Source organism: Nocardioides oceani (genome assembly GCF_030412965.1).
Lineage (GTDB): Bacteria > Actinomycetota > Actinomycetes > Propionibacteriales > Nocardioidaceae > Nocardioides > Nocardioides oceani.
The window spans coordinates 1-54,135 of the sequence record NZ_JAUHJQ010000005.1; the positions used below are offsets into that span (position 1 = coordinate 1).

Genomic DNA, 54,135 nt, shown 5'->3' on the forward strand with positions numbered 1-54,135 from the left:
TACGGCGGCCATAGCGAAAGGGAAACACCCGGTCCCATCCCGAACCCGGAAGTTAAGCCTTTCAGCGCCGATGGTACTGCAACCGCGAGGTTGTGGGAGAGTAGGACGCCGCCGGACATACACTCCGTAGAGGCCACCGCAAGGTGGCCTCTACGTGTTTTTCCGGGAAAGTACGTCGGTACCGGCCCCGTCGCGGGCCAGGAAGTGCAGAGGTGAGTCGTGGCCGAGGAGCGTCGCAACCAGCGGTCGTCCCAGGGAACGGGCGGCGGGAGCCGGTCCGGAGGCCCGCGAGGCGGCAAGCCGGTCTCCGGCGGTCGTGGCCGGCCCGACGGGGCGGGCAGCGGCCGGCCGCAGAAGAGCGGGAGCTCCGGCTCGGGCCGCTCGAGCGAGCGGGCCGAGCGGTTCGAGCCCCGCGGCGATGAACGCCGGGACCGGCGCAGCGGCGGCCGCCCCGAGCGTGGGGGTCGCGCCGAGCGCGGGGACCGCTCCGAGCGTCCTGGTCGCAAGCAGGACTGGAAGCGGCCCGCCGACAAGCAGGCGGACCGCACCGAGGAGCAGGCCCGCTACGACGGACCCGACCTCCCGGCCGACATCACCGGCAAGGAGCTCGACCGGTCGATCACCGCGCAGCTCAAGGGGCTGCCGGAGAAGCTCGCCTCCCGGGTCGCGCGCCACCTCGCGGCCGCGGGGTCGCTCATCGACGACGACCCCGAGACCGCCTACCAGCACACGCTGGCCGCCCGGGCGCGCGCACCGCGACTGGCCGTCGTCCGCGAGGCGACGGGCGAGGCGGCGTACGCGGCGGGTCACTACGCCGAGGCGCTCGCCGAGCTGCGGGCCGCCAAGCGGATGAACGGCGCGACGGCCTACCTGCCGATCATGGCCGACTGCCACCGCGCGCTGGGCCACCCCGACCAGGCGCTCAAGCTCGCCAAGAGCCCGTCGGTGGCCAACTTCGTGCCCGAGGCGAAGGCCGAGATGACCATCGTGGAGGCCGGCGCCCGCCGGGACATGGGTCAGCTCGACGCCGCGCTGCGGACGCTGGAGCTCGCGCCGCTGACCTCGAAGAACCGCGCGTCGTGGGTGGTGCGTCTGCGCTACGCGTACGCCGACACCCTCGAGGCGGCCGGTCGCCTCAACGACGCGCTCACGTGGTTCCACCGCACGCACGCGATCGACAGCGACGAGATCACCGACGCGGCGGCGCGGGCCGACGCACTGGAGAAGCGCATCCCGCAGGACTGACCGTAGGCGCCGTGCTCGGCCGGGGTCAGCGCCCGAGCACGGTGACCACGGCGTGGTCCACCCCGGCCGGCTGGGTCGCGGCGCGGATGCCGTCCTGGTAGCCGATGCGGATCCGGTCCAGCACGACGATCGCCGGCTCGGCGGCGACGACCTCGACGACCAGGGAGTCGCCCGGCTCGAGGCGCTCGCCCTCCGGCGGCACCAGCTCGCGGCAGAAGGCGCCCGGGTCGGAGGTCACGACCAGCGAGCCGCCCTTGCAGAGCAGGGGGGCCAGCTCGACGTCGGTGTTGGCGGTCGCGTGCACCTTGACCCCGTCGAGGGCGAGCGAGCGGTCGCCGGGAGCGGCGAACATCCCGACGTACACGGGGGTGTCCACCGGCGTCGTGGCGCGTCGCGCGTCGGTCGAGGTGGCCAGCGCCGGCGGGTGGGTGCAGTACCAGGCGAGCACCGCGAGCAGCGCCGCCGCGAGGAGCGCCCAGACCGCCCAGCGGGTGCGCCGGCGCCGGGTGCTCACCTCGAGGGTCACGGCGTTGGTCATGGTCGAGAGGGTAGGGCACGTCACACGCCGCTTACGGACGCTCGGCGTCGGGTACCCACTCCCTGGTTCTTGACCCCCGCACCGCGCGGCGGTTCACTGCGGGAAGTCGTGGAGGAGGGGCGATGGTGCGGTTCTCGGGAGCCGGCGTGAGCGACGTCGGCCACGTGCGCGAGCACAACGAGGACTCCGGGTTCGTCGCGTCGCGGGTGGGCCTGGTCGCCGACGGCGTGGGCGGGGCCGCAGCGGGCGAGATCGCGTCCGCCACGGTCGCGGCGGCCGTGGTCGACGCCGTGCTGGCGCACGCCGGCGCCACCCTCGAGCAGACCCTCCAGGCCGGTGCCGACCGGGCCCGGTCGGGGATCCGCCGCGCCATCCAGCACGACCTCACCCGGCTCGGCATGGCGACGACCCTGACGGTGCTGCTCTGCGACGGCGAGCGGGTCGTGCTCGGCCACGTCGGCGACTCGCGCGCCTACCGGCTCCGGGGCGGCACGCTGACGCAGCTCTCGACCGACCACACCTACGTCGCGCACCTCGTCGCCTCGGGGCAGCTCGGCGCCGACGCGGTCGCCCGGCACCCGTGGCGCAACGTCGTCCTGCGGTCGGTCGACGGCGACCCGGCGGACCAAGGGGTCGACCTGGCACCGGTCGACGCCGCCCCGGGGGACCGCTTCCTGGTGTGCAGCGACGGATTGACCGACATGGTCCCCGACCCGGAGGTGGCGCGGCTGCTCGCGGAGGGGTCGCCCGGCGAGGCAGCGGCCGGGCTGACCGAGGCGGCGCTCGCGGCGGGCGGCCGGGACAACATCACCTGCGTCGTCCTCGACCTGGTCGACGACGCGGGCGTGGTCCGCGACGAGGACGGGACGCGGCTCGGTGCGCTCGCGGATCCGGTCAACGTGGTCGACCCCGGCCCGGTCCGGATCGTGCGGGGGCCCGCCACGGCGCTGTGAGCCGTGGCACACTGCCCGCCGTGACGAACGTCGAGCGCCCGGCCCTCGAGGGCACCGTCGCCGTGCGCGCGGGCCGGCGCCTCAGCTTCGCGGAGTACGGCGCGGCGCGCGGACCCGCGGTCGTCTGGATGCACGGCACGCCCGGCGGTCGCCGGCAGATCCCCCTGGAGGCCCGCGCGTTCGCGGAGGCCCGCGGGGTGCGGATCATCGGCATCGACCGGCCGGGGATCGGGACGTCGACGCCGTACCTCTACCGCGACGTGCGCGACTGGACCGACGACCTGGCCGTCCTGCTCGACACCCTCGCCGTGGACACGCTCCGGCTGGTCGGGCTCTCCGGCGGCGCGCCGTACGTCCTGGCGGCCGGAGCGGCGATGCCCGACCGGGTGCACGGGATCGCCGTGCTCGGCGGCGTGGCGCCCACGGTGGGCCCGGACGCGGCTCCCGGCGGCCCCATCCAGCTGGCCGTGCGCCTCGCGCCGGTGATCGAGGCGACGCGAGTCCCGCTCGGGGTGGGCCTGACGCAGGTCATCCGCCTGGTGCGGCCGATCGCCGGCACCTTCCTCGACCTGTACGCCGCGGTGCAGCCGGAGGGGGACCGGCGGCTGCTGGCGCGACCGGAGTTCAAGGCGATGTTCGTCGACGACCTGCTCAACGGCAGCCGCTTCCAGACCTCCGCCCCGCTCGCCGACCTGGTGCTCTTCACCCGGGACTGGGGCTTCCGGCTCGCGGAGGTGACCGTGCCGGTGCGCTGGTGGCACGGCGACGCCGACCACATCGTGCCGTTCCGGCACGGGCAGCACGTCGTCGACCGGCTCCCGGACGCCACGATCACCGCCATCGACGGCGAGAGCCACCTCGGCGGGCTCGGCATCGCCGAGGAGGTGCTCGGCACCGTCCTGGACCTCGGTCCGCGCCGGGCGGGGGCCGCCGCGGGCGGTTCCTGACCCCCGACGGTCCATACCGCTGGTGCTCAGCGGCAACATAGGTCACAATGGGAGCACAACTACATCGTTGTCACTCGACTGACTTCAACCGACACGAGACCGCTGGGGAAGGCGTAGCTCGCGCCGGAGGAAGAAGGAGGTCACGGTGACCGCACGCACTGCTACCCGCACCGCGACGAGGGGCGTCCTGTACGTCCACTCAGCGCCGTCCGCGCTGTGCCCGCACATCGAGTGGGCCGTCGGTGGTGTGCTGGGTGCTGCCGTCAACGCCGACTGGACCCCCCAGCCGGCGCAGGCAGGCACCTACCGCGCCGAGCTGTCCTGGACCGGCGCGCCGGGTTCCGCTGCCGCCATCGCCTCGGCGCTGCGCGGCTGGAACCACCTGCGCTTCGAGGTGACCGAGGAGCCCACGTCGGGCACCGAGGGCGCCCGCTACTCCTACACGCCCGAGCTCGGCGTCTTCCACGCCGTCACCGGCCTCCACGGCGACATCATGATCCCCGAGGACCGGCTCAAGGCCGCGGTGGTCAAGGCCGCCCTCGGCGACACCACCCTGCTGGTCGAGATCGACAAGCTCCTCGGCAAGCCTTGGGACGACGAGCTGGAGACCTTCCGGCACGCCGGCGACGGCGCCCCCGTGCGTTGGCTCCACCAGGTCGTCTGACCGGACGCACGACGCCGCCGGTGCCCGGAGGCACCGGCGGCGACAGGTGTCGGCTGGCGTTCGACAGGTGGGCGACAGGTGGACGGTGGTCCGCCGTCGTCAGAGCGGGATGTTGCCGTGCGCCCCGTGCCGGACGCCCTCGGCCTGGACGGCCTCGTCGATGGCGCGGGCGAGCGCGGACCGGGTGAGCGCCGGGTCGACGACCTCGTCGACGACACCGATCTCGACCGCCTTGTCGACGCCTCCCGCGAGCCGCTCGTGCTCGGCGGCGAGCTCAGCCTCGACCTGCGGGCGGATCTCGGGGGCGACCTCGGCCAGCCGGCGCCGGTGGAGGACGCGGATCGCGGCGACCGCCCCCATGACGGCGACCTCCGCGCCGGGCCAGGCGAAGACCCGCGTGGCGCCGAGCGAGCGGGAGTTCATCGCGATGTACGCGCCGCCGTACGTCTTCCGGGTCACCAGCGTCACCCGCGGGACCACGCACTCCCCGAACGCGTGCAGCAGCTTGGCGCCGCGGCGTACGACGCCGTCCCACTCCTGGCCCACGCCGGGCAGGTAGCCCGGTACGTCGACGAGCACGACCAGCGGCACGCCCAGCGCGTCGCACATCCGCACGAACCGGCTGGCCTTCTCGGCCGAGAGCGAGTCGAGGCAGCCGCCGAGGCGGAGCGGGTTGTTGGCGACGACACCGACGGTGCGCCCGCCGAGCCGGCCCAGGGCGGTGACGATGTTCGGCGCCCAGCGGGCGTGCAGCTCGAGCATGGTGCCGTCGTCGAGGACGGCCTCCACGAGGGGGTGCACGTCGTAGGCGCGCTTCCGGGACTCCGGCAGGACCGCGGCCAGGTCGCGGTCCTCCACGTCGGCGACCCGCAGGCTGCCCTGGGCGCCCAGGAGGTGTGCGACGCGGCGCGCCTGGTCGAGCGCGTCACGCTCGGACTCGGCCAGCACGTGGACGACGCCGGAGCGGCGGCCGTGCGGCTCGGGACCGCCGAGGCGCAGCATGTCGACGTCCTCGCCGGTGACCGAGCGGACGACGTCCGGCCCGGTCACGAAGATGCGGCCCTCGGGACCGAGGACGACCACGTCGGTGAGGGCGGGGCCGTACGCCGCGCCGCCGGCCGCCGGGCCGAGCACGACCGAGACCTGGGGCACCCGGCCGGAGGCCTGCGTCATCACCTTGAAGATCCGGCCGACCGCGTGGAGCGACAGCACGCCCTCGGCGAGCCGGGCGCCGCCGGAGTGCCACAGGCCGATGATCGGCACGCCGTCGGTCATCGCCCGGTGGTAGGCGTCCACCACGACCTGGCAGCCGCGGTCGCCCATCGCGCCACCCATGACGGTGGCGTCGGAGCAGAACGCGACGACGCGGGAGCCGTCGACGGTGCCGACGGCGGCGACCATGCCGGAGTCGTCGTCGGGGGTGATCAGCTCGAGGCTGTCGTCGTCGAGCAGGGACCGCAGCCGGGTGACCGGGTGTCGGGGGTCCTGCTCGCGAGGCAGCTTGACCGGCGTGCGGGGCGCGGCGGGCGCCGTGGCCTGGGTCACGAGACGCTCCGGAAGGCGATGGCCACGTTGTGGCCGCCGAACCCGAAGGAGTTGTTGAGCGCAGCGACGTCGCCGGCAGGGAGGTCGCGCACCTTGTCGGCCAGGTCGAGGCCGACGTCCTCGGGGTCCTCGAGGTTGATCGTCGGCGGCACCGTCCGGTGGTGGATCGCGAGCACCGTGGCGACCGACTCCAGCGCTCCGGCGGCACCGAGCAGGTGGCCGGTCATCGACTTGGTCGAGGTCAGCACCGCGCCGGACGCGGCGTCGCCGAGCGCGTTGCGGATCGCCAGCGCCTCGGCCACGTCGCCCTGGGGGGTCGAGGTGGCGTGGGCGTTGATGTGCACGACGTCAGAGGGGGAGAGCTCGGCGTCGCGGAGGGCGAAGCGCATCGCGCGGGTCGCGCCCGCACCGACCGGGTCGGGCTGAGCGATGTCGTGGGAGTCGGCGGTGATGCCGGCGCCCCCGGCCTCGGCGTACACCCGGGCGCCGCGTGCGGCGGCGTGCTCGGCGGACTCCAGCACGAGGACGGCGGCGCCCTCGCCGAGGACGAAGCCGTCGCGTCCCTTGTCCCACGGACGCGAGGCGGCGCCGGGGTCGTCGTTGCGCTTGGAGAGCGCCATCATCTGCCCGAACGCGGCCATCGGCAGCGCGTGCACGGCGGCCTCCGTCCCGCCGCAGACCACGATGTCGGCGCGGCCGAGGCGGATGAGGTCGATGCCGAGGGCGATCGCCTCGTTGCCCGACGCGCAGGCCGAGACGGGCGTGTGGACACCCGACTTGGCGCCGAGCGCCAGGCCGATGCCGGCAGCCGGACCGTTGGGCATGAGCATCGGGATCGCCAGCGGCGAGACCCGGCGCGGGCCCTTCTCGAGCAGGGCGTCGTAGTTCGACAGCAACGTCGTGACGCCGCCGATGCCGGACGCCATCGCGACCGAGAGACGCTCGGGGTCGATGCCGGCCTCCGACGCGGAGCCGGAGAGGCCGGCGTCGGCCCAGGCCTCGAGGGCAGCCACCATGGCCAGCTGGCCGGACCGGTCCATCCGGCGCGCCTTGACCCGGTCGAGGACCTCACCGGGCTCGACCGCGACCCGGGCGGCGATGCGCGCGCCCAGGGGCTCGGCCCACTCCTCGGTGAGCGGCGTGACGCCGGAACGGCCCTCGAGCAGGGCGGACCAGGTGGTGGGGACGTCACCCCCGACCGGGGAGGTGGCTCCCAGGCCGGTGACGACGACGCGCGTGGCGGACATGATGGCTGCTCCTCGGGGAGGGGACGTGCGGGGCGGGACGGTGGCGCGCGGCCGTCAGGCCGAGGCGCGCTCGATGAAGGCCACGGCGTCGCCGACGGTGCGGAGGTTCTTGACCTCGTCGTCGGGGATGGAGACGCCGAACTTCTCCTCGGCGGCCACGACGACCTCGACCATCGACAGGGAGTCGACGTCGAGGTCCTCGACGAAGGCCTTGTCGAGCTGGACGTCGGCGGCGTCGACGCCGGCGACCTCGTTGACGATCTCGGCGAGGTCGGAGCGGATCTCCTCGGTGGTTGCCATGCGTGCTTCCTCTCGGGTTGGGGTGGTGCGGGAACTCGGGGGTCCTGCCGGCGCAGCGCCGGTCAGGGGACGGTGACGACCTGGGCGGCGTACGCCAGGCCGGCGCCGAAGGCGACCAGCAGGGCGGTGTCGCCGGAGCGGGCGTCGCCCTCGGCGAGCATCCGGTCCAGCGCCAGCGGGATGGACGCCGCCGAGGTGTTGCCCTGCTCGGCGATGTCGCGGGCGATCCGGACCGTCTCGGGCAGCTTCATCGCCCGCGCCATCGCGTCGGTGATGCGCATGTTGGCCTGGTGCGGGACGAAGCAGTCGAGCTGGTCGACGGTGATGCCGGCGCGGTCGAGCGCCTGCTGGCCGACCTTCGCCATCGCGAAGGAGGCCCACCGGAAGACCGAGCTGCCCTGCATGACCAGGTGCGGCATCGCTGGCGCCTCGGCGGCGAGGACGTCGCGCCAGTCGTGGCGGGAGCGGATGAGGTCGGCCTGCTCCCCGTCGGAGCCCCACACGACCGGGCCGATGCCGGGCTCGTCGCTCGGTCCGACCACCGCCGCGCCGGCGCCGTCGGCGAAGATGAAGGCCGTGCCGCGGTCGGTCATGTCGGTGATGTCGGAGAGCCGCTCGACGCCGACGACCAGCACGTGCCGGGCGCTGCCGGCCCGGACGAAGTCCGCCGCCATGGCGATGCCGTGGCAGAAGCCGGCGCACGCGGCGGAGATGTCGAACGCTGCGGCCTGGTCGGTGCCGAGCTCGTGGGCGACCGCGGTCGCGACGGCGGGGGTCTGCACGAGGTGGCTCACGGTGGCCACGACGACGCAGTCGATCTGCTTGCTCTCCACGCCGGCGCGCTCGAGCGCCTGGCGTGCGGCGGCGACCGACATCACCTGGATCGTCTCGTCGGGCTCGGCGAAGCGGCGCTGCCGAATCCCCGAACGCTGCTGGATCCACTCGTCGCTGGAGTCGATCGCCTCGACGACCTCCGCGTTGGGGACGACGCGCCGGGGGCGGTAGGCGCCGATGCCCAGGATCCGCGCGTGCGGGGCGCCGGTGGCCGCCCGGATGGCCGCCGGCATCAGGCGGCGCCCTCGGGGTGCAGGCGCAGCAGCGGCTGGCCGGGGGAGACGAGGTCGCCGTCCTCGACGAGCCACTCCACGACCTGGCCGCCGTGGGCGGCGGTGACCGGGATCCGGTCGCGCAGGCTGGCGACGTCGCCGATCGGGGCGCCCGCGGGCAGCACGTCGGTCGCCGCGGCGTCGCCGGCGATGTGGAAGGTGCCCTTGACCGGGGAGACGACCATCCGCCACGTCGGCGAGGTCTCCATCTCCGAGGACTCGCCGTGCTCGTCGCAGAACGCGCGGGCGGCGTCGAGCTGGTCGGGGGTCTTCAGCGCGAAGGTCGCCACGCCCTTGAGCGCGCGCTTGGCGATGCCGGTCAGTGTGCCGGCCGGCGGCATCTCCAGGATGCCCGTGACGCCGAGGTCGGCCATCGTCTCCAGGCACAGGTCCCACCGCACGGGGCTGGCGACCTGGCCGACGATCCGGCGCAGGACCTCGCGACCGTCGTGGACCACCTGGCCGTCGCGGTTGGAGATCACCCGCGTGCGCGGGTCGTGGGTGGAGACCGAGCGGGCGAGTCGCTCGACGTGGTCGACGGCCGGGCGCATGTGCTCGGTGTGGAAGGCGCCGGCGACGCTCAGGGGCATGAGCCGCGCCTTCGCGGGCGCGTCGTCGGCGAGGGCAGCGAGCTGCTCGAGGGTGCCGGCTGCGACGACCTGGCCGGGGCCGTTGTCGTTGGCGGCGGTGAGGCCGTGGCGGGCCAGCGTCGCCAGCACCTCGTCCCGGTCGCCGCCGAGGATCGCGGTCATCCCGGTCGGGGTCGCGGCGGAGGCGTCGGCCATGGCGTTGCCGCGCTCGCGGACCAGCACCATCGCCTGCTCGGCCGTGATCGCCCGGGCGCCGGCCGCGGCGGTCAGCTCGCCGACGCTGTGGCCGGCCACGGCACCGATCCGCGCGAACGCGTCGGCGGGGTGGGGGAACAGCTCGAGCGCGGCCACGAGGCCGGTCGCCACCAGCAGCGGCTGGGCGACGCGGGTGTCGCGGATGGTCTCCGCGTCGGACTCGGTGCCGTGGGTGACGAGGTCCGCGCCGGCGACGGTCGCGAGCCACTCGAACCGGGAGGCGAAGGTCGGGTCCTCCAGCCAGGGCCGGAGGAAGCCGGGGGTCTGGGCCCCCTGGCCCGGGGCGACGATGACGAGCACGAGGTCCACCCTGCCGTTCCCCCCCGTCCCGCCTCGCCTCGGACGCGGACGAAATCGACCCGGGTCGCGTTGTGGGAACCCCACAACTTCCGACGCCGCGTCGCGGCTACCGGCGACGCGCTCAGGAGACCCGTCCGGACTGCCGGCCGAGGACGAGCGCGATGCGCAGCACGAAGGCGTCGCGCGGGCGGGTGGGGGAGAAGCCGGTCAGCTCGGTGACCTGCCGCAGGCGGTAGCGGACGGTGTTCGGGTGGACGAAGAGCGTCCGGGCGGTGGCCTCGATCGAGGAGCCCTCGTCGAGGTACGTCGCCAGCGTCTCGATCATCGTGCCGCGGGCCTGCAGCAGGGGCAGGTAGAGCTGCTCGACCAGGTGCCGGCGGGCGTGCCCGTCGCCGGCCAGCGCGCGCTCGGGCAGCAGCTCGATGCTCTGCACCGGCCGCGGCGCGCCGGGCCAGCCGGCGGCGGCGCGGTGGGCCGAGACCGCGGCGCGGGCCGACACGTGCGCACCGGCCAGGTCGTCGGCGGCCGGGCCCACGACGACCGGGCCGGCGCCGAAGCTGCCGACCACCGACTCGGCGGCCACCCGGGGGTCCTCGACCCCGCCGAGGAGCACCACGAGCCGGTCGCCCTGCACCGCGCACAGCGCCTCGAGGCCCGCAGACCGCGCCGCGCGGCGTACCTCCTCGGGCAGGTCGGCGGCCGCGCGGCCACCCGGCACCGCGCCGAGGACGACCGCGACGTCGCCGACGGCGCCCCAGCCCAGCGCACTGGCCCGGCTGAGCACCGCCTCGTCGGCCTCCGAGCGGAGCACCGCGTCGACGACGAGCGCCTCGAGCCGGGCGTCCCAGGCGCCGCGGACCTCGGCGGCGCGGGCGTAGACCTCGGCGGTGGCGAACGCGACCTCCCGGGCGTAGCGCAGGACCGCGGCGCGGACCAGCGGGACGTCCTCGGCGTCGAGCAGACGGTCCACGTCGCTCTCGACGACCGCGATCGAGAGCCGGACGAGGTCGACGGTCTGCTGCAGGTTGATCACGCCCGCCAGCGCCCGCGGGGCGGCCCCGAAGACCGACGCGGCCAGCTCGTTGGCACCGGGCGCGGGGGAGCCGTCGTCGGCGCGGAACCAGTCCACGAACGCCTTGATGCCGGCCTGGACGATCAGCCCCACCCAGGACCGGTCCTGGGCGGACAGCTCGCGGAACCACGGCAGCTCGGCGTCCATCCGTGCGGTCGCCGCGGTGCTGAGCGCCCCGGTGGCCCGCTGGAGTGCATCGGCCGTGGTCGAGCGGGGTACTGCGGGGCGTCGGCTCGGCACGCCACGAGGCTAGTCCGCGGACTGCTGCAGGGGCGGGCCGGTCCGACCGATCGGAGGACGCGCACGACGCTCGACGCGCGGAATCCTGTTGCAGGCAAGGGAAATCCGAGCGATCACGACCCGCCGGCCCGGGTTCGCCCCCTAGGGTCGGGTCCAGGTCGAGATCCAGCTCCGACGGAGGAGGACCACGTGTCCACCAAGCCCCACGAGGTCCAGCACGTCACCATCCACGGGCACCGCCGCGCGTACGTGAAGGTGGGGCAGGGGCCCGCGCTCCTCCTCCTGCACGGTCTCGGCTGCAGCCACTCCACCTGGGCGCCGGTCATCGACCTGCTCGCCCGGCGCTACACGGTGATCGCCCCCGACCTGCTCGGCCACGGGCAGTCGGACAAGCCGCGGGCCGACTACAGCCTCGGCGGCTTCGCCAACGGGATGCGCGACCTGCTCACCGTCCTCGGGATCGAGCAGGTGACCGTCGTGGGCCACAGCTTCGGCGGCGGGGTCGCGATGCAGTTCGCCTACCAGTACCCCGAGCGGACCGAGCGGCTCGTCCTGGTCGCCTCCGGCGGCCTGGGACCCGAGGTGACCGCCGCGATCCGCGCCGTCACCACCCCCGGCTTCCACCAGGCGATGGGCGTGCTGACGCTGCCGGGCATCCGGCACGTCGGCAAGAAGGGCATGCAGCTGCTCGGCGCGCTGCCCTCGCGCCACGCCCGCGACCTCGGCGAGATGGCCGAGATCTACGACTCCTTCAAGGACCCGGCCGCCCGCCACGCCATCCGCCACGTCGTGCGCGGCGTCGTGGACTGGAAGGGCCAGGTCGTCACGATGGCCGACCGCGCCTACCTCACCGAGGAGATGCCGATGCTCGTCGTCTGGGGACGCGACGACACCGTCATCCCCGTGCGGCACGCCGGGATCGCCGGCGAGCTCGCCCCGCGGTCACGCGTGGAGGTGATGCCGAACGCCGGGCACTTCCCGCACAAGGACCACCCCGAGCGGTTCGCCAAGTTGCTGCACGACTTCATCCGGAGCGCCCAGCCGGCGACGTACGACCGGGAGCGCGTGCGGACGCTGCTGGTCAACGGCCGCAGCGAGCCGGCGCCGGTCGCCACGGTCACCGACATCACCAGCGCCTGAGACGCGAGCAGGGCGGTGACCGAGTGGTCACCGCCCTGCCTCGTCTCACCGGGTCTCGACACGCGGGTCGCGACGTCGCAGGCTCCGTCGCGCCGCTCGCTCGACCACCGTCAAGGGATTGACGCCTTCGTGCCTCAGGCGTCTCCCCCTTCCTGCTTCACGCCGGCGACGGCCGTCGGGTCGTCGATGCGGTACGTCGCGAACGCCTTCTCGACCTGCGAGCGGTCGATCTGGCCGGCGTCGGCGAGGGCCTGGAGGGCCTGCACCACGACGGACTGGGCGTCGATGTGGAAGTAGCGACGGGCGGCCGGGCGGGTGTCGGCGAAGCCGAAGCCGTCGGCGCCCAGCACCCGGTAGTCACCCGGCACCCAGCGCGCGATCTGCAGCGGCACGGCCCGCATGAAGTCCGAGACCGCGACGACGGGACCCTCGACGTCGACCAGCCGCTCCTCGACGTACGACGAGCGGGCCTCCTCGCCCGGGTGCAGGAGGTTCCACTCCTCGGCGGCGATGGCGTCGCGGGCCAGCTCGTTCCACGAGGTGACCGACCAGGTGTCGGCCTGGACGCCCCACTCCTCGGCGAGCATCCGCTTCGCGTCCTGGATCCAGGGCATGCCGACGCCCGAGCCCAGGAGCGTGACCCGCGGGCCCTCGCCCTCGGCGCGGGAGACCTGGTGCATGCCGCGCAGGATGCCCTCGACGTCGACGTCGTCGGGCTCCTTGGGCTGCGGCACCGGCTCGTTGTAGACCGTCAGGTAGAAGATGACGTTCTCGCCGTTGCCCTCGGGCCCGCCGGTGCCGTACATCCGCTCGAGGCCCGAGCGCATGATGTGGGCGACCTCGTAGGCGTAGGCCGGGTCGTAGTGCACGACCGCCGGGTTCGTCACCGCGATGAGCGGGGAGTGGCCGTCGGCGTGCTGCAGGCCCTCGCCGGTCAGCGTCGTGCGACCGGCGGTGGCGCCGATCAGGAAGCCGCGGGCGAGCTGGTCGGCCATGGCCCAGATCGAGTCACCCGTCCGCTGGAACCCGAACATCGAGTAGAAGATGTAGAAGGGGATCATCGGCTCGCCGTGCGTGGAGTACGCCGAACCTGCGGCGGTCGCCGACGCCATCGCGCCGGCCTCGGAGATGCCCTCGTGGAGCATCTGGCCCTGTTGCGACTCCTTGTAGGAGAGCAACATGTTCCGGTCGACCGACTCGTACTTCTGGCCGGCCGGGTTGTAGACCTTGGCGCTCGGGAACATCGCGTCCATGCCGAACGTGCGGTACTCGTCCGGCGCGATCGGCACGATGCGCTTGCCGATCTCGGTGTCCTTCATCCAGTCCTTGAGCAGGCGGACGACGGCCATCGTGGTGGCGACGGAGTTCTTGCCCGAGCCCTGCTTCAGCTCGGCGTAGGCCTTGTCGCCGGGCAGGGTGAGCGGCGCCGAGCGCACCACGCGTCGGGGCAGCGAGCCGCCGAGCTGGCGGCGACGCTCGAGCATGTACTCGATCTCGGGGGAGTCGACGCCGGGGTGGAAGAACGGCGCGGTGCCGGTCTCCTCGTAGGCGCGCTCGAGGTCGCGGTCGGAGATGGGGAGGTAGAGCCGGTCCCGGAACCGCTTCAGGTCGGCCGGGGTCAGCTTCTTCATCTGGTGGGTGGCGTTCTTGCCCTCCAGCGCGTCGATGGTCCAGCCCTTGATCGTCTTGGCGAGGATCACGGTCGGCTGGCCGACGTGCTTGGTGGCGGAGTCGAACGCGGCGTACACCTTGCGGTAGTCGTGACCGCCGCGCGGCAGCTTCTGGATCTGCTGGTCGCTCATGTGCTCGACCATCGCGCGCAGGCGCGGGTCGCCGCCGAAGAAGCTCTCGCGGACGTAGGCGCCGTCCTCGACCGAGTAGGTCTGGAACGCACCGTCCGGCGTGGTGTTCATCTTGTTGACCAGCACGCCGTCGACGTCACGGGCGAGCAGCGGGTCCCACTCGCGGCCCCAGACGACCTTGATGACGTTCCAGCCGGCGCCGCGGAAGTTGGCCTCGAGCTCCTGGATGATCTTGCCGTTGCCCGTCACCGGGCCGTCGAGCTGCTGCAGGTTGCAGTTGATCACCCAGGTGAGGTTGTCGAGCTCCTCGCGGGCGGCGATCCGGATCGCGCCGAGCGACTCGGGCTCGGCCATCTCGCCGTCGCCGAGGAACGCCCACACGCGCTGGTCGCTGGTGTCCTTGACGCCGCGGTTCTGCAGGTAGCGGTTGAACCGCGCCTGGTAGATCGAGTTGATGCCGGTCAGGCCCATGGAGACCGTCGGGAACTCCCAGAACTCCGGCATCAGCCGGGGGTGGGGGTACGACGGCAGGCCGGCGCCCGGCCCGTGCTGGACCTCCTGGCGGAACCGGTAGAGCTGCTCCTCCTGCAGCCGCCCCTCGAGGAACGCGCGGGAGTAGACGCCCGGGGACGCGTGGCCCTGGATGTAGACCTGGTCGCCGCCGCCGGGGTGGTCCTTGCCGCGGAAGAAGTGGTTGAAGCCGACCTCGTAGAGGCTCGCCGACGACTGGTACGTCGCGATGTGGCCGCCGACCTCGAGGCCCTTGCGGTTCGCGCTGGAGACCATGACGGCGGCGTTCCAGCGGATGAACGCGCGGATCCGCCGCTCGGCCTCCTCGTCACCGGGGAACCACGGCTCCCGCTCGGGCGGGATGGTGTTGATGTAGTCGGTGCTGCGCAGGGCGGGCACCCCGACCTGCATCTCGCGCGCCCGCTCGAGCAGGCGCAGCATGACGTAGCGCGCACGCTCGCGGCCGCGCTCGTCGACGAGGGAGTCGAAGGAGTCGAGCCAGTCGTGGGTCTCGTCCGGGTCGATGTCGGGCAGCTGGGTCGGCAGGCCCTCGTGGATCACCGAGGGGGTCGAGCCGGTGCGCGTGCCTGAGCTGATGGGTGGTTCTCCGGTCACCCGTTCATCGTTGCACGCAGGGTCGCACGAGGGAATTTACCCGTCGGTAGCCGCGACGCCCCGCACGAGGCGGCCGCTCCGTCCCTCGCCCCGATGGCCGCTCCGCGCCCGTCCCGTGCCCGTCCCGTGCCCCTCCCGCGCCCCTCCCGCGCCGTTCCCGCAGGTCGGGACGGGTTGCATCGGGGGCCCGACTCCGCTGGACTACTCCCCGAGGCCGCGGAGCGCGGCCGAACCGATCGCGTCTGGAGGACCACGTTGAGCTCGACCGAGGGTGGGGGGACCACCCGGACCGGCGCCCCAGGCGCCGACCTTCCCGGCACCGGACCGGCCGAACGGCTCGGGTTCACCAAGGGCATGGTCGTGCAGGAGCTCGGGTGGGACAACGACACCGACGACGACCTCCGCGTCTCCATCGAGGACGCCATCGACGCCGACATGGTCGACGGTGACCACGGCAACGTCGTGGACGCGGTCCTGCTCTGGTGGCGCCGCGAGGACGGCGACCTCGTCGACGGGCTCGTGGACGCGCTGACCGACCTCGTCGGTGGCGGTGCTATCTGGCTGCTGACCCCCAAGGTGGGTCGCCCGAACGCCGTCGACGCCGCGGACATCGCCGAGGCCGCGCCCATCGCCGGCCTGTCGCAGACGACGACCGCTGCGGTGAGCAAGGACTGGGCCGCCACCCGCCTGGTGGCACCCAAGACGCCCGCGTAGGTTCGGTCCCGTGCTCCAGAACATCCTCGGCCGCGCGGCGGCTGCGGGCACCGGCGCCAAGGTGCTCGCGTCGTCCGGGATCATCCGTCCCTACCCGCCCGCGGTGCTGGTCCGCCTGGCGCGCACGGTCAAGAACTGGGGCACCGGCCCCGCCGGGGGCTTCGCGAGCCTCGCGGTGCGCTTCCCGGACCGGGTCGGCCTGGTCGACGAGGCCGGCGAGCTGACCTTCGGGGAGATGCAGCGCCGGTCGAACGCGCTGGCCCGGGCGCTCCGCGAGCGCGGGGTCGGCGAGGGTGACGGCGTGGCGCTCATGTGCCGCAACCACCGCGGCTTCGTCGACACCACCATCGCCGCGGCGAAGCTGGGTGCCGACGTGCTCTACCTCAACACCGCCTTCGCCGGGCCGCAGCTCGTCGAGGTGCTCGAGCGCGAGGCGCCCACCGTCGTCGTCCACGACGAGGAGTTCACCGAGTTGCTCGCCGAGGCCGACGTCGAGCAGCGGGTGCTGGCCTGGGTCGACTCCGACGGCGCCCCCGAGGGTGTCGCGACGCTCGAGGAGCTGGTCGCCTCGGCTGACGACGCCGACCTCGACCCGCCGGACCGGCACGGCCGGATCATCATCCTGACCTCCGGCACGACCGGCACCCCGAAGGGCGCCCCGCGCAACGAGGCCGGCATCGACGCCGCCATCTCGCTGCTCTCGCGGATGCCGCTGCGCCACGGCTGGCGCACGCACATCGCCGCCCCGCTGTTCCACACCTGGGGCTTCGCCCACCTCGCGCTCGCGATGCTCCTCGGTTCGACGGTCGTGCTCAAGCGGCGCTTCGACCCCGAGGACTGCCTGCGGACCGTCGAGGAGGAGAGTTGCGACTCGCTGGCGGTGATCCCGGTCTTCCTCCAGCGCATCCTCGGCCTGGAGGAGGGCGTGCTGCAGCGCTACTCCCTCGACACGGTCAAGGTCGTCGCCTCGTCCGGCTCGGCCCTGCCCGGTGACCTCGCGGTCACCTGGATGGACCACTTCGGCGACCACCTCTACAACATCTACGGCTCCACCGAGGTCGCCTACGCCTCGATCGCCACGCCGCTGGACCTCCGCGAGGCGCCGAGCTCCGCGGGGATGCCGCCGTGGGGCACCACGGTCAAGGTGTACGACGAGCAGGGCGCCGAGGTGCCGCAGGGCGGCTCCGGCCGCATCTTCGTGGGCAACAGCCTGCTCTTCGAGGGCTACACCGGGGGCGGCGGCAAGGACATGATCGACGGGCTGATGGCGACCGGCGACGTCGGCCGCATCGGCGACGACGGCCGGCTCTACGTCGAGGGCCGAGACGACGAGATGATCGTCTCCGGCGGCGAGAACGTCTTCCCCAAGGAGGTCGAGGACTGCCTCGCCCGCCACGAGGCCGTCGTGGACGTCGCGGCCATCGGCATCGACGACGAGGACTACGGCAAGCGGCTGCGCGCCTTCGTGGTGCTCCGCGACGGTGCCTCGGCCGACGAGGAGGAGCTCAAGGGCTGGGTCAAGCAGAACCTCGCCCGCTACAAGGTGCCCAAGGAGATCGTGTTCCTCGACGAGCTGCCCCGCAACGCCACCGGCAAGGTCCTCAAGCGCGAGCTGAAGGACCGCCCGGAGGACGTCGAGTGAGCGGACTCGCGCTCGGGTGCGAGGCACCCGACTTCACGCTGCGCGACCAGTTCGGCCAGGACGTCACCCTGTCGTCGTACCGTGGGACGAAGGCGGTCGCGATCCTGTTCTTCCCCTACGCGTTCTCCGGCGTCTGCACCGGCGAGCTGACCGGCGTGCGCGACCGGCTCGCGGAGTTCCTCACCTTCGACACCGAGGTGCTCGCGATCTCCTGCGACCCGATCCACTCGCTGCGCGCCTTCGCCGACACCGACGGGCTCAACTTCCCGCTCCTCTCGGACTTCTGGCCCCACGGCCACGTCGCCAGCACCTACGACGTCTTCAACGACCGGACCGGCGCGCCGCGCCGCTCGTCGTACGTCGTGGACCGGCAGGGCGTGCTGCGCTGGGCCGTGCACAACCCCACCTCCGAGGGGCGCGACCTCGACGAGCACCTGCGGCAGCTCGCCGCGCACGCCGACGCCGTCTAGACCGCGGCCGTCCGATCGCCGGGTTCTGCGGACGGTGTCGGGGGATCGGGCTACTGTTCTTCTCGTTGAACCGCTGGTGACCCGAGACGCCAGCGGTTCAACTTCCATTTACGGCCCTTTTCGTGAGGCCGAGCGCCACCGTCTAGTCTGTGGCCGCCCGAGCGGGCACGGGCGTATAGCTCAGCGGTAGAGCACCTCGCTTACAACGAGGTGGTCGGGGGTTCGATCCCCTCTGCGCCCACCACCGCCGCTTGACCTGCGGGAATGTCGGTGGCTTCGAACATAGTGACGAACGCACAGCGTTCGGACACCACCTATCGGAGCCACCGCCATGACCAGCACCGCCGCGCTCGACGCCCTCGTCACCTCCTGGACGCTCGCGCTCGAAGCCGAGAACAAGTCACCCCGCACCATCGGGAACTACCGCGAGTCCATGACCCTGTTCGGACGCTGGCTCGTCGACACCAACCGGCCCACCGCACCCGACGCGATCGACACCGCGACCTGCCGGACCTGGCTCGCCGAGCTCATCGAGACCCGCTCCGCGTCCACCGCGCGGACCCGGTGGAACGGGCTGCGGCACTTCTTCGCCTGGTGCCTTGAGGAAGGTGAGACCGCGGTCAACCCCATGGCGCTCGTGAAGGCCCCCGCCCTGCCCGAGAAGCTCGTCGAGTTCCTCACCCCCGACCAGCTCAAGGACGTCATCGCCGCGTGCGAAGGGCCGCTGCTCGTCGACCGGCGCGACCAGACGCTGATCCTCATGTACGCCGACACCGGCGCCCGGCTCTCCGAGCTGGCCACCGCGCACCTCGAGCACCTCGACCTCCGCGACCGCACCCTGCTGGTCACCGGCAAGGGACGTCGAGAGCGCATCGTGTCGTTCGGCGCCCGCACCGCCCGGTCAGTCGACCGGTACCTCCGGATCCGCGGCCGCCAGCCGTACGCTGACGGTCCGTGGCTGTGGCTGTCGGGGAAGGACGGCCGCGCGCTGACCGCCAACGGCATCCAGCAGATGCTGCGCCGCCGGGGGAAGCAGGCCGGGATTCCCGGGCTGCACGCCCACATGTTCCGCCACGGGTTCGCCGACGCCTGGCTCCGCGCCGGGGGCTCCGAGGGCGACTTGATGGAGCTGGCGGGGTGGCGGTCGCGGCAGATGTTGACGCGGTACGCCGCGAAGACCCGGGCGGAGCGGGCGCGGGAGGCCTACAAGGGCCGGTCGCCGATGGACAACCTCTAGCGCTCGCCGACGAACCCCAGGCGCCGCGCCGAACGCTGCTCATGGCGGGCGGTGCGAAGGCGGCGGAGCCGGCGAACGAGGAGCGCGTCGTGCTCGAGGGCCTCGGGCTGGTCGATGATCCAGTTCAGGCGGCGGTAGTACGTCGTGGAGGTGAGCGCGAACTGCTCGCGGATGGCGGTCTCCTTGGCGCCGGCGTACTTCCACCAGGAGTGCTCGAAGTCGAGCATCATGCGGTCCTCGTGGGTGAGGCCGGTCGTCGCTGCCGGCTCGGTGGTGTCGTCCATGGAGTGCACGGTGCCAGCGGCCACCGACAGTTAACGGCGGCGTACGTCGGAGGCCTGGACCCAGACCGCGCCGATCTTGATGCGAGCGTCGGAGACGGCGACGAAGACGTGGGTGCGGGTCCACCGCTGCGCGCGCCCGTCGAGGTAGCTCTCGCCGTCGTGCTCGAAGACCAGGCGGACCCGGACCGGGATGGGATCCCGGTCCGGGATGCCCTCGGCGTGGGGGGTGCCGTCCTTGCGGCGCAGCGGCCAAGCCTCGTTGAGCACCCGCTGCAGCGGGATCGGCGACCCGCCGGGGCCGCGGGACTCGTACACCTGCCCGAGGCTAGACCGCGAGCCGCGCGGCGACCTGGTGCACCGGGTGGCGGTAGGTGTTGGTGTGGCCGAGGTCGTAGTGCCGGCTGGTGGTGCGGGGGTCGGCGTGGCGGGCGAACTCCTGGACGTCGCGGACAGGCATGTTCATGTTGAACGCCTCGGTGATCGCCATCTTGCGGAGCAGGTGCGGGTTGATGTGCCGCGTCAGCCCCGCCTTCGCCGCCCGGCGGTTGACGGTCTCGACCAAGCCGGTCGCACCGTGGCGGGTGAGCGGCGAGACCCCGTCGCGCTGAGTGATGACCGGGCCGAAGTCGCGGCCGCCGCGGACGCGCTCGATGATCGGGACCAGCGGCATCGGGACCGGGGTGGTGCGGATGTTGCCGCCCTTCTCCTTGAACGTCAGCGACGGGGCGCCGGTCTCGATGCCCTTGTAGTTCTCCAGGCGCAAGGACGCGGCCTCGCTGATCCGCAGCGCCATCGAGGAGAGAAGCGCGACGAGACACCAGTGCCGGGGGCTGGTGTCCTTGGCGGTCTCGAGGAACAGGTCGAGCTGTCGCTGGGGGACGAGCTCGCTCTTCTTGTGGTGGATCTTCGGGAGCGCGATCTTGCGGGCCGGGTCGAAGGTGATGCGGCGGTCCCAGACCGCGAAGTCGTAGAAGCCCTTGACCGGCGTCATGGCGGTGTGGACCGACGACGGCTGGAGGCCGCGGTCCTCGATGAGGTGGCGGACGTAGAACTCGACGTGTGGTCGGTCGACGTCGTTGAGGGGGTGTAGGCCGTTGGTCTCGCACCAGGCGATGAAGAGGCCGAGGTGGTAGCGGTAGAGCTTGAAGGTGTTCCCGTGGTAGCGGCCGAGGTAGCTCACGATCGCGAGCGTCAGGTCGTCTGTGCCCGCGGCGGGCAGCGGGAGGGTAGCGTGCGTCATCGGTCGTTCTCCTGAGGTGATGTCTCGGGTGACGGCAAGGCCCTCGCCGGTGTTCCAGCACCTGCGGGGGCCGCTTCTTTACTTGGGGGCGCCGACGGTACGTCTACCGGCGCGGCGGTTCAAGGGCCGGGACGACGAGAAGCGCCCCGCCACCGCCTGCGTGAGGCGGTGACGGGGCGCGTCTGGGTGAAGGCTGTGGCCTTCTACTGATGGGGCATCAGGTTCGAGCCGAAGCGAGGCTTTTCCGCCAGAGTGCTTCGCGAATGGCCAGCCGCCTCGGTGACTGGCGGGTAAAGTTCCGGAGCGTGGAGCGCTATTGGCCGAAGGTTGCTGCTGTCATCGCGCTCGCAGTGGCGGTCATTGCCGCCACTTTGATCGGGCTCATGCGGTTCAACAACGAGGCCCCGACAGAGTCGGGGGGCCCTGTCCGCAACACACCGGGCGATGTGACCCCCGCAGCCAAGGCGCCCCTAGCCGTCTTTATCGGAGACTCATATACGGCAGGCACCGGCAGCACGGGCGGTGCGAGCTTCGTCCGAGTCGTAGCCGACACTCAGGGTTGGAATTTTGAGAACCTGGGGGAAGGCGGCACGGGCTACCTGCTCAACACCGACCAGGACCCCAAGCTGGCACGGCTTGGGTGCGGGAAGGACTACTGCCCGAACTACCCAGAGGTCATCGCCGCGGCGGTCGAAGCCGAACCCGACATTGTCGTCGTCTCCGGCGGACGGAACAACGTCACTGCATCCACGGACGACCTCGACGCGGGCATCCCCGCCTTCTTCGAGCAACTCCGGGACGCCCTGCCGGAAGCAACCATCTACGCCACGTCCCCGCTGTGGGATGTCACGGAGCCGCCCGAAGAGCTGGGACGCCTTGCTGACATCGTGCGCGCGTCCGTCCAATCGGTCGGCGGGACGTACCTAGACCTCGGCCAGCCACTCGATGACCCTGGGCTGCTCGCGAGAGACAAGATCCACCCGGACAACGAGGGGCACCTGGCAATAGCCGACGCGATCAACAAGAAGCTCCGGTAGTTCAGACGGCGAATACGTACTCGTCCGCGTCGCGCATCGCGATGTGACCGGTCGCGGCCGGATGGATGCCGTCGGTGGTGTACGTGCCGATGCCGACGACTCCGCCCGATGCAACGGCGGTCCCGAAGCCCGCGCCGCCGACCACGGCGTCCGTGGGTGACGTGATCGACGTGATGGTGGCCTGGTACAGCGCATCAGCCGGGCCTCCCCCGATCGCGGTGATGGACTTCCCGATGTCGGCCGAGGTGAACGCCCCGCTCGGTGACAGGAGGTGCGCCGATCCTGACGCCCAAGAGGCGTCGGTGAGGCGGCGCTCCGGCGGCTTCCAGAGTCCGGAGGTGGGCGAGGTCTCCACCGCGGCGGCGGCGTCCCATACAGCGTCGAGCGGGTGCTCGTCATCCCCGGCGCGGAGGACGTTCGTGGCGTCTCCGACGGAGGTAACTGCCTTGGTGGTGGCGTCAATAGGGGCGCCGTCGCGGAGCCAGGCGTTGAAATCGCGGCGCACCACGTCCTGGCCGCTGGTGGCGATGACGGCCTGCCCGGCCGTGGTCGTCCACCCGTCCGTGCTGGTGGTGCGCGGCGTGATGGTGCGACCGATGACCTTGATGCCGCGCCGGTGCAGGTCGGTCCAGATTCGGAGGCGGTCGGCCTGGATCTGAGCGGTGGTGCGCCCGGCGTTGGAGTCGTTGACGCCGAAGCCTTCGAGAACATGGGTGCAGCCCGCGAGGAGGGCATAGCGCCCGCGGGTGGTGACTGGGCTGGTGAGGAAAGTGTTGGCTCGGTCACCGGGAACGGCGGCCTGGACGTAGCCGAGACCCTCGGCAACGCAGAGCCGGACAGCCCAGCCGAGGTCGTTGGGTCCGTCACCGGAGCCGTAGTCGATGGAGTCGCCAAGGATGCCGACGGTGGGCAGGAACGCGGTGGCCCCGGTGGGGACGCCGACGATGGCGACGGGGCTGTAACCCGCACCTCCGCCGCTGTGCACGTTCGAGACGACGGCCCCCCGGCTGTCCTGCCCGACCGCGTTGCCCTCATTGGAGGGGACGGCCTGGGAGGCGGTCAGTCCGATGGGCCACTTCTGCCCGGCGGAGGCGGAGACGTTGGTGCGGGTGTAGATCCACTGGCCGGCCGTGGCGGCGAGCGGGATCGGGTCACTGAGCGCGAACCCGCCAGGCTTGATGACCACCTTGTCCGCGCCGTTGAACGAGACGGGGTAGATGTTGGCGGCCGGGACGGCTGCGTCCGAGACGTTCGCGGACGTGGGGGCTTCGACGCTCGCGCCGACCGTGATGGAGTCGGTGCCGTCGAGGGCAAGGCGGGTGTTGGCGAACACGAGCCGGATGTCGGTGGCGTCCGCAACGAAGACGTGGGCGCGGCGGTAGGTGTTGTTCGTGTCGGTGCCGTTGGACAGCGCCTGGTTGCCGAAGCCGTTGCCTCGGGTGGTGACAACGGGGAGCCCGCCGAGTACGCCGATGGGGAGGCGGGTCTGGATCGGGGGAGCGTCGAGGATTCCCATTCAGGACACCACCATCGCCGGGACGTTCGTCGCAGCGCCGGACGAGTCCCGGGTGATCGTCGGCTGCGTGAAGGTTTTGACGGCAGGACTGCCGTAGGTGACGTGGTAGCCGTCGATGGTGTTGCGCGCGCCGATGGCGTCGGTGGTGAACGTTCCCGGGGTCCCGTCGGGCCAGAGCACCCCAGCACCAGTGACGACACCCGAAGCGTTCCGGGTGATGGATCCAGTGATGAGGGTGTCGGGGTTCTTTGCCCACGCCGCGACCTGGGCGATCGAGGCGGCAAGCTTCGATTTCGTCGGGCCGTCGAGCTCGATGAACGAGGCGACCTGGGCGTTGGCCGGCGCGGTCAGCGGCTCGACGTGCGCGAGCGCCTCGTCGCGGGCCTGCTCGGTCGCTGCGCGGGCCGTCTCGACCTGCGCGGCGGCCTCGTCGACGAGCTCGGCCGTGGTGGCCGCCTCGCCGGCGGCGAGCACCGCGGTGGCCGCGGCCTGCGCCGCCGAGGAGACGACGCCGTCAGCCCAGTCGGCGGACTCCTCGTCGCCGGCGTCGTTGACGACCCGGAACCGGATGGGGTCGAGGGAGAGGAACTCCCCGGCGCCGTCGGCGTACCGCAGCGTGTCAGCGGCGCCGACCCGGCTGATGAGGATCGAGGCCTGCGTCTTGCCCCAGGCGCCGGAGGGCGCGTTGAGCGAGTAGCCGCGGGTCGGGTGCACCAGGTCGGCGAGCCCGTCGATGATGACCTCGTCCTCGGGGATCGTGGTGGCGACCGGGTCGTCAGCGGCGCCGGTGGTCCGCTTGAGCCAGCCGCGGAACCGGACCTCGTTGCCGGTGCGGCGGACCTGCACGGGCACGAGGACCGGGTCCTGGTGGTGCCAGTTGTTCCGGAAGACCGGGACGGGCCGGACGGTGCCGTCGGGTCCGGTCCAGGTCTCGGTGGTCCCGGGGTAGCCGATGGTGATCCAGCCGGAGTCGTAGGGCGCGCGCTCGTCGAACTCGGCGGCGATCGCCAGCCCGGTCTGGCTCGAGGGGACGCGCACGAGGGCGGCCATCTGCCCGTCGCTGGTGGCGAGGTCCTCGATGACGACGGCCTGCACCTCGTCGCGCATCGCCTCGACGTCCGTCCGGGCGGTCTCGACCTGCGCGAGCGCGGTCGACGCCGCCTGGGCGGCGTCGCCGCTGTCGGCCGGCAGGCGGTAGAAGTCGCCCTCGGGGTCGCGCAGCCAGACCTCGAAGACACCGTCGGGGCCGTAGAACGAGGGGATCTGGCCGTGCGCTCCCGCTGGCACCACCACGGCGGTGACGGCCGTGGTGCCGTCGGCTGCTCGGAGGTCGGTGAGCTGGACGCCTCCGTCGGCCTCGGGGCGGTCCCAGACCTCGAGGGTGACGGTCTGGCGCGGCGGCGCGAAGACGGCTGCGTTGCCGATGGGGTAGAGGGTGGCGAGCGAGTCGGATGCTCGGCCGCCGAAGAGGTGTCGGGCCACGGTGGTCTCCTCGCGGGTCAGTGGTTGAAGGGGTTGCCGTGGTGGACGGCGAAGTCGAGTGCGACGAGGGCGAGCGAGCTGAGCCCGAGGAGCAGCACGCGCCGGGCGGGGCGCGACACCGGCTTGCTACCTGACCGGTCCGAGCGCGCCGAGGAGCGCCAGGAGGATGAGGAGCAGGAGGACGACGGCGACGATGCCGAGGAGGCCGCTGTCGATCGCGCCGCGCTCGTCGGGGTCGCCGGGCTGGGCGGCCAGGAAGGGCATGAAGCGGCGGAGGAAGGTCTCGACCTGGGGGAGCGCCATGATCCGCGCGAAGGCGGCGGCGACCGCGAGCGGCACAGCGAGCCAGGGGAACGCGGCCGGGTCGAGGCCGGCGGTCTGAACGAGGATCGGGAAGAGCACGGCGAGGGCGACGAGGGCCTGGAACGCGGTGCGGAGGGTGGACCGCCAGGGTCGGCGGACCTGGGTGGGCTGCGGGGTCGGCAGGGTCATCGGGTGCTCCTAGCTGGTGGTGAAGGTGAGGACGTGGTGGTCGGTGCCGGCGAGGCGGTCGGCGGAGACGCGGGCGCGTCCCCAGCCGGCTGACCAGACGCGGGTCATGACGTCGGCGCCGTGGGAGTGGGGGGCGCCGAGCTCGGCGCGGACGGCGTGGTGGGGCCGGTTGGGGTCGCCGACGTACATCCACCGCAGCGGGAGCCGGCGGCCGGCGGCCGCGGCGCGGCGGCTCATGGCCTGGCGGGCGCGGCGGACCCAGGTGAGGGCGGACCGGCGGGCGTCGTCCTGGCGGCCGGTGGAGCGGAGCGGGTCGTGCTGCACGCCGAGTCGGAATGGGCCGCGGCGGTCGACCAGCACGCTGGCCCGGCGGTACCGGTCCTGCACCCCGGCGCCGGCGCGGGACGCGCGGGAGGCGAGCTGCAGTCGCGACCAGACGATGCGGACCCCGGAGCGGCGGCGTACTGCGACGACCGAGCCGGCCCGGTCGGCGGAGCGGAGGTCCTGGTGGACGTCCCAGTCGGGGCCGAGGATCGCGGCGACGTCGAGGGGCTGGTTGTCGCGGGTGCGGCACTCGACGAGCTCGAGGACGTCGGCGGCCGGGTGGCGGGTGCCGTCGTTGTCGGTCCAGCCGTCGGCGAGCCTGCGGAGCAGCTGGGCGTCGCCGCCGAGCTGGTAGGCCATGTTGGCCGCGCGGTGCACCGTCATCGCTTCGGGAGACCTTGCAGCGCGGCGCGGATCTTCCCGAGTCGCTTCCCCTTCGCCCGGTCGGCGGCCGCGGTGAGGAGGTCGCGGGCCTGCTCGACGCGGGTCGCCGGCGGGGGCGTCGGTCGGGTGAGCCGCTCGGCGGCCGCGCGGACCTGGCGGAGGAAGTCGTCCCAGGGGAAGTGCGGGCCCGGGTCCCAGTGCGACGTCGAGCCGGGGAAGGCGTCGCGCATGGTGTTGTGGCCGCAGATGCCGCGCTCGCCGGCGCGGATCTGCGCCGGGGTGAGCAGCCGGATCGGGAGGTCGTTGGCGAGGCAGAGCCGGGCGACGTCCTCCGCGGCGCCGGCGAGCATCGCCTGGTGCGCGTCGTCGGCCCAGTGGCTGCGGCCCTCGTTGCTGAGCGAGCAGCAGAGCTCGTAGCCGAGGGAGTTGTCGTTGGTGCCGTCGTGGTAGGCGACGACCGAGTCCCAGGTCAGCTGGACGGCCTCGCGGGCGTCGCGGCAGTAGTGCCAGGACGACGGGCGTGGGGTGGTGCGGGTGTAGCGCGCGGTCGCGCGTGCGGCTCCGGGCACGCCCGGCTCGGCGCCGGCGGTGCAGTGGATGACGACCCGTCGGATGGGCTTGTTGTTCGAGCCGCCGCGCCACTTCGGGGGGCCGACGTAGGGCGGGGACGGAGGCGCGACGGGCATGGGGAGCTCCTTGTCGAGGTGCGGGCGTGGCTGGTCGCCGCCGGACACGAGACGTGCGAGGCGGACGCGGACAGACGGGGTCAGGGCGTCAGGGGGTGTCGATGTCGAGCCCGGCCGGCGGGTCGGGCGGGACGTCGCCACGAGCCCGGATGTGGGCCATCAGGACCCGGATGTAGCCCATGGCCATGGACAGCAGGTGCCGCAGGCCCGCGATCGTCGCGCGATCTTCCTCGGCCTCGGCGTTCTGCCGGTCGATGACGCTGGTGTAGTAGGACGCGGCGCGGTCGAACGCTTCCTTCTCGACGTCGGCGCGCGAGCTGGTCGCGGCGGTGACGGTCTGCGCGCGGGCGGAGGATCGGTTGGTGGCGTAGCCGACGATGCCGGCGATGAGGGCGGCGAGGATGGTCGCGAGGGCGGTGTCGCCGATCGGCATGTCAGCCCTCCCGCATCACTCGTCCGGGGTTCTCCAACCCTGAGATTCCCCACCAGAGGACGGCCACGAGCGTCCAGACGGCGCCGCCGGAGAGCGCCTGGTCGGGGGTGTCGAGGAACAGCACGCCGAGGGCGTAGCCGGAGCCCCACAGCGCCGCGAGGGACGACATGACGGTGTAGCCCCACTTCTCGGAGGCGGGTGGCCACCGGGCGGAGATGAGGCCCGCGATGCCGGCGGCGATCCAGACCAAGCCCCACACCTGCAGCGGGGCGACGTTGAGCGCGAGCTCGAGGGACCGGTTGCGCGACGGCGGTGCGTCGGTGCCGAGGTAGACCATGCCGACGGAGAGGTAGATGAACCCGCCGAGGGTGAGAACGAGGGAGTGCCGGCGCCATGGCCGCAGAGCGGTCCAGCGCCGGGGCGTGGGCATGGTGAAGGTCATGCGACGCGCCCCGTCCAGACAGCCCAGGCAGCGAGGTAGTGGCTGGCGGAGATGAAGCCATGGATCGCCCAGGCGGTCGCGGAGGCGGTGGGATCGTGGAGCGCGGACGCGGCGAAGCAGATCGCCCACCAGGAGTAGATGCCGCCGCCGATGAACAGCGCCCAGGCGAGGGCGTGGCGGTGACCGGCCAGGAGCGCTGCGGCGAGGACGAGCGCGCCGGTGAGGAACAGCAGCCCCCAGGTGGTCATCGGGGCGACCTGACGGGCAGCGGCGAACGACTGGGAGGCGGTGCGGGCGGGGTCGCCGGTGAGGTAGGCGAGGCCCATGACGCTGGCCAGGCCGGGGCAGAGGGATAGCAGCGGCCGGGGGATGGGGTGCATGGGCGTCTCCTCGCTCATGAGCTGCTCGCGGTGGTGCCGTTCGCGGCGACGGCGACGACGCGGAACGCGGCCGAGTAGTCGTGGCCGCTGATCGGCGTCCAGTACCGCCAGGTGGTGTTCTGGGGCAGCCTCGTGGCGCGCCGCTGCTCGACCAGCACCCCGTCGACCGGCTCGGTGACGTAGACGTCGTTGTACGACGCCGGCGGGTCGTCCCCTGCCGGGAGCGGGTTGAACAGCGTCACCGTCAGCGACGCGGTCTTCGGGTCCGCGGCGATGGTGAACGACGGCGTCGGCGGCGGCGTGTACGACACCTCCACGCCGACCGAGACCCACGGCGACCACAGATCGCCGTACTCCACCCGCACCTGGACGTGCTCGGCGCGGCCGTTGGTTTCGAACACCAGCGGCAGGAACCGGGCCTCGACCGACGCGATCCGTCCGGAGTCGTAGTAGACGACCGACTCGTCGGGCGCGCCGCCGGTGTCCCCGACGCGGCGGACCTGGAACGCGACCTGGGTCGCGGTCGACCAGGTGACCCGCTCGTTCTGCTCGAGCTGCTGCCCGGCGATGGGGTAGAGGATCGAGGGGCCGGCGGGGGAGTCGCCGGCGGTGAAGAACCCGCTGGTCGACCAGGGCCCGGCGAGGCCCTGGGCGTCGTAGGTGCGGACTTGCCGCTCGTAGCCGCCGGCCTCGAAGGTGCCGGCGGGGAAGTCGTAGAACTCGTTGGGGACCGGCGCGTGGACGGTGGTCCAGTTCGCGTCGCCGACGGGCCGCCAGCGGATGTCGAACGCGGACTGGGAGTCGCCGGCGTTGGGGTCGGAGAAGACGTGGCGGGCGCGGTTGGGGCGGCCGCGGTCGATGGCGCCGCCGTTGACGAGGGTTGCGAGCGCGGGGGCGTTGGGGGGCCGGTTCTTGTCGGTCAGGAGGAAGGTGAACTGGCCGTGGACCATGGGGCCGCCGGTGAAGCCGCCGACCATCCGGAGGGTCCCGGTGGCGGTCGTGCCGCCTGCGTGGGGTGCTGACCAGACGCCGACCTCAGGGGCGTAGGTGGAGTCCATGACGGCCCGTTCGGTCCACCCGGGCGGGGGGAGCTCGGTGTAGGACCAGCCCCCGCCGGTCCCGGGCCAGCAGGCGTCGACGTGCACGACGACGCCGGGCTCGGGGGCGCTCAACGTGGGGATCACCCACTCCGAACCGGAGCGGGTGTCGGTGCGGCGGGCGGTCGGGTGAAGCACTGCGTCGCGCCAGAGGGTCACCGTCGCGCCGTGCCACTCCGACTCGACCGACTCCAGCGACATCTGCCATGCCTCGTCACCGGGCGACGTCGCGACCCACACGCGGGACAGCGGACCGGTGTCGTTGGAGTGGATCTGGGTCCATGACCACCCGGGACGTGTGGTCTCGAGGAGCGGTGGGGTGCCGTTGCCGTAGGTCATGGCCGACAGCACGACGAGGTCGCCGTCCTGGGTGGCTGGGATTGTGGTCGCGATCCCCTGGGCCACGCCCGACCCGTCGCCGGCGTAGTAGCCGGCACCGGTGAGGAACACCACCATCAGCCGGCCGCCTTGTCCTCGAGCAGCAGCCCGAGCTGCACCAGGGACGTGACCTCACCTCGGCGGGTCCACCCGCCGTCGTCGGTCACCAGGTGCGCCGTCGGGCCGACCGTGGACACCGCGAGGCACACGTCGCCGCCGTCGGTGAACACCACCAGCTGGTCGGTCTCGGCGACCACCTCGAGCCCGTCGACCGGCGCGGGCGTGAGGACCTGCGCGAGGTAGGCCCGGGCGACGTCCACTCGCGCCGCGCGCGCCGCCTCGGCCGCGGCGAGTGCGGCTGCACGGAGCCCGACGGGGCTGGTCGACTCGGTCATGTCTCGACTCCTTGCACCAGCGGCGGCAACGGGTTCCGGACAGTCACGGTGACGCGCTGACCCACGGCGTAGGACGAGGCGTCGAGCGCGTTCGCGAACGACGGCTGGGTGGCTCCGTCGACCACGACGCGCAACGGGTCGGCTGACGTGACGGTCGCCTTGACCTGCGTCTCGATCGCCTCGAGGCGGGCACGCGGCGCGCCGCCGAGCTGCAGCCGCCCGGGTGACCCGTCGGAGTTCAGCGTCCAGGACGCGGCGATGACCTTCTCGGTGGTGCCGGCGTCGGTGTACTGGAACACGTCGTCGGTGTCCATGACCGGCAACGGCTCGACGGTCAGGTCGATGGTGCGGGTCGCGGTCTTCGCCTCGTCGACGATGCGGTTGCCCTGCGCGACCAGGGACGGCTGGTCGGCGGCGTCGAGGCGGATCGTCTTGTGCACCATGCGGCCGATCGCCTCGATCGACGCGATGCCCTCCGCCTGGTTCCGTGGCGGCGTGTAGATCCCGTCGCCCTCGACGGGGGTGGTGTCCATGTTCGACCGCACGAACCGCCAGGAGTTCGCGATGTCGCCGGCCTCGATGGTCAGCGTGCGGTCCTCGCCGACCAGGTTGGTGCTCTCGTCGGCGGTGTCGAGGTGCCACTCCACCGGCCGGTCGACGAGCTCGCGGTGAGGGGCGGTGCGGACGTTGCCGTTCTCGTCCATCCACGGCGCGGAGTAGCCGATCTCGGCGAACAGGTCGTGGAGCATCCGCAGCCACGTCGGGTTCGGGTCGATCAGCGCCCACACCTTCGTGGAGGGCAGCAGCACGTTCTGCAGGGTGCCGTCGACGAGGAGTTGGGTGCCGATGCCGGCGGCGTCGAGGATCGCGCGCGCGGCGTCGAAGTAGGTCGTGGACAGCGGGGTGATGGTGAACGAGTCGATCCACGTCTTCTGGCCGGCGGTGGTGTCGCGGGCGACGACGCCGACGAAGATCGAGGGGACCGTGGCTGTCCAGAGCCACTCGATGGTGGCCCACTGGTCGCGGGCGACGTTCTGCCAGGGGCTGGACGCGGCGAACACGGCCTCGAGGCGGAGCTGGTCGGGGCCGGTGGCGGGGTTCCAGACGCGGGCGCGGAGGCGGTACGTCTTCCCGACGATGAACCCGGCGAGCTGGATGTTGACCCACGACTGGCCGGTGCCGGGCGCGTCGGGCCAGGTGACCTCGAGGGACGCGACCCCGGTGTCGGAGCGGGCCGTGGTACGGCCCCAGGCGGCGGGGACGAACACGCCGAATGCGGGGTTGGAGTCCCAGCCGGTGGTGTCGGTCTCAAACCCGCCGTTGGGGACCATGTCGCTGCCGGGGTTGGGGTCGACGACGTAGGTGTCGCCGGGGCCGGTCTGCAGCAGCGAGAGCAGGTCGTAGCCGGTGACGTCGTAGGTGATGGGGTCTTCGCCGCGGCGGGTGTCGGGGGTGGTGAGGACGAACACGCCGATGTTGAACCGGGCGCGGGTGATGCCGTCGTCGAAGACCATCCAGGGCTGGACCCGGTCGCGGCCCCAGGCGAGCTCGCGCTGGATGGAGAGCCGGATCGACTGGTGCACGGCGTCGCGGTTGTCGTGGTCGACCGACCAGCCGACCAGGTCGTCGGAGACGTCGGCGACGAACTGGTTCTGCCCGTTGAGGAGGTCGAGGCCGCTGGTGATGGTGATCTCGTCGGCGGTGAGGAGGCGGCGTACGGCGTCGACGGTGAGGTGGTCGCGGGGCGGGCTGACGAGGGACTTCATCAGACGGCCTCGGTGTGGGTGATCTCGTCGAGGGTGAGCTTCACGTCGGAGCGGTCGCGGCGGCCGGTGCGGAACTCCAGGGGGAGTTCGAGGTAGGTGACGTAGGCCTTGGACCCGACGTGGTCGCGGATGCAGAGCAGCTGCTCGACGTGGTCGCGCAGCCACTGCGCCTGCTCGGTGGTGACGGAGACGAGGTCGAGGGTGAACGTGTCGTAGGTGCGGGTGCCGCGGCGGATGATGCGGCGGCGGTTCATGAGCTGGCGGATCTCGGCGCGGCCGGCGGTGCGGCGGGGGATGGCGTCGCCGACGAACCGGAACGCGCAGGCGTCGGCGGGGTCGGCGGCGGAGTTCAGCCACACCGCGCACAGCTCGAGGCCGGCGCCATCGGCGGGGACCGGTGCGAGGTCGACGATGATCGGCATCAGGGAGTCGCCTTCCTGGCTGCCTCGGACTGCTGACGGGCGATGGACTGCACGGCGGCTGTGAGCTGTTCGATCGCCGGTCGGACCTGAGCGACGCCCTGCGCGGCACCGCGGGAGGCTCCGTTCCGGACATCGGCGCCGAGGTTGTCGACCGCGGCGCGGAGCTGATCGATCGCGGCCGTCGACGCGGCGATCGCGGCGGTGGTCTGCGCGACCTGCTCGACCAGGACAGCGTGCTGCTCGCCGTACACCGCCTGGGTGGCGAGCGCAGCAACCTCCGCGGCCGCGGTGTCTCGGGCGGTGAACAGGCGCTCGTACTCGTCGATCTGCTCTGGGGAGAGCTCCGAGAGCCCTTGGGCGGTCTCGAGGTCCCCGGACGCGGCGAGCTGTTGGTAGAGCCCGCCGAGCGCGCCTGTGGTGTCCAAGCCCTTTTCGGCGAGCAGTTCCAGCGCAGCGGCCATCTCCTGGGCGCGCTTCGTGTCCTCGATGAGGATCTCGCGTAGCGCGTCGAGGTTGGAGACCGCCTCTTGAGCCGGCTTCGCGACGTCCCCTGAGGCGTCGTCGACGTCCCCGCCGAGCTCCTCGATCTCGTCCTGGTTGCGCTTGATGATCGCGAGCAGCCGCGACGCCTCGGCGGCGGCGGCGACCGACCCGTCGTCGCGGGACCGGATCACCGCGAGGTCAGCCTCCGCCGCGGCGATCTGGCCGCGACGAGCGCCGATCGCGGCGGACGCCTCCGGGGTCAGCCCGTCGGTGGTCTCGTCCGCGTCGCGGCCCTGGTTGAACCCGTCGCGGAGGAAGTTCCGGGCGACCGACTCGGAGTAGGCGTCCATGGTGGACTGCAGCTGCTCGAGGGCTTGCTTCTGCTCGTCGAGGGTGTCGTTGAGGTCGTCGCGGCGCTCCCGCTCCAGCTCGAGTGCCGTCGCGGACTCGAGAAGGTCAGCGGTCTGCGCGCGCAGCTGGTCGGTCCACTCGCCGCCGGCCTCGCGGAGCTGGCTGCGGAAGTCGGCGATCTCGTCGGCGATCTGCTCGACGGACATGTCCGCGTCGACCTCGAACCCGGCGTACGCCGCCCGGATGTTCCGGCGCTGCTCGACGCGGGCCTCACGGGCCTCAGCGGCAGGGGCGTTGCGGGCGTCGCGGAGCTCGCGGCGGGCCTGGATGAGCTCGGCCTGCGCGATGCGCCGCTCGAGGCCGCTGATCTTGTTCTTGCCGTCGGCGTTCAGCGACTTGGTCAGGTCCGCGATGGACTGCTGCAGGCGGAGGATCTCGATGCGGTTGTCGATCGGGCGGCCCCCGCCGCGGCCGCCGCGGCCTCCCGTGCCGCCGCCTGCGGCGAGCCAGTCGGCTTCCCAGTCGGCGGAGTACCCGACGGTGCCGCCCGAGGCGTACCCGACGACGGCGAGCTTGGCGCCCCGGTTCGCTGCCTTCAATGCGGGGCGGTTCTTGTCCGCCTGGCCGTGCCGGTTGGAGATGACCTCCTCGCCGGGAGCGACGAAGACGTGGACCTTGTCGCCGTATGGTGCGCGTGCACCGGGCACGGTCATGCCGTCTGCGCCGGCGCCGCCGGAGACGTACTCCAGGCCGGCTCCGCCGCCGTCGCCGGTGCGCGAGACGTGGACCGTGACGGGGATGTAGCGGTCGATCGAGCCGAGCTGGGTCTTGACCGTGGCGATCGCTGCGAGCGCGGGACCGTTCTCGACGTCGACCTCCGCGACGGCGCGCTGCTTCCCGAAGCCGGACAGCCAGTCGCCGGCGACGTCGATGCCGCGCTGCGCGGGCTTGTTGTCGACGTCGAGGCGGGGATCGCGGGGCTTGGTGAGGCCGTACCGGTCGAGTGCGCCGATGACCTTGCTGATCGCGGCCTCGGCCTTCGGGCCGGCGCCGTTCGCGAGTCGCTCGAGGCTCGCGCGGGCGCCCGCGAGGAAGTCAGCGCGGAGGCCCTTGTCCTTGATCTGAGAGGCGACCTGGCTGATGCCACGGGCGACGTTGTCGAGGCGGTCGGCGTCCTCGCGGGTGAATCCGTTCTTCAGGCCGGCGGCGAGGTCGTCGATGCTCTGGCGGTAGCCGCGGAGCGCGGCGCGCTTGTCGAGCCACCCGTTGAGCTCGGCGAGCCCTGCGGCGAAGTTCCGGGCCTCGTAGGCGGCCATCCGTTCGGCCGCGCCGAGCTCCCGTACGTCGTCGGCGGCGTTGGCTGAGGCTGCGGCGGCGTTGTCGACTGCGAGGGCGTAGGCATCGAACGACTCGGCGACGTCGCTGGCGTCGGCACCCTTCGCCTGGGCGAGCTCCGACACCGAAGAGAAGATCTCGGCAGCGGCCGCTGAGTCGCCCGTCTCGACGAGCCGGGCGAGACGCTGGTCGAGCTCCTCGATGTTGTCGGCGTACTTGTCCATCGTCGAGTCGCCGAAGATGCCGAACGCCGTGACGACTTCACCGAGGTCGATGGCGTTGGTCTTGGACCCGAGGTACTCGATGTTGTCGGCGATCTCCTCGATCTCCGAAGTGACCTCGCCGCGCTGCAGGGCCTCCATCGCGCGGTCGAGGTTGGCGGGGTCGATGCGCCCGATCTCGTCGGCGAGCATGCCGACGGCCATGCCTACGGCGGCGACGCCGGTGGCGTAGCCGCCGAACTTCGAGAATCTGCTGCCCGTGCTCTGCACGGACACGCCTGTGCGGTCGATCGACACGCCGAGCCGGGTGAGGGTCGACGTGACCAGGTCGCTGGCGCGGTTGAACGCGACCATGGCGGCGATACCGGTGAACAGCGGCCCGCCGATGTCAGACGACGCGATCGCGGCGAGCCCCTCGAGGAGCGCGGTGAGGACCGGCAGCACGGTCTGCCCCAACGGAGCCGCGGCCTGGACGATGCCGCTCGCCGCCTGGGCGAGAGCCGCGAGGGCGTCGACGGCCATGGGGCCGGACTCGCGGATGTAGGCCACGAAGTCCTGGAACGAGTCGTTCTGCTCGAGCCCGCGGGACCACTCGGCGAACGCCTGGGAGGACTCCTCCAGGCCGCCGGTGAAGTCGCGGGTGGCGGGCGCCAGCCCGACGATGATGTTCGCGAACCCCTGCGCGAAGTTCCCGACCGACCGGGCAAGCTCGTCAAGGGTGCGAGCGGCGTCGGTGTCGAGGTAGTCGAAGAACCCGCGGAACTCGCTGCCGGCCAGCGACGACCCGGCATCCGCGGCCAGGTCGCCGAGGGTGCCGGACAGCTCCGCGACAAGCGAGTTGACCCGCGGGAGGGCAGTGAGGGCCTGCTCGATGCCCTCCTCCGCGCCGGGCAGGAACCCGGCGCGCGCGGTGTCCTGCAGCTGCCGCAGCTGCGGCTCCAGGCTGGAGAGGTACTCGGCGAACTGAGCCCCGTCAGGGCCCAGCTTCTCCATCTCGAGGCGGACCTTCTCGAGGTTCTCGGCGGTGGGGGCGAGCTGGTACTCCGCGAGGGTGTTGAGCGCGTCGCCCATGCCGACGAGCGCGAGCGCGGCTGTGCCGGCGGCGGCGACCGTGACGCCCAGCCCGACGGTGACGGCCGACAGCGCCGGGACGACGGCTGCGGTGAGGGGTACGGCGGCCGGGCCGAGGGTGAAGAAGGCGTCGCGGGCGAGCCGGACCCGGTCGGAGAGCCGGTCGATCTCCAGCCCGGATCGGCGGGTGGAGCGTTCGGCGTCGTCCATGGCGCGGCCCAGCTCGTCGCCGAACTCCTTGGAGTTGCGGATCGCCTGGGCGGTGTCGAGCCGGAGGCGTACGGTCACGGACCGGTCGGCCATGTGCGCCTCCTAGGGGTGACGGGGTCAGTCGCTGGTGGTGGTGACGCCCAGCACGAACGGCGGCACGGGGTTCGCGTCGAGGTCCCGGGTGTGGTGGGCGATGACCCACCGGGTCTTCTCGTCGCTGTCGCTGCGGGCGGTGCAGGCGTGGCAGACGTAGGACTCGGCGTCGTAGTAGCCGTCCATGTCGGAGTGCCAGGCCAGCGCGATCGGCTGGCGGCAGCCGGGGCACAGCTGCCCCTCGTAGGCGGCGAGGGCCATGAACAGCGCGCGGTCCTCGGGGGTGAAAGGCGGCGCGGGGATGGTGCGCGTGACCCGGTCCGGGTGGTCGGGGTCCTCGTAGAGGTAGGTGGTGGCCGGGAGCCGCAGCCCGACGTAGATGGTCGGGGCGACGCTGAGCGTGCGGGCCGCCGCGATCTGGGACCGGGCTACTGCTCCTGCGGGCGAAGAGAGAGCCTCGACGATTTTGGGACGTCAACGCCGCCCTGGACACAGACCTCGGAGGCGGTGCGGACGAGCTTGATCATCGCGAGGGACCCGAGCGTGCGGCGGAGCGCCTGGACCTCGTCGACGGTCGCGGTCGGCTCGGTCATGGTCGCGGCGATGAGACGGGTGTTGTAGTCCGTCATGTCCGCGGTGGGGTCGGCCGGGCGGTGCTCCTTGTTGAAGACCGCGAGGTCCTCGGAGGACAGGCCGCGGAACAGCGGCCGCCACATCGAGTCCTCCATCTCGGCGCGGATGCTCGCGAGGTTGTCGTCGAGCTCGCGGGCCCGGGCCGCGGCGGTGACCTCTCCGGCGGCGGCTTCGTCGTCAACGATGACCTCGCCGTCGGCGGTGACGAGGGTGGCGAGCTCGGCCGCGAGGACGTCGTACTGCGCCTGGAGGTCTGCGCGGAGGCAGATCTCGGCGCGCTTCTCGGGCAGGCGGGCGGAGTTCAGGACTTCGTCGATGGTGAGCTGGCGGGCGGAGACGGCGGCGGTGTGCTGGGCGCCGTCGTACGCCGCGGCGGGTGGCGCCTGCTCCGGTGTGGTGTCGTTGAGCGACACGTTGTCGTTCGTGCTGGGGACTGTTCCGCCCATGGGAAGTGCTCCTGTCGAGGTTGGTGTCGAGGTGGGTGGTGCCGGAGGGTGGCGGGCGACCTCGACGTACGCCCGCCACCCCGTCCAGGGGTGCCGGTCAGGCAGCGGCGGCGACGACGCCGTCCCAGCCGGCCTGCGGCTCGAACGGGACGCGGCGCTTGATGTAGCCACCAGCGTTCTGCGCGCGCTGGGACCGGTCGGTCAGCAGCTCCATGCCGAGGAACTCGTCCCCGGCGGCCCACGCGGCGGTCGAGAGCTTCCCGTCCTCGCGGAGGTAGCCCCAGACGGTCGTGCCCTTCTCCTTGACGGCCTGGAAGGCCTCGTCCTCGGTGAGGTCCACCGCGCCGGCCTCGTCGAAGTAGCGGAAGAAGGTCGCGCCCGCGGTGAAGTTGTCGGCGCCGATCGCGTTGGCGTTGTTCGTCGTGCACAGCGCCTTCTCGTTGACCTTGTCCGAATCCGCGGCGGAGAACGTGAAGTCGGACGCGAGCACCGAGCACGAGGCGTCGATGGCCGTGCCGGCGTTGAGCTCGGTCACAGTGGGCGCGGCGGGGTTGGCCGGCTTGGTGGTGAGGATCGTGAACTTGAGGTGGCCGTCGGCCAGCGACTTGGGCATGTCGATGTCTCCTTCAGTCCCCGGCGGCCGGGGTCTCGGTGGTGCTGGTGGGGTTGGCCGACGCCGCGGTCACGACGTCGGTGATCGGGGTGGCGCTCTCGGCGTCGGCGGCGCGCTGCTTGGGCGTCTTCCGGAACGGTTTGGAGAGGGTGGGGTGGTCCATCCAGTGCGCGGGGACGCGGTACTTCTCGCCGGTCTCGCGGTGGTAGACGTTCACGAACTGGCCCATCAGGACTCCTCGGGTGCAGCGGGCGGAGTGGTTTCGTCGTCGATCGGGCCGGCGACGTGGCCGGCGACGTGGCGGGGGAGCGCGGCGATGGCTGCCTGCAGGACCTCAAGGGCGGTGTCGATCTCGGCCAGGCCTGCAGTGGTTGAGGCGACCGTCGCCCGCAGTTCTTCGCGCTGTTGGCGGGCAGCCTCGACGAGGGCCTCGCCCTCAACCGTGAGCGAGTCGGGACGCAGCACGAGCGACACGACGGGCCTGCCAGAGCCGTCGTCCGTGATGGAAAAGCCCTTGGCGAGTACCGAGCCGGTGATGTCCACGCCGTTGAGCTCGAGCCGGGTCTCGCCGGTGTCGTGGGACGTGAAGTGGACGTGCATGTGCGCCTCCGGGCGGTGTCGAGGTGGTCGGCCGCCGGCGGCAAGGACGGCGGACGTCAGGTGTGAGCGGTGAGCTGGTACTGCAGCGGCGTGTAGACCCGCTCCGGCCGGACCGTGCGGTCGGTCAGCACCGGCGGGACGTAGCCGTCCGGGATCCGCAGCGGGCCAGCGACCACGACCCCGTCAGCGCCAGCCAGGAATCCGGGCGCCCACCGGTGGAGCGCTGCGTCGATGCGGTCCACGAGCGCGAGCAGGTCGTCGGTGTCGCCGGCGGCCGCGGTGACCTGCAGCGGCCAGGCGAGGTCGAAGAGGACGTCATCGATAGCCTGCTCGTCGCCGGGGCGGCCGATCCCGGGAAACAGGACGAAGTACGGGCGGACGCGGCCGGTGCCGTCGTCCTTCGTGGGCGGGTCCTCGGGGGTGTCGACGCCGGGGAGGCCGGTGGCGGCGCTGATCTTGCCGACGTAGCCGGTGGCGTGAGTGATGACGGTGGCGCGCTCGGCCACGGCGGCGAGGAGGTCGCGGCGGCGGATGCGGGTCACGAGATGGCCTGCTCGGCGATGCGAGCGAGGGCTTCGGAGAAGCCGGGAGCGTGGCGGTCGAACGCGGGCCCCATGAACGGGGTGCCGGACTGCTCGGAGGTGCCGTACTCCTGGTAAACGCCGTACTCCACGGTGGGGCCAACCTCCGCGGTCATGAACGCGCCGCCGCCAGCGATCGAGGTCGAGATCGACGAGCGGAGCGCGCCGGTGTCGACGGGGGCGAGCTGCTTGGCGTCGGCCTCGATGGCGTGCGCCGTACGCCGCAGCACGGCGTTGGCCCGGGGTCCGATCTCGCCGCCAGCAGACTGGATCCGGGCGCCGAGTGCGCGGACCTCGGAGGTGTCGAGCTCGACGCCCATGGCGGCCTCCTACGTGGCGAGGGTGCAGAACAGGTCGCGCTCGAAGCGGTGCGAGCCGCGGACAACCTGGTCGACGGTGAAGGTGCGGCCGGTCAGCGCGGGATCGCTGGACGCGGTGACGGTCAGCAGGTGCGTCTCGATGGGCGCGACGGCGGCCGAGACGCTGATGAGGTAATCCGCGGTGGCCTCGGGGTCGTCGGCTGTGACAACGGTGCGGCCGGCGGCGAGGGCCTGGATGCGGGCGCCGCCGGTCCAGTACGCCGGCTTGGCCGTGGCCACGTTCTCTTGATCGGCCTCGGACCAGTCCTGAGTGGTTCCGGGCTCGCGAAGGGCGACGGTAGCGTCGAGCATCGTGGTCTCGACGACGGGCTGCTGGGCGGCTGCCCAACCGGCGGGCAGGGCGCGGGTGCCGGGGCGGCCGGTGTGGAGGCGGCGCGGCATCAGCAGGGCCAGCGAGTGGGGCGGTGCTGGGTCAGCTCCGGCGCGCGGCGGGGGCTGCGGACGGGGTTGACGATCTGGAAGGAGCCGCCGTCGGCGTCGTCGTCGGCCTTGTCAGCCTGGGCGCGCAGCGTCGTGGCGCGCTTCCGCAGGCTGTCGGCGACCTTCGCGCCGTCGGTCTGGAGGTCCTGCGTGCGGATCGCCTTCCCGACCAGGACCTCGTTGTCCGCGACCGTGTCGAGGACCTGCGCGGCCGCGCGCTTCACGTCCTGCCCCTCAAGGGCGAGGAAGTCGAGGAGCTCGACGTTGTCGAACAGCTGCTCGTCTGTGTCGTCGCGGACCGGGTCGTTGATCAGGGAGCGGAGGATGCGGAGCTGCGGCTCGACGTCGACGCCGTTGACGATGATCGGCACGACAGGCTCCTCACGCTGGATGGGGCTGGTGGCCGAGTGGCCGGCGCGGGATCACCACGCCGGCCACCCGGAGACGACCCGAGAGGGCCGGTCGTGCTATCAGGCGCCGCGGGAGACGTAGGTGAACAGGGCGTCGCCCTGCTGGTTGCCCACGATGTGCCGGCCGCGGTACTGGATGTCGTCGATCTCGAACGACCCCTCGAGCGCGGAGATCTCCCCGCCGCCGACCCGCTGGCCGGTGTCGGCCTTCACGCGGAGGTCGGGCTGCTCGTGGCCGGCGAGCTTCGCGACCCACAGGGCGGGCCGGGTGCTGCGCGGCTTCGGGACCACGAACCAGGTCGTCGCGGCCTTCGAGTTGGTGTTGACGAAGTCGAGCATCGGCTCCACGACGTACGAGACGCCGGACAGCTCGTTGCCCTCGATGACCTCGACGCCGTCGACCGTGGTGCGGACCTCGATCGGTCGGATGATCGAGAGCATCTGGGACTCCAGCGCCTTCGGGATCACCACGACCACGTCGGGCCGGGCGATGACCCGCTTGCTGTTCGGGTCCTTCTTGACCGCCATGCCGTCCAGGACGGTCTTGAGGTTCGCCCGGGTCAGCGGCAGCGCGGTGGGGGCGTTGCCGTTGGCGGTCTTGAAGAACGCCGTGTTGACGTCCGAGGCGGTGTTCGTGGCGGGGTCGACCAGCAGCAGGTTCGACACGGCCGCGATCATCTCGGTCTCGCGGGCCTGGCGGGCCAGCTCGCCCGGGAGGTCCTCGAGCTCGCCGATGGCCTCGTTGTTCAGCCACGCCTCCCAGGAGATGGCGAACCGGCGACCGTACTTGGCGACCTGGATCGCGTACTCGCTGGCGCCGCGGCGGTCGTCGGCGGGGTACTCGGTGAGCTCGGGCACCCTGGCCATGCCGATGGTGGAGCGCCACCGCGACTGGAGCCGCTTGGGGCGGAAGTCCCGCACGGTGGTGGTGTCGGTGTACTGGTCCCACGTGGAGGGCAGCTCGTCGTACTGGGCGAGCATCTCCTTGTCGAGCTCGGCGGTGGCGGCCAGCTTGAAGTCGCTGGTGGAGAACGCCTCGGCGAGCCGGACGTCGGCGCCCCACTGGTTCTGGAACGCCTCGCCGAGCATGTTGACCGCGCGGGTGGACAGGCTCTCGCCGATCCGCAGCGCGCGGGGGTTGACGGTGCCGGAGAAGTCGGCGTCGGACGCGGCCGACTCGGCGGCCGATCCGGTGAGCAGCTCGATGGTCATGATCGTGCTCCGATCAGTTCGCGAGGCGAACGGTCAGGGGCCCGCTGGGCGCGCCCTTCGTGGTGAGGGCGTGGCCGAAGAGGCTGTTGCCGGTCGCGGTGCCGGTCAGCGCGTTGCCCGAGGTGATGTAGATCGGGTCGCCGATGCCGCTGACGGCGAAGTCGACCTCGAACTCGTGGGCGCCGTCGAGCCAGCAGGAGGCGTTGCCGGTGGGGTTGCCGCCGCCGTAGTTGTACGACGTGTTCACGGTGCCGTCGGCGTTGGTGGGGGAGACGTCGACCTTGGCGCGGTCGGTCTGCGCGACGGCGTTGAGGCCGCCGATGCGGAGCGGCGCGCCGGCCTTCGTCCCGGCGGGGACCGGGAGGGAGACCTTGTCGCCGGGGCGGAACTTCTCGTTGGTGGACATCGGTCAGGCTCCCTTCACCGTGAGGGGGCGGCCCCACGGGGTCTTGGTCGGGGCGGACTCCTCGACCGGGGTGTCGTCGGCGGACGCGCCGAACCCGACGGGTCCGGTGCGGCCGGTGGTGCCGCGCTCGGCGACGGCCTTGGCGGCGTCGTCGACGGCGGTGGCGAACGCGGCGGTGTCGAGCTCGCCGGCCTCGGTGAGCGGCAGGTCGGCCAGGAGGCCGCGCTTCTCGAGGGCGGTGAACTCGACCTTGGCCTCGGCGGCGCGCTCGCCGATGACCTGGCGTGCGGCGTCGTGGCGGCTGCGCTCGGCCTCAGCGGCCTCGAGCTCGTCCGCCCGACCGGCCCGCTTCTGGAGCAGCTGGTACTCCTCGTCGGTGATCTCCACGGTGTCCTCCCTGGACTCCTGGGTTGCGGTGGGGGTGGTGCTGTCCGGTCGGGCGACCGGAACGTAGGTGGTGGTGGCGCGGACCTCGACGGGGCTGCCGGAGAGCGTCACGGCGCCGTCCTCGGCGACCTGGTAGGTCAGCGCGTAGGTGCCGGTCTCGTCGGGGGTCTCGTGCTCGAACCAGACGGTGGTGTCGTCGAAGTCGCGGACCCAGACCCAGGACTTCTCGCCGCCGAGGAGGTCGCGGAGCGCCTGCTGCAGCTGCTCGCGGGTCTCGTTCGCGGTGGACTCCGCGACGCCGTGGCCGACCGCGCGGGCGTTGACCAGCGAGGGGCGGGCGGACTCGAGGAGGACCATGCCGCCGCGGCCGGCGTGGGTGACGAAGTCGACGGACTCGACATGGGCGAGGCCCTCGATGATCGGCCCGGTGCGGCCCTCGGCCTCGCCGATCGTGATGTCGGTGGCCGACCCGGAGATGGAGACACCGATGTAGGGGGCGAGGGCCTCGATCAGCTCGGCGTGCGGGCCGACGATCTCGGCTTCGGCGATGAGCCGGGTGCCGTCCCAGCGGGCGTCCTCGGCCAGGACGGCGGCGATCTTCTCGACGTCGCGCTCGGGTCGGTCCTGCCGCTCGGACTCGGAGGCGTGGTTGAGGTACATGTGGGTGCCGGCCGGGATGATCTTGTCGGTCGCGGCGCGCTCGAGGACCTCGGCGGAGTAGTAGCCGGAGGAGCCCCATCCGGGGGTGATGATCTGGACGGGTCGGCGGATGGCGCCGGCGGTGGTGGTGGCCTCGAGGAGGCGGCCGCGCTCGTGGAGCGGCTTGACCGCGGCGTCCTCGCGGAGGGCGAGCGACTTCGGTCGGAGCATGACGGGACCTCCCGGTCGGGCGTACGGTTCGCGGGTGGGTGCGGACGACGACGCGGACTGCGTCGAGCACGTGTGGGTGCTGACTGAGATCGGCATGCGACGACGCACTCTCGACATGACGTCGGAGTGCGGACGATGCGGGGCGGTTCGCTACGAACCTGCGCCGAACCCGGCGGATAGGCCGCCGTTGTAGATCAGGACGCGATGTCGAGCCAGGGCTTCCCGGCCAGCGCGAGGTTCCGTCTCCTGACGTTCTCGCCAGTCGTCACGGCTTCGAGGTGGCTGGGCCGGACGCAGGCGGTGTTCCGGCAGAGGTGGTCCAGTTCGAGCCCGGAAGGCACCGGGCCTACGAAGATCGAGTAGGCCCACTGATGTGCGCCGACGGTCCGGCCCTGGACTCGCGCGGTGCCGTAGCCCTTGGGAACGCGTGCGCCAGTCCAGAGCCAGCACTGACCGAGCTGCTCAGCTCGACTCGGCAGCGGCCCGTCCTTGTCGACGTAGGACCAGAAGCGGGTGAGGTCGTCGCCGATGACGCGCATGCTTCCCGCCTGCCCGACGGTGCCGTTTCGCTTCCAGCGGCGGTAGTGCATGACGCACAGTCCCTGGCGGAGTTGGCCGACCTTGATGCAGCCCGGCACCGAGCAGTCGCGTCGCGGCGCGGGAGCGACTCCTAGGGGGTCGCCGTAGGTTCGGAACGCCTTGTAGTGCAGGTTGCAGAACCCGCGACGAAGTTGCTCTCGGCGCCCACATCCAGCGACGACGCACGTACGATCAGCCATGTCGACCTCTCATCCAGGTTGGCCATGCCCCGGGGGTGTTACCAGCACCCGCCGGGGTCCTTTCATCTTCTCACGCAGCAGGCGCGGACGTCCGAGATCGCGCGGGCACGGGGGAGACACCCCAGGAGTCGCGCCACCCGTCGGTCGTACGTCGCTGCGTCCACCCGTCCATCGGGTAGCCGCCGGCGGTCCAGGCGTCGTAGCGGGCCGGGCCGAGCACGGTCCGCTGCGCGGCGGCGCTGAGCTGCGCGAACCGGTCGCCGGCGTCCGGCACCAGCGACGGCGGCTCCTCGACGTCGAGGCCGAGGTCGGCCCACGGCTTCACCAGCGGCAGCGCCGTGCAGCGGCCTTGCTGGTGGTCGTCGGGCCCGAACACGTCGATCGGGTGGACGCTGCCGTGCTTCGCCCAGCACGACGGGCAGGTGCGGACGTCGAGCGCAGAGACCCACTGCCAGCCGCGGAGCACGTCGGCGTGCTCCATCCGGCCGAGGCGGGCGCCTTCGCGGTGCGCGTCGAGGGTCTCGGTCCGGGCGATCGTCAGCGCGCGGGACAGGCCGCCGTTGAACCGCTTCTCGGACCGGCGGACGATCCGCGCCGCGGTCGCGCGGGGGTTCGTGCCGGCGGCGACGCCGCGGATCAGCTCGCGGCGCAGCAGCTGGTACTGCTCGGCGGGGATGGGGCGGGTGCGGGCGGTGATCTGCTCGGTGGAGCGGCGCACGATGGCGGCGAGCTGGCGGTCGTCGACGCGGGACCAGGACTCGAGGTCGTCAAGGAGGTCGCTGCCGGCGGGGAGCTGGGAGTCGATGACGGAGGCCTGGGCGGCGCCGGCGAGGTCGATGACGTCGCGGAGGTCGGCGGTCATCCGTACGCCGGCGGCGGCGACGAGCGTCTCGAGGTGGTCGGCGACGGCGGTGAGGGCCTTGCGGAGTCGGGTGGAGCGGAGCAGCTGGGCGCGCGTGACGCGGTCGCCGGCGGTGAGCTGCTCGAGGAGCGCGGCGGTGAGGTCGGGCTCCAGTTCTGTCCAGGCGTCGACCCAGGCGCGGACGAGGTCGCGGGTCTGGGCGTCGACGATGCGGTTGATCGCCTGGTTCAGCCGCTGCTGGATGCGGAGGGTCTCCGCGGTGACGGCCATCAGGCCTGGTCCGTCGGCTCGTCGCCGCGGCGCGCGCGCTGCACCAGCACGTCCCCGGCGGTCTCGTCCCAGCCCAGCCAGTTCCCGTCGCCGTCGGTCAGCTTCTCGACGAGGTCCTCGACGTTCTCCAGCTTGAACGCCTTCGCGTACAGCTTGAACCGCTCCAGCGGCGGCAGATCCTCGGCCGCCGCGACCGCGTCGACGAAGTCCTTCAGCGGGGTGGAGTCGAACTCCGGCCACGCGACCTGCACCGTGCGGTCGTCGCCCTCCGGCAGCGTCACCACGAGCCGGTCACCGTCGGGCCTCACCGCGCCGCGGAGCGGGCCGCGGGGTGCGATCACGGCCTGGTCGATGACGTAGTCCGCGATGTCGCGGAACAGCTCGGCGTGGACTTCCTGCCGCAGCCGGGCCATCAGCTCGGTGGGCTGGTCGAGGGTCTCGGCGGTCGCGCGGGCGCCGGTGACGCCCGGGTCGCCGAGCAGCATGGTGAGCGGCACCTCGAGCGCGGAGGCGACCATCGTGGCGAACGGCTTGTGGGAGTCGGCGTCGATCTGCGCGCCGGACTTCGACACCAGCTGCAGCGACGTGCCGGGGTCGGTGACGGCCCAGCCGCCCGGGCCGGCCGCGGCGATCGCGTCGGCGGCGGCCGCGCGCGCGGGGCTCTTCTTCGCGGTGGCCTGGCCGAGGATCCGGGTCAGCGCCCGCATGTAGACGGCGAGGTCCTCGAGGAACTCCTTGTCCATCCGCGACCAGGGCAGCGCGGCGAGGACGTCGCCGAGGCCGCGCCAGTCGTCGGTCGGGGTGTTCACGGTGACGGGCCGCATCGGGGCGTCCCAGCGGATCGGGTCGCCCTGGTAGGTCTTCGGCCGGGAGCGCGGGTAGAACCCGAGTTCGGGGTAGTACGTCGTCTGCGGCTTGGTGGTGCGGCGGCCCTCGCGGTCGACGGAGATGGCGTTCCAGACCCGCTTGTAGAGCCACACCTGGCCGGCGTCCTCGGGGTCGCAGATCCGCTCGACGATCTCGTGGGACGGGATGGGGCGGATCCACACGCGGCCGGTGGCCGGGTCGGTGGGGAGCGCCCAGAACTGCTCGCCGCCGGTGGCGAGGCGGCGCTCGTACCGGGCCTGGGCCTCGGAGGAGGTGAACGCGCGGCGGTTGGTGCGGTCCTCCCAGAAGGTGCGCCACACGGCGTTGACGTCCTGGCCGGTGGCGCCGTCGTCGCGGATGGTGACGTCGACGCCCTGGCCCCAGATGTAGGCGATGCGGAGGTTCACGCCGCGCTTGATCAGCGCGTTGCCGGTGGCGGAGAGGTCGGCGAGCGCGGCGATCCGCTTGCGGCCCTCAGGGGTGAAGCGGGCCTGTTCGGCGCCGATGCGCTGCCAGCCGATGTCCTCGCGGTAGAGCGCCTCGAGGTCGGCGTAGGACTCCTTGAGGAGCGCGACCATCTGCTGCTCGGCGGCGAGCTGCTCTTCGACGGGGGGCCCGGCGGGGGCTGCGTCGTCGGCGGTCTCGGCGATCACCCAGTCCGGCATGGCGCACCTCCTCGCAGGTCAAGATCAGGCCGTCTCGGCCGGAGAGGGCAAGGTTTGCCCGCGGAAGTAACCCGGGTCAGACGGGAGAGCTGTAGTAGCCGCGGGCGTCGATGACGTCGTACTCCTCGGGCGAGGACAGACCGCCGTCGATCAAGGGCTGCAGGATCAGCCGGTTCAGCGCCTGCGACATGGCGTCGACCTGGTCGTCGTGCGCCGCGGTGGGGAACCCGGCCGCCTCGTCGATGAACCCGCCGACCCACGGCGCCATCTCCGGTGAGGGCAGCCACACGTTCCCGGCCTCCTGCAGCGGAGACACGGCGGCCGCGCGGGCTTCCTTCCCGCCCTGCGGCTCCTCCGGCACGATGCCGGGCACGGTGCGGCGCAGCGACGCGATGACTGCGGGCCCGTTGGCCTTGTCCTCGACGAGCTTCAGGACCGCCTGCGGCCACCGGGCGGCGAGCGTGCGGACCGCGCGGCAGGTCTCGGGGAAGTCCATGCGGCCGTGGACCTGGTCGAGGAGGTACACGTCGGCGCCGCGGCGCATCCACACCTGGCCGGCGACGTAGTCGGTGCCCTCGGTGTTCTTGAACGTGAGGTCCCAGGAGATCAGCAGGTCGTCATAGCCGGTGAGGATCCGCGACCCGTCGTCGCGCTCGAGCCACAGCGGCACGTCGTACTCGCGCCACCGGTCGCGCTTGAAGATCGACCCCTCGGCCGGCGCGGGCCGGCCCTGGTAGAGCGCGTTCCAGACGCGGGAGCCGACCTCGCGGGCCTTCTTCGCCCAGTCGGCCGGGGTCCGCTTCCGGGCGGACTCCATGTACTCGCCGGGGTCGCGGCCGAGGACGTCGGTCTCGCCCTTCTCGGGGTCGTGGTCGGCCTGGGCGGGGATGTTCAGGACGGTCCAGCCGTCGCCCTCGCGTTCGAGCCAGCCGGCGAGGTCGTCTTCGCGCCACCGGGTCTGGATGATCACGACCGGCGCGCCGGGGCCGAGGCGGGTCAGCGAGGTGGAGCGCCAGAAGTCTTCGACGGTCGCGGCCCAGGCCTTGGAGTCGGCCTGCTGGCCGTTCTTGTAGGGGTCGTCGATGATCAGCATGTCCACGGCGCGGGAGGTCAGGGCGCCGTCGATGCCGACGCAGACGACGCCGCCGTCGTAGCCGAGGAGCTCGAACTCGTCCTGTCGCTGGGAGGACTGGGACAGGGTGAGGCCGAGCTGGGGGTTGGCGCGGAGGTCGGCGCGGATCGCGCGGCCCCAGCGGCGGGCGATGTCGTGGCCGTAGGACACGATCGCGATCCGCAGGTTGGGGTTGCGGTGCAGGCACCAGAGCGGGAACCAGCGGGAGGTGCGCTGGGACTTCCCCTCCTGCGGGGGCATGGAGATGATCAGCCGCTCGATCTCGCCGGCTTCGACGCGGCGGAGGTGGTCGTCGATGAGGCGGAGCGCGGGGGTCTGGACGGTGGAGCGGTCGAGTGCGACGGCCATGTCGCCGGGGGAGGTCCAGGGCTTCTCGCGGAGCTCGGGGGCGAGGCGGGTGCGGATCTTCTCGACCATGAGGTCGTAGGCGGTGGCGGTCATCGCTCACCTACCTGTGACAACGGGCTGTCGCGTGTCGGCGGCGGCTGCCACCATCGGCTCACGAACACATCGGGAGGGGGTGAGGAGCATGGCGAAGGGCGACATCTCGACGTACCACGAGGACGGCCAGTGGAAGAACAAGGTCGAGGGCAGCAGCCGGGCGGCCAACACGCATTCGACGAAGGCGGAGGCCGAGTCCAAGGGTCGTGACATGGCGCAGGAGCGCAAGGTCGAGCACACGATCCGGAAGATGGACGGCACCATCGGCGAGAAGAACAGCTACGGCAACGACCCGCCGAACATCAAGGGCTGACCGTGCGCGGGGGCGCTGGTCCCGGTCGAGTGAAGCGACCGGGGTCAGCGCCCTCCGTACGTGCAAGGACCCCGCTGCACCGTGTTTCGGGTACGCGAGGTCTGGGGTTGAAGATGACACAGAATCGAGTGGCACGCAACTGCCAACCCGATGGGTGTCCAGATCGGGCGGTGGCCGCGGCCTACGCCGGCTCGTCCTGTCCGCCGTTCGGGAAGAGGTTCCGAGCGATGATGAGCACGACCCCGAGCGTCTCGATGACGGTCGCCGACAGCCACGCGATCATCACGGACGAATCGAGGTCCCAGCTCTTGGCGTCGCCGTAGATGTAGAAGGCGACGTTGGCGATCATCAGCTGTACGGCGACGGCGATGAACGCGCCGTACGCCAGGTGCCTGCGGAGCTTGAGGTCCTGACTGCCGCCCTCCACCCGCAGCTCGCCGATGCGGTCCTCGATGGACTTCGGCTCGGGGAGCGTCGTCGGCGGAGCGTCGCTCAGCCCCGTGCTGCGATCGAGGAGTTCCTGAACCTCGCGCCAGGCCTCGAAGTCCTCCGGGTCCGGGTCGTAGTGCTCCCAGTCGGGCTCCCAGCCCTCGGGCATGCCGCCCGGCCCGTCGGTCACCGCTCGAGGCCGAGGTTCCGAAGCCGGTACGTCATGGACGCGGGGGAAACGTCGAAGAACCGCGCCATCTCCCAGTCGTGCCAGCCCTGGTTGTGCAGCCGGCGTACGGCGGAGGCGGGCATGAGTAGGCAGGCGGCGAACTCGTTGGCGTAGATCTCGTGCGTGTCCGAGCCTCGGCGGGCCATGTCGGACCTGCGGTCGATGAACGCCAGCTTCGCCAGGTCGGCGCCTGCACGCTGACGCTGCACGTAGTGGCCGAGTTCGTGGGCGGCGGTGAAGCGCTGGCGGCGCGCAGACTCGTCGGTGTCGATGTACATCGTGACCTGACCGTCCTGCGCGCGGAGCATCCCGCTGACGTCCTCGGGCAGGTCGCCGTACAGGACCCGAACGCCGAGCTTGTCGGCGATCTTGAAGGGGTCGACGGGGTAGAGGTCCTCGTCCCAGAGGTCGCGGAGCACCGAGTCCGCAGCAGATCGCGCCGACAGCTGCGTCTCGTAGATGACCGACATGGTCGTGCCTCCTCCGCTGCCTCGTGCCGGCGCTGGTCGCCCCGATGGGGTGGTAACAGCCCGATGGCCCGGATTGTTGCATGGAGCGCTGACAGCGCGCCGGATCACGCGCTGACCTGCTGCTCCGCGGTCATCTCGTCGGCGAACCTCGCCACCCGCGCCGGGTGGATCCCCAGCCGGCGCCCGGCCGCGGCGCCGTCCTCGCCGGCCTCGACCGCCGACCGCCACGCCGCCCGCTGCTGCTGCTCCCGCACCCGCTCCGCCGCGGCCGCCTCAGCCCGCGCGACCAGCTCCGCCGCACGCTCCGAGACCGACGGCCAGAACACCAGCCGCAAACCCGGCGACCCGTGCACCCGACCCGCGAACGCCTCCACCAACGCGCCGTGCCCCGGCCGGCCACCACGACCAGGCCCCGGCGCCTCCGGAACCTCGCGGGCGCCGTCGATCGATACCGCCCATCGGCACACCGACAGCACCTGCCCGCGGTCCATCCAGCGCCGCACCGTCGACGGCGCGATCGGCACCTGCGTCATCGTGGTCGCCGCCTCTGCCGCCATCGCGATGTGCGTCCACCCGTCACCGGACGGGCCGGCGGTGAGCAGGTGGCGGCGTACGGCGTTGGCGTACTCGCCGGGGTCGTACTGCTTGCGGCAGCCCAGGCACTCCCAGGACTGTCCGACCGACGGGTCTTCGATGCCACCCTGCCCGGCCTTGCTGGTCGAGCAGGCGTCGCACGGGACCCGGGCCGCGGCCTCCTCAGCCTCGGTCGGGGTACGGCGGGCGGCGCGGAGCTCGGCGTACGTCGGCTCCCCGAGCTCGGGGTAGGACCGGACCGTCGCGAGGTGCGCCTGCGCCGCCCGGATGCCGGCCTTGATGCGACCGAGCGCGACCTGGCCGGGGGTGGCGTGCCGGCACGGCTGCGGCTTCCCCCACCGGCGCACGAGCCGCTCACCGCACTCGAAGCACGGCACACCACGCTGCGGCTCCTGCTCGTCGTGGAGGATCCCCTCGAGCTGGCGGCGCAGGGCCTGCATGTCGAAGCTGAACGCCGGCCAGTCGGGGCCGTCGGTGGCCTGGGCCATGGCGGTGAGGTGGTCGCCGAGGTAGTGGGTGATCGCGGTGACCGGCGACCGCTTGGTGGCGCGTGGGGTGTGGTCGAAGTAGGTGCGCCACTGGTGCTCCCACCCGAGGAGGGGGAGGAGGACGGGGACGACGTCGTCGTCGGGGTGGTCTTCGGCGAGGAGGTCCTCGCGGGTGCCGTTCTTGGGGGTGCTGAAGCGGGTGTGGAGGTCGTCGTAGCCGGCGCCGGCGCGGGCCATGGCGACGAGGGCGTCGCCGCCGGGGATGCGGGCGGAGGGGACGGTGAGGCCGTTGCCGCGGGCGGCGTGCCAGCGGAGGTGGCGTGCGTGGAAGCGGATGTCTTCGAGGTCGGTGCGGACGGCGCCGACGCAGTCGGGGCAGACGAGCTGGCCGGGGGCGGTGTGGGTGCGGGTGCAGTCGACGCAGTGGTCGGCGGTGCAGGGCTCGCCGTCCTCGAGGAGGCGGGTCTTGGTGGCGGGGTCGTAGTGGCAGGGCTTCGGGCGGCGGTCGGTCACGCTGGGTCTCCCTGGGTGGTGGTCGCGCTGGTGTCGGGGACGGGCGGGGTGAGCCGGCCGGCGGTGGCAACCCCGAGGCGGCCAAGGTCAAGCACCCACCACCGCGGGCTGGTCGGCCACGGGACGGCCGACCACAACGGCCATCGACGCGGCCGCTCTTGGCAGACGCCGAGGGGAAGCCAGCCGTTCGGGCGGTAGTCCAGCTGCCAGCCGGCGGCGCGGACGGCGTAGATGCTGCGGCGCCTCATGCCTGGTCCCCCTCGTCCTGCCAGAGCCGCGGCCCGTTGCAGGCCCGCTCGACCTCCGCCTCAGGCAGGCCAGCGAGACCGGACATCTCAGCGACCGACCAGCCGGCCACGGCAGCGCGCCGCAGAGACGCCGTCAGCTCGGCCGCCGTGATGCCAGCCGCGGCCGCCACAGCACGACGCCCGTGGTCGAGCGAGCTGAGCACCGCCAGGTCCGCGTCAGCCGCTGCCTCGAGGTGCGTCAGGGCGTCGACGTTCCCGGCCTGGAGCAGGTCGGCGCCGAGCTCGGTCGACAGCCCGCGGCCGACGAGCGCGCGGACGCGGTCGACGTACGACGACGGGGCGGTCACTGCGCGCGCTCCCATCCGGCGTCGGTGAGGAGCTGCGCCAGCACCGCCTCGTGCACCAGCGCGCGGCCGTCAGGGCCGATGGCGAGGTGGACCCGGGTGAGGGGGACGTCGGTGCCGGGGATGCGTCGCTCCCACACCTGCTGCTCAGGGGTGCTGCCCGGCGACGTCAGCAGACCGGCGGCGGCCAGCGCCTCGGCGTGATGGCCGGCCATGGCCTCGATCGCGCCCGGGCCGCGCTTGGTGTACCAGCCGTCGTACTCGCACTCGATCAACTCGCGGGTGCGGTCCCACCGGTGGGCGGCGAGGACGCGGGCGGCGTCGGCGAACTGCTGGGTCATCGGTTCCTCCGGTGTGCGCGGGCTTGGGTGCGGCGGCGGTAGGCGTGCCCGTCGATCGACAGACGGACGGGTCGGTGGCGAAGCGGCGGGCGGCGCACGACGGCCACCACCGGCGGAACGTCCGGCCGGGCGAGGTCGAGGCCGAGGACCAGGTGGCCGATGTCGACGGCGGCCGCGAGCTCGGCGCGGGTTGGCGCCGCGGGGTTCGCGATCTGCGGCAGCACGAAGCACCGGTCCATCACGTGCCGCGGCGGTCGAGGCGGGACGGAACGACTCAGGTCAGCAGCCAGGCGCTGCAGTTCGGCGAGCTGCTCGGTCATGCGGTCGTTGAGCCGAGCTCGGACGGTCGCCATCACGGCCTGCATCGCGGCCGCAGCGTCCGGCGCCGGCCGGATGTGGGCGCGGAGGATCGGCCGCTCGGGCACGGGCCGGTCGGTGCCGCACACCCAGCACGGGCCAGGCCCGGCCCAGGACACCTGGCACGGCTCGCAGCGGACGCGGTACCAGGGGTTCTCGTCGATGATCTGGATCATCGGCCGGACGCAGTTCCCCTCGCCCTGGCCGCGCTGGTAGGGGTGCTGGTGGAGCGGGTCGCCGGGGACCCAGGAGTGGGGGCTGGCTTCCCAGTCGTCGATGGTCGCGTCGATGGCGGCGAGGACGTCGGTCACCTGGCCACCGCCTGCAGCTGGTCGAGGACGTCGGCCGGCGGGGTCCACAGTCCGAGCCGGCCCTTGCACGGGACCGGGGTGGGGAGCGGCCGCGGGTTGGCGAGCAGCATGTGCACCGCCCCCTGCTGTGCCCACCCGCTGATGCAGTCGCAGGCTGCGCCGCGGTGTGCGCCGACCAGGTCGACGACGCCGATCACCGCACCGACCGTCCCGGTCTGCTCCTCGAGGACCCAGCCGTCATCGAAACGGCCAAGCGCGTCACGGACCATGTCGTCCTCGTACGCCCAGACGTCGGTGCGCAGGCCGGCGTGGATGGCGAGCGGGCCGCGGTACGACCACGCCTGGGTGCGGTTCTCGACGTCCTTGCCGCCGTGGACGATCGCCCACGCCCACGGCTGCTGCACGGTCAACGCCTTCACCGGCCGTCCTCGCCCTCGACAGCCGGGACGTCCCACACCGTCATCGAGTGCATGGTCATCCGCGGCGCGTACTGGATGAGCTCGATGAACCCACCGGCCGCGAGCGCCTCGAGCTGGGCCTTGGTAGGGCGCCAGTAGTTGGCGTACATCGGGTAGCCGTCGGGGCTGATGCCGACGAGAGATTCGACGGTGCCGCAGTCGGCGTCCGAGACGCCGCGCGGTGGCCCAATGCGCAGTGCCTTGCAGGTGGCGCGCGCGGAGGCCGCTTCGGGTGGGATCGGGATGGGGTTCATGCACATGTCGTCGGTCATCGGCTGCTCCTCGGTCGGGTCGGGTGGTAGGGCTGGGTGCGGTCGTGGCATCCGCAGCCCTGCTGGTTGCACTGGCAGGCGCACGACGGACGGCAGGCGGTCATCGAGGTCTCCTGGTTGTCGAGGTGGTGGTCGGGCGGGGCGCGCGGTGGCGCCAGGAGTCGAGGCAGCAGGCCGGGCACCGGACGGTGCAGGGCTTGTCGTCGTGGTGGTGGCGGGCGTGGGTCTCTGCGCACCGACAGGTCGGCGTCATCGCGACCCCCTTGAGGGCGGCAGCAGCCGGAGTCGACGCATGCGGCGGCGTGGCGGTCGGCGGTCGAGGCCGTACGCCGTGCGGAAGGCGGCGTTGATGTTCCGGCGGTTCGTCGTGATGACCCAGATGGTCCAGCGGCCGGTCGAGCGGGCGGTCACGCGACCACCTCGCCCGCAACCGACCGGCCCGGCTCAAGCCGGTCCAGGAACACCTCGATCGCCCGCGACCTGTCACCCGGCACCAGACCCAGCGCATCGATCGCCGCCAAGAACGCACCCGTCACCAACTCCGCACGCTGCTGCTCCAGCTCCACGACCCGCTCGGCGATCCCCATGTCGTGCGCCGCCTTCGCGAACCGCACCACCCGATCCCGCCACTCCGCCTCCAGCCCAGCCAGCCCACGGACCCGCTCGCCGGTCTCGACCTTCGTGCCCTCACGCCCCACGGCGTACGTCGGACCCACCAGCCCGTCGACGTCCTCGCCAGCGACCTGGATCCGCAGCAGCTCCCCGTAGATGTCCGCCCGCAGCGCCGCCACCCGCAGCTGGTCCATCACCACCTGACCCGGGTCCAACGCAGCGGCACCCGTGCCGGCCGCCTCCGCGGACCAGGCCGCGAGGTTCGCCTCACCCTGCGTCCGCGCCAGGTCCCGCGACTGCCCCAGGTGCATCCGGCACCGGTCGAGTCCCCGGACCGCGATGCCGTGGCACCGGGACCGCGACCGCTTGGAGTCCCGAGCGCACTCCCACCGGTCGTGCTCCCCGCACCAGGTCGCACCCGAGCGACGCATCGGGTCGTCGTCTCGCATGGGCTGGCGGGCCATCAGCGGCAGCCGATCGGGAGGTGGCCGGTGGGCGGGGTGTGAGTTCGTCCGTGAGGTCGTCCCT

Annotated in this window: 62 protein-coding genes, 1 tRNA gene and 1 rRNA gene; 13 read left to right on the top strand and 51 right to left on the bottom strand. The window is 72.3% G+C overall.

Going from position 1 to position 54,135, the window contains the following annotated elements; all coding sequences use genetic code 11:
* Together rrf and QWY28_RS13030 are read left to right on the top strand one after the other, a co-directional pair.
* Positions 1-117 (top strand): 5S ribosomal RNA (gene rrf / locus QWY28_RS13025).
* A gap of 102 nt (positions 118-219) precedes the next feature.
* The gene (locus tag QWY28_RS13030; RefSeq protein WP_300952987.1) at positions 220-1,245 is read left to right on the top strand and encodes a tetratricopeptide repeat protein; all 1,026 of its coding nucleotides are present in this window, start codon (positions 220-222) and stop codon (positions 1,243-1,245) included.
* 25 nt (positions 1,246-1,270) lie between these two features.
* Here QWY28_RS13030 and QWY28_RS13035 read toward each other — a convergent pair whose 3' ends face one another.
* The gene (locus tag QWY28_RS13035; RefSeq protein WP_300952988.1) at positions 1,271-1,783 is read right to left on the bottom strand and encodes a hypothetical protein; all 513 of its coding nucleotides are present in this window, start codon (positions 1,781-1,783) and stop codon (positions 1,271-1,273) included.
* 122 nt (positions 1,784-1,905) lie between these two features.
* Here QWY28_RS13035 and QWY28_RS13040 point away from each other — a divergent pair, with 122 nt between their 5' ends.
* The 3 genes from QWY28_RS13040 (at position 1,906) to QWY28_RS13050 (ending at position 4,347) form a co-directional block, all read left to right on the top strand.
* Positions 1,906-2,736, top strand: a complete 831-nt coding sequence (locus QWY28_RS13040) for a PP2C family protein-serine/threonine phosphatase (protein ID WP_300952989.1) — start codon at positions 1,906-1,908, stop codon at positions 2,734-2,736.
* A 20-nt stretch (positions 2,737-2,756) separates the two neighbouring features.
* On the top strand, positions 2,757-3,683 hold the full coding sequence (locus tag QWY28_RS13045; RefSeq protein WP_300952990.1) for an alpha/beta fold hydrolase: 927 nt from the start codon (positions 2,757-2,759) through the stop codon (positions 3,681-3,683).
* 145 nt (positions 3,684-3,828) lie between these two features.
* Positions 3,829-4,347 (top strand): DUF3145 domain-containing protein, encoded by a 519-nt coding sequence (locus QWY28_RS13050; protein WP_166196528.1) that lies wholly within the window; start codon positions 3,829-3,831, stop codon positions 4,345-4,347.
* A 99-nt stretch (positions 4,348-4,446) separates the two neighbouring features.
* Here QWY28_RS13050 and QWY28_RS13055 read toward each other — a convergent pair whose 3' ends face one another.
* The 6 genes from QWY28_RS13055 to QWY28_RS13080 form a co-directional block, all read right to left on the bottom strand.
* On the bottom strand, positions 4,447-5,892 hold the full coding sequence (locus tag QWY28_RS13055; RefSeq protein WP_439117254.1) for an acyl-CoA carboxylase subunit beta: 1,446 nt from the start codon (positions 5,890-5,892) through the stop codon (positions 4,447-4,449).
* Positions 5,889-7,139 carry a beta-ketoacyl-[acyl-carrier-protein] synthase family protein gene (locus QWY28_RS13060; RefSeq protein WP_300952991.1) on the bottom strand — a complete coding sequence of 417 codons (1,251 nt, stop codon included), beginning with the start codon at positions 7,137-7,139 and terminating at the stop codon, positions 5,889-5,891. The genes QWY28_RS13055 and QWY28_RS13060 overlap by 4 nt, the downstream gene beginning before the upstream one ends.
* A gap of 54 nt (positions 7,140-7,193) precedes the next feature.
* On the bottom strand, positions 7,194-7,439 hold the full coding sequence (locus QWY28_RS13065) for an acyl carrier protein (RefSeq protein WP_154616258.1): 246 nt from the start codon (positions 7,437-7,439) through the stop codon (positions 7,194-7,196).
* A gap of 62 nt (positions 7,440-7,501) precedes the next feature.
* Complete coding sequence (locus QWY28_RS13070) at positions 7,502-8,506, bottom strand: beta-ketoacyl-ACP synthase III (RefSeq protein WP_300952992.1); 1,005 nt, start codon at positions 8,504-8,506, stop codon at positions 7,502-7,504.
* Positions 8,506-9,690 carry an acyltransferase domain-containing protein gene (locus QWY28_RS13075; RefSeq protein WP_300953277.1) on the bottom strand — a complete coding sequence of 395 codons (1,185 nt, stop codon included), beginning with the start codon at positions 9,688-9,690 and terminating at the stop codon, positions 8,506-8,508. The genes QWY28_RS13070 and QWY28_RS13075 overlap by 1 nt, the downstream gene beginning before the upstream one ends.
* A gap of 121 nt (positions 9,691-9,811) precedes the next feature.
* On the bottom strand, positions 9,812-11,002 hold the full coding sequence (locus QWY28_RS13080) for a PucR family transcriptional regulator (RefSeq protein ID WP_300952993.1): 1,191 nt from the start codon (positions 11,000-11,002) through the stop codon (positions 9,812-9,814).
* A 189-nt stretch (positions 11,003-11,191) separates the two neighbouring features.
* Here QWY28_RS13080 and QWY28_RS13085 point away from each other — a divergent pair, with 189 nt between their 5' ends.
* Positions 11,192-12,142, top strand: a complete 951-nt coding sequence (locus tag QWY28_RS13085) for an alpha/beta fold hydrolase (RefSeq protein WP_300952995.1) — start codon at positions 11,192-11,194, stop codon at positions 12,140-12,142.
* Positions 12,143-12,276: 134 nt separating this feature from the next.
* Here QWY28_RS13085 and aceE read toward each other — a convergent pair whose 3' ends face one another.
* Positions 12,277-15,015 carry a pyruvate dehydrogenase (acetyl-transferring), homodimeric type gene (gene aceE / locus QWY28_RS13090; protein WP_500690671.1) on the bottom strand — a complete coding sequence of 913 codons (2,739 nt, stop codon included), beginning with the start codon at positions 15,013-15,015 and terminating at the stop codon, positions 12,277-12,279.
* A gap of 309 nt (positions 15,016-15,324) precedes the next feature.
* On the opposite strand from aceE, the gene QWY28_RS13095 reads away from it, so the two are divergent.
* The 5 genes from QWY28_RS13095 (at position 15,325) to QWY28_RS13115 (ending at position 19,132) form a co-directional block, all read left to right on the top strand.
* Positions 15,325-15,783, top strand: a complete 459-nt coding sequence (locus QWY28_RS13095; RefSeq protein WP_300952996.1) for a DUF3052 domain-containing protein — start codon at positions 15,325-15,327, stop codon at positions 15,781-15,783.
* 10 nt (positions 15,784-15,793) lie between these two features.
* Positions 15,794-17,425, top strand: coding sequence for an AMP-binding protein (locus QWY28_RS13100; RefSeq protein ID WP_300952997.1), 1,632 nt, complete (start codon positions 15,794-15,796; stop codon positions 17,423-17,425).
* Entirely contained in the window at positions 17,422-17,895 is a 474-nt protein-coding gene (locus tag QWY28_RS13105; protein ID WP_300952998.1) for a peroxiredoxin, read from the top strand. The genes QWY28_RS13100 and QWY28_RS13105 overlap by 4 nt, the downstream gene beginning before the upstream one ends.
* Positions 17,896-18,064: 169 nt before the next feature.
* A tRNA-Val gene (locus QWY28_RS13110) sits at positions 18,065-18,139 on the top strand.
* An 87-nt stretch (positions 18,140-18,226) separates the two neighbouring features.
* Complete coding sequence (locus QWY28_RS13115; RefSeq protein WP_300952999.1) at positions 18,227-19,132, top strand: tyrosine-type recombinase/integrase; 906 nt, start codon at positions 18,227-18,229, stop codon at positions 19,130-19,132.
* Here QWY28_RS13115 and QWY28_RS13120 read toward each other — a convergent pair.
* From QWY28_RS13120 to QWY28_RS13130, 3 genes are read right to left on the bottom strand one after another with little or no spacing between them, the layout of a single operon-like run.
* Positions 19,129-19,416 carry a DUF3263 domain-containing protein gene (locus QWY28_RS13120; protein WP_300953000.1) on the bottom strand — a complete coding sequence of 96 codons (288 nt, stop codon included), beginning with the start codon at positions 19,414-19,416 and terminating at the stop codon, positions 19,129-19,131. The two genes, QWY28_RS13115 and QWY28_RS13120, sit on opposite strands and share 4 nt — an antisense overlap.
* Positions 19,417-19,446: 30 nt before the next feature.
* A complete protein-coding gene (locus QWY28_RS13125) occupies positions 19,447-19,731 on the bottom strand; it encodes a hypothetical protein (RefSeq protein WP_300953001.1) in 285 nt (94 codons plus the stop codon).
* A 10-nt stretch (positions 19,732-19,741) separates the two neighbouring features.
* Positions 19,742-20,656, bottom strand: a complete 915-nt coding sequence (locus tag QWY28_RS13130) for a tyrosine-type recombinase/integrase (RefSeq protein ID WP_300953002.1) — start codon at positions 20,654-20,656, stop codon at positions 19,742-19,744.
* Between the two features lie 263 nt (positions 20,657-20,919).
* Here QWY28_RS13130 and QWY28_RS13135 point away from each other — a divergent pair, with 263 nt between their 5' ends.
* Positions 20,920-21,693, top strand: coding sequence for an SGNH/GDSL hydrolase family protein (locus QWY28_RS13135; RefSeq protein ID WP_300953003.1), 774 nt, complete (start codon positions 20,920-20,922; stop codon positions 21,691-21,693).
* Position 21,694: 1 nt separating this feature from the next.
* Here the strand turns inward: QWY28_RS13135 and QWY28_RS13140 are convergent, their stop codons facing one another.
* From QWY28_RS13140 to terL, 29 genes are all read right to left on the bottom strand, one after another.
* Positions 21,695-23,026, bottom strand: coding sequence for an SGNH/GDSL hydrolase family protein (locus tag QWY28_RS13140; protein ID WP_300953004.1), 1,332 nt, complete (start codon positions 23,024-23,026; stop codon positions 21,695-21,697).
* Positions 23,027-23,209: 183 nt separating this feature from the next.
* Complete coding sequence (locus QWY28_RS13145) at positions 23,210-24,691, bottom strand: hypothetical protein (protein WP_300953005.1); 1,482 nt, start codon at positions 24,689-24,691, stop codon at positions 23,210-23,212.
* A 126-nt stretch (positions 24,692-24,817) separates the two neighbouring features.
* Positions 24,818-25,183, bottom strand: coding sequence for a hypothetical protein (locus QWY28_RS13150; RefSeq protein ID WP_300953006.1), 366 nt, complete (start codon positions 25,181-25,183; stop codon positions 24,818-24,820).
* 9 nt (positions 25,184-25,192) lie between these two features.
* Positions 25,193-25,891, bottom strand: coding sequence for a hypothetical protein (locus QWY28_RS13155; RefSeq protein ID WP_300953007.1), 699 nt, complete (start codon positions 25,889-25,891; stop codon positions 25,193-25,195).
* The gene (locus QWY28_RS13160; protein ID WP_300953008.1) at positions 25,888-26,577 is read right to left on the bottom strand and encodes an N-acetylmuramoyl-L-alanine amidase; all 690 of its coding nucleotides are present in this window, start codon (positions 26,575-26,577) and stop codon (positions 25,888-25,890) included. The genes QWY28_RS13155 and QWY28_RS13160 overlap by 4 nt, the downstream gene beginning before the upstream one ends.
* 88 nt (positions 26,578-26,665) lie before the next feature.
* On the bottom strand, positions 26,666-27,010 hold the full coding sequence (locus QWY28_RS13165; RefSeq protein ID WP_300953009.1) for a hypothetical protein: 345 nt from the start codon (positions 27,008-27,010) through the stop codon (positions 26,666-26,668).
* Between the two features lies 1 nt (position 27,011).
* Positions 27,012-27,452, bottom strand: a complete 441-nt coding sequence (locus QWY28_RS13170; protein ID WP_300953010.1) for a hypothetical protein — start codon at positions 27,450-27,452, stop codon at positions 27,012-27,014.
* A complete protein-coding gene (locus QWY28_RS13175) occupies positions 27,449-27,832 on the bottom strand; it encodes a hypothetical protein (RefSeq protein WP_300953011.1) in 384 nt (127 codons plus the stop codon). The genes QWY28_RS13170 and QWY28_RS13175 overlap by 4 nt, the downstream gene beginning before the upstream one ends.
* Positions 27,833-27,846: 14 nt before the next feature.
* Positions 27,847-29,385, bottom strand: a complete 1,539-nt coding sequence (locus tag QWY28_RS13180) for a hypothetical protein (protein WP_300953012.1) — start codon at positions 29,383-29,385, stop codon at positions 27,847-27,849.
* Complete coding sequence (locus QWY28_RS13185) at positions 29,385-29,702, bottom strand: hypothetical protein (protein ID WP_300953013.1); 318 nt, start codon at positions 29,700-29,702, stop codon at positions 29,385-29,387. The genes QWY28_RS13180 and QWY28_RS13185 overlap by 1 nt, the downstream gene beginning before the upstream one ends.
* Positions 29,699-31,468 carry a hypothetical protein gene (locus tag QWY28_RS13190; RefSeq protein WP_300953014.1) on the bottom strand — a complete coding sequence of 590 codons (1,770 nt, stop codon included), beginning with the start codon at positions 31,466-31,468 and terminating at the stop codon, positions 29,699-29,701. The genes QWY28_RS13185 and QWY28_RS13190 overlap by 4 nt, the downstream gene beginning before the upstream one ends.
* A complete protein-coding gene (locus QWY28_RS13195) occupies positions 31,468-31,890 on the bottom strand; it encodes a hypothetical protein (RefSeq protein WP_300953015.1) in 423 nt (140 codons plus the stop codon). The genes QWY28_RS13190 and QWY28_RS13195 overlap by 1 nt, the downstream gene beginning before the upstream one ends.
* Positions 31,890-35,654 carry a coiled-coil domain-containing protein gene (locus QWY28_RS13200; protein WP_300953016.1) on the bottom strand — a complete coding sequence of 1,255 codons (3,765 nt, stop codon included), beginning with the start codon at positions 35,652-35,654 and terminating at the stop codon, positions 31,890-31,892. The genes QWY28_RS13195 and QWY28_RS13200 overlap by 1 nt, the downstream gene beginning before the upstream one ends.
* A gap of 24 nt (positions 35,655-35,678) precedes the next feature.
* Entirely contained in the window at positions 35,679-35,915 is a 237-nt protein-coding gene (locus tag QWY28_RS13205; protein ID WP_300953017.1) for a hypothetical protein, read from the bottom strand.
* Positions 35,916-36,082: 167 nt separating this feature from the next.
* Positions 36,083-36,733, bottom strand: a complete 651-nt coding sequence (locus tag QWY28_RS13210) for a hypothetical protein (protein ID WP_300953018.1) — start codon at positions 36,731-36,733, stop codon at positions 36,083-36,085.
* Positions 36,734-36,830: 97 nt separating this feature from the next.
* The gene (locus QWY28_RS13215; protein ID WP_300953019.1) at positions 36,831-37,346 is read right to left on the bottom strand and encodes a phage tail tube protein; all 516 of its coding nucleotides are present in this window, start codon (positions 37,344-37,346) and stop codon (positions 36,831-36,833) included.
* A 13-nt stretch (positions 37,347-37,359) separates the two neighbouring features.
* Entirely contained in the window at positions 37,360-37,575 is a 216-nt protein-coding gene (locus QWY28_RS13220; protein ID WP_300953020.1) for a hypothetical protein, read from the bottom strand.
* Positions 37,575-37,946 (bottom strand): hypothetical protein, encoded by a 372-nt coding sequence (locus QWY28_RS13225; RefSeq protein ID WP_300953021.1) that lies wholly within the window; start codon positions 37,944-37,946, stop codon positions 37,575-37,577. The genes QWY28_RS13220 and QWY28_RS13225 overlap by 1 nt, the downstream gene beginning before the upstream one ends.
* Positions 37,947-38,002: 56 nt before the next feature.
* Entirely contained in the window at positions 38,003-38,488 is a 486-nt protein-coding gene (locus QWY28_RS13230; protein ID WP_300953022.1) for a hypothetical protein, read from the bottom strand.
* A complete protein-coding gene (locus tag QWY28_RS13235; protein ID WP_300953023.1) occupies positions 38,485-38,847 on the bottom strand; it encodes an HK97-gp10 family putative phage morphogenesis protein in 363 nt (120 codons plus the stop codon). The genes QWY28_RS13230 and QWY28_RS13235 overlap by 4 nt, the downstream gene beginning before the upstream one ends.
* 9 nt (positions 38,848-38,856) lie before the next feature.
* Positions 38,857-39,288, bottom strand: coding sequence for a DUF6093 family protein (locus QWY28_RS13240; protein WP_300953024.1), 432 nt, complete (start codon positions 39,286-39,288; stop codon positions 38,857-38,859).
* Positions 39,288-39,698 (bottom strand): hypothetical protein, encoded by a 411-nt coding sequence (locus tag QWY28_RS13245; RefSeq protein WP_300953025.1) that lies wholly within the window; start codon positions 39,696-39,698, stop codon positions 39,288-39,290. The genes QWY28_RS13240 and QWY28_RS13245 overlap by 1 nt, the downstream gene beginning before the upstream one ends.
* A 99-nt stretch (positions 39,699-39,797) precedes the next feature.
* A complete protein-coding gene (locus QWY28_RS13250; protein ID WP_300953026.1) occupies positions 39,798-40,949 on the bottom strand; it encodes a phage major capsid protein in 1,152 nt (383 codons plus the stop codon).
* Positions 40,950-40,962: 13 nt separating this feature from the next.
* Positions 40,963-41,355, bottom strand: coding sequence for a DUF2190 family protein (locus QWY28_RS13255; RefSeq protein ID WP_300953027.1), 393 nt, complete (start codon positions 41,353-41,355; stop codon positions 40,963-40,965).
* Between the two features lie 3 nt (positions 41,356-41,358).
* Complete coding sequence (locus tag QWY28_RS13260) at positions 41,359-42,612, bottom strand: hypothetical protein (RefSeq protein WP_300953028.1); 1,254 nt, start codon at positions 42,610-42,612, stop codon at positions 41,359-41,361.
* A gap of 194 nt (positions 42,613-42,806) precedes the next feature.
* Positions 42,807-43,202 carry an HNH endonuclease signature motif containing protein gene (locus QWY28_RS13265; RefSeq protein WP_300953029.1) on the bottom strand — a complete coding sequence of 132 codons (396 nt, stop codon included), beginning with the start codon at positions 43,200-43,202 and terminating at the stop codon, positions 42,807-42,809.
* A gap of 259 nt (positions 43,203-43,461) precedes the next feature.
* Complete coding sequence (locus QWY28_RS13270; protein WP_300953030.1) at positions 43,462-44,523, bottom strand: phage minor head protein; 1,062 nt, start codon at positions 44,521-44,523, stop codon at positions 43,462-43,464.
* A complete protein-coding gene (locus tag QWY28_RS13275; RefSeq protein WP_300953031.1) occupies positions 44,523-46,055 on the bottom strand; it encodes a hypothetical protein in 1,533 nt (510 codons plus the stop codon). Before QWY28_RS13275 ends, QWY28_RS13270 begins: the two co-directional genes overlap by 1 nt.
* A gap of 76 nt (positions 46,056-46,131) precedes the next feature.
* Positions 46,132-47,628 (bottom strand): phage terminase large subunit, encoded by a 1,497-nt coding sequence (gene terL, locus QWY28_RS13280; protein WP_300953032.1) that lies wholly within the window; start codon positions 47,626-47,628, stop codon positions 46,132-46,134.
* An 88-nt stretch (positions 47,629-47,716) separates the two neighbouring features.
* Here terL and QWY28_RS13285 point away from each other — a divergent pair, with 88 nt between their 5' ends.
* Complete coding sequence (locus tag QWY28_RS13285) at positions 47,717-47,941, top strand: DUF2188 domain-containing protein (RefSeq protein ID WP_300953033.1); 225 nt, start codon at positions 47,717-47,719, stop codon at positions 47,939-47,941.
* A 181-nt stretch (positions 47,942-48,122) separates the two neighbouring features.
* Here the strand turns inward: QWY28_RS13285 and QWY28_RS13290 are convergent, their stop codons facing one another.
* The 11 genes from QWY28_RS13290 to QWY28_RS13340 all read right to left on the bottom strand — a co-directional run bounded on the left by QWY28_RS13290 (position 48,123) and on the right by QWY28_RS13340 (position 53,918).
* Positions 48,123-48,560 carry a hypothetical protein gene (locus QWY28_RS13290; protein ID WP_300953034.1) on the bottom strand — a complete coding sequence of 146 codons (438 nt, stop codon included), beginning with the start codon at positions 48,558-48,560 and terminating at the stop codon, positions 48,123-48,125.
* On the bottom strand, positions 48,557-49,069 hold the full coding sequence (locus QWY28_RS13295; protein ID WP_300953035.1) for an ImmA/IrrE family metallo-endopeptidase: 513 nt from the start codon (positions 49,067-49,069) through the stop codon (positions 48,557-48,559). Before QWY28_RS13295 ends, QWY28_RS13290 begins: the two co-directional genes overlap by 4 nt.
* Positions 49,070-49,173: 104 nt before the next feature.
* Positions 49,174-50,664: a hypothetical protein gene (locus QWY28_RS13300; RefSeq protein WP_300953036.1), complete on the bottom strand. Its 1,491-nt coding sequence runs from the start codon at positions 50,662-50,664 to the stop codon at positions 49,174-49,176.
* Entirely contained in the window at positions 50,661-50,912 is a 252-nt protein-coding gene (locus QWY28_RS13305; protein ID WP_300953037.1) for a hypothetical protein, read from the bottom strand. The genes QWY28_RS13300 and QWY28_RS13305 overlap by 4 nt, the downstream gene beginning before the upstream one ends.
* A complete protein-coding gene (locus tag QWY28_RS13310; RefSeq protein ID WP_300953038.1) occupies positions 50,909-51,274 on the bottom strand; it encodes a hypothetical protein in 366 nt (121 codons plus the stop codon). The genes QWY28_RS13305 and QWY28_RS13310 overlap by 4 nt, the downstream gene beginning before the upstream one ends.
* Positions 51,256-51,597, bottom strand: coding sequence for a hypothetical protein (locus tag QWY28_RS13315; RefSeq protein WP_300953039.1), 342 nt, complete (start codon positions 51,595-51,597; stop codon positions 51,256-51,258). The genes QWY28_RS13310 and QWY28_RS13315 overlap by 19 nt, the downstream gene beginning before the upstream one ends.
* Positions 51,594-52,265: a hypothetical protein gene (locus tag QWY28_RS13320; protein ID WP_300953040.1), complete on the bottom strand. Its 672-nt coding sequence runs from the start codon at positions 52,263-52,265 to the stop codon at positions 51,594-51,596. The genes QWY28_RS13315 and QWY28_RS13320 overlap by 4 nt, the downstream gene beginning before the upstream one ends.
* The gene (locus QWY28_RS13325; RefSeq protein WP_300953041.1) at positions 52,262-52,684 is read right to left on the bottom strand and encodes an ASCH domain-containing protein; all 423 of its coding nucleotides are present in this window, start codon (positions 52,682-52,684) and stop codon (positions 52,262-52,264) included. Before QWY28_RS13325 ends, QWY28_RS13320 begins: the two co-directional genes overlap by 4 nt.
* Positions 52,681-52,995, bottom strand: a complete 315-nt coding sequence (locus tag QWY28_RS13330; protein ID WP_300953042.1) for a hypothetical protein — start codon at positions 52,993-52,995, stop codon at positions 52,681-52,683. Before QWY28_RS13330 ends, QWY28_RS13325 begins: the two co-directional genes overlap by 4 nt.
* A gap of 249 nt (positions 52,996-53,244) precedes the next feature.
* On the bottom strand, positions 53,245-53,406 hold the full coding sequence (locus tag QWY28_RS13335; RefSeq protein ID WP_300953043.1) for a hypothetical protein: 162 nt from the start codon (positions 53,404-53,406) through the stop codon (positions 53,245-53,247).
* On the bottom strand, positions 53,403-53,918 hold the full coding sequence (locus tag QWY28_RS13340) for a hypothetical protein (protein WP_300953044.1): 516 nt from the start codon (positions 53,916-53,918) through the stop codon (positions 53,403-53,405). Before QWY28_RS13340 ends, QWY28_RS13335 begins: the two co-directional genes overlap by 4 nt.
* Between the last annotated feature and the right edge of the window lie 217 nt (positions 53,919-54,135).

Coding starts and splice junctions, on each gene's coding strand:
- QWY28_RS13035 (WP_300952988.1), bottom strand. CDS start 1,783: ATGACCAACGCCGTGACCCTCGAGGTGAGCACCCGGCGCCGGCGCACC.
- QWY28_RS13040 (WP_300952989.1), top strand. CDS start 1,906: ATGGTGCGGTTCTCGGGAGCCGGCGTGAGCGACGTCGGCCACGTGCGC.
- QWY28_RS13060 (WP_300952991.1), bottom strand. CDS start 7,139: ATGTCCGCCACGCGCGTCGTCGTCACCGGCCTGGGAGCCACCTCCCCG.
- QWY28_RS13065 (WP_154616258.1), bottom strand. CDS start 7,439: ATGGCAACCACCGAGGAGATCCGCTCCGACCTCGCCGAGATCGTCAAC.
- QWY28_RS13070 (WP_300952992.1), bottom strand. CDS start 8,506: ATGCCGGCGGCCATCCGGGCGGCCACCGGCGCCCCGCACGCGCGGATC.
- QWY28_RS13115 (WP_300952999.1), top strand. CDS start 18,227: ATGACCAGCACCGCCGCGCTCGACGCCCTCGTCACCTCCTGGACGCTC.
- QWY28_RS13120 (WP_300953000.1), bottom strand. CDS start 19,416: ATGGACGACACCACCGAGCCGGCAGCGACGACCGGCCTCACCCACGAG.
- QWY28_RS13130 (WP_300953002.1), bottom strand. CDS start 20,656: ATGACGCACGCTACCCTCCCGCTGCCCGCCGCGGGCACAGACGACCTG.
- QWY28_RS13135 (WP_300953003.1), top strand. CDS start 20,920: ATGGCCAGCCGCCTCGGTGACTGGCGGGTAAAGTTCCGGAGCGTGGAG.
- QWY28_RS13150 (WP_300953006.1), bottom strand. CDS start 25,183: ATGACCCTGCCGACCCCGCAGCCCACCCAGGTCCGCCGACCCTGGCGG.
- QWY28_RS13155 (WP_300953007.1), bottom strand. CDS start 25,891: ATGACGGTGCACCGCGCGGCCAACATGGCCTACCAGCTCGGCGGCGAC.
- QWY28_RS13160 (WP_300953008.1), bottom strand. CDS start 26,577: ATGCCCGTCGCGCCTCCGTCCCCGCCCTACGTCGGCCCCCCGAAGTGG.
- QWY28_RS13165 (WP_300953009.1), bottom strand. CDS start 27,010: ATGCCGATCGGCGACACCGCCCTCGCGACCATCCTCGCCGCCCTCATC.
- QWY28_RS13170 (WP_300953010.1), bottom strand. CDS start 27,452: ATGACCTTCACCATGCCCACGCCCCGGCGCTGGACCGCTCTGCGGCCA.
- QWY28_RS13175 (WP_300953011.1), bottom strand. CDS start 27,832: ATGCACCCCATCCCCCGGCCGCTGCTATCCCTCTGCCCCGGCCTGGCC.
- QWY28_RS13180 (WP_300953012.1), bottom strand. CDS start 29,385: ATGGTGGTGTTCCTCACCGGTGCCGGCTACTACGCCGGCGACGGGTCG.
- QWY28_RS13185 (WP_300953013.1), bottom strand. CDS start 29,702: ATGACCGAGTCGACCAGCCCCGTCGGGCTCCGTGCAGCCGCACTCGCC.
- QWY28_RS13190 (WP_300953014.1), bottom strand. CDS start 31,468: ATGAAGTCCCTCGTCAGCCCGCCCCGCGACCACCTCACCGTCGACGCC.
- QWY28_RS13195 (WP_300953015.1), bottom strand. CDS start 31,890: ATGCCGATCATCGTCGACCTCGCACCGGTCCCCGCCGATGGCGCCGGC.
- QWY28_RS13200 (WP_300953016.1), bottom strand. CDS start 35,654: ATGGCCGACCGGTCCGTGACCGTACGCCTCCGGCTCGACACCGCCCAG.
- QWY28_RS13205 (WP_300953017.1), bottom strand. CDS start 35,915: ATGGCCCTCGCCGCCTACGAGGGGCAGCTGTGCCCCGGCTGCCGCCAG.
- QWY28_RS13210 (WP_300953018.1), bottom strand. CDS start 36,733: ATGGGCGGAACAGTCCCCAGCACGAACGACAACGTGTCGCTCAACGAC.
- QWY28_RS13215 (WP_300953019.1), bottom strand. CDS start 37,346: ATGCCCAAGTCGCTGGCCGACGGCCACCTCAAGTTCACGATCCTCACC.
- QWY28_RS13220 (WP_300953020.1), bottom strand. CDS start 37,575: ATGGGCCAGTTCGTGAACGTCTACCACCGCGAGACCGGCGAGAAGTAC.
- QWY28_RS13225 (WP_300953021.1), bottom strand. CDS start 37,946: ATGCACGTCCACTTCACGTCCCACGACACCGGCGAGACCCGGCTCGAG.
- QWY28_RS13235 (WP_300953023.1), bottom strand. CDS start 38,847: ATGGGCGTCGAGCTCGACACCTCCGAGGTCCGCGCACTCGGCGCCCGG.
- QWY28_RS13240 (WP_300953024.1), bottom strand. CDS start 39,288: ATGCCGCGCCGCCTCCACACCGGCCGCCCCGGCACCCGCGCCCTGCCC.
- QWY28_RS13250 (WP_300953026.1), bottom strand. CDS start 40,949: ATGACCATCGAGCTGCTCACCGGATCGGCCGCCGAGTCGGCCGCGTCC.
- QWY28_RS13255 (WP_300953027.1), bottom strand. CDS start 41,355: ATGTCCACCAACGAGAAGTTCCGCCCCGGCGACAAGGTCTCCCTCCCG.
- QWY28_RS13260 (WP_300953028.1), bottom strand. CDS start 42,612: ATGCTCCGACCGAAGTCGCTCGCCCTCCGCGAGGACGCCGCGGTCAAG.
- QWY28_RS13265 (WP_300953029.1), bottom strand. CDS start 43,202: ATGCACTACCGCCGCTGGAAGCGAAACGGCACCGTCGGGCAGGCGGGA.
- QWY28_RS13270 (WP_300953030.1), bottom strand. CDS start 44,523: ATGGCCGTCACCGCGGAGACCCTCCGCATCCAGCAGCGGCTGAACCAG.
- QWY28_RS13275 (WP_300953031.1), bottom strand. CDS start 46,055: ATGCCGGACTGGGTGATCGCCGAGACCGCCGACGACGCAGCCCCCGCC.
- terL (WP_300953032.1), bottom strand. CDS start 47,628: ATGACCGCCACCGCCTACGACCTCATGGTCGAGAAGATCCGCACCCGC.
- QWY28_RS13285 (WP_300953033.1), top strand. CDS start 47,717: ATGGCGAAGGGCGACATCTCGACGTACCACGAGGACGGCCAGTGGAAG.
- QWY28_RS13295 (WP_300953035.1), bottom strand. CDS start 49,069: ATGTCGGTCATCTACGAGACGCAGCTGTCGGCGCGATCTGCTGCGGAC.
- QWY28_RS13305 (WP_300953037.1), bottom strand. CDS start 50,912: ATGAGGCGCCGCAGCATCTACGCCGTCCGCGCCGCCGGCTGGCAGCTG.
- QWY28_RS13310 (WP_300953038.1), bottom strand. CDS start 51,274: ATGGGAGCGCGCGCAGTGACCGCCCCGTCGTCGTACGTCGACCGCGTC.
- QWY28_RS13315 (WP_300953039.1), bottom strand. CDS start 51,597: ATGACCCAGCAGTTCGCCGACGCCGCCCGCGTCCTCGCCGCCCACCGG.
- QWY28_RS13330 (WP_300953042.1), bottom strand. CDS start 52,995: ATGACCGACGACATGTGCATGAACCCCATCCCGATCCCACCCGAAGCG.
- QWY28_RS13340 (WP_300953044.1), bottom strand. CDS start 53,918: ATGCACCTGGGGCAGTCGCGGGACCTGGCGCGGACGCAGGGTGAGGCG.